The 57,671-nt window shown below is 36.7% G+C and carries 45 protein-coding genes, 6 tRNA genes and 1 rRNA gene (2 of these 52 cut by a window edge); 37 read left to right on the top strand and 15 right to left on the bottom strand.

All coding sequences use genetic code 11. The features are described from left to right. The 15 genes from HZI73_RS25830 to HZI73_RS25765 form a co-directional block, all read left to right on the top strand. A 16S ribosomal RNA gene (locus HZI73_RS25830) occupies positions 1-110 on the top strand; it begins 1,419 nt to the left of the window's first position. A 308-nt stretch (positions 111-418) separates the two neighbouring features. Beyond that, positions 419-500 (top strand) — tRNA-Tyr (locus HZI73_RS25825). 201 nt (positions 501-701) lie between these two features. Continuing rightward, positions 702-787, top strand: a tRNA-Leu gene (locus HZI73_RS25820). A 226-nt stretch (positions 788-1,013) separates the two neighbouring features. Next, positions 1,014-1,089 (top strand) — tRNA-Phe (locus tag HZI73_RS25815). A gap of 9 nt (positions 1,090-1,098) precedes the next feature. Next, positions 1,099-1,169, top strand: a tRNA-Gly gene (locus tag HZI73_RS25810). Positions 1,170-1,174: 5 nt separating this feature from the next. Next, positions 1,175-1,246, top strand: a tRNA-Gly gene (locus tag HZI73_RS25805). Between the two features lie 23 nt (positions 1,247-1,269). After that, a tRNA-Gln gene (locus HZI73_RS25800) sits at positions 1,270-1,341 on the top strand. 164 nt (positions 1,342-1,505) lie between these two features. Next, a complete protein-coding gene (locus tag HZI73_RS25795) occupies positions 1,506-2,108 on the top strand; it encodes a superoxide dismutase (protein ID WP_212696202.1) in 603 nt (200 codons plus the stop codon). A 114-nt stretch (positions 2,109-2,222) separates the two neighbouring features. After that, a complete protein-coding gene (locus HZI73_RS25790; RefSeq protein WP_212696201.1) occupies positions 2,223-2,732 on the top strand; it encodes a L,D-transpeptidase in 510 nt (169 codons plus the stop codon). A gap of 217 nt (positions 2,733-2,949) precedes the next feature. Further along, entirely contained in the window at positions 2,950-5,619 is a 2,670-nt protein-coding gene (locus HZI73_RS25785) for a DUF5050 domain-containing protein (RefSeq protein ID WP_246552559.1), read from the top strand. A 4-nt stretch (positions 5,620-5,623) separates the two neighbouring features. After that, positions 5,624-5,749: a hypothetical protein gene (locus tag HZI73_RS26720; RefSeq protein WP_281418840.1), complete on the top strand. Its 126-nt coding sequence runs from the start codon at positions 5,624-5,626 to the stop codon at positions 5,747-5,749. Further along, the gene (locus tag HZI73_RS25780) at positions 5,746-7,518 is read left to right on the top strand and encodes a B12-binding domain-containing radical SAM protein (RefSeq protein ID WP_212696199.1); all 1,773 of its coding nucleotides are present in this window, start codon (positions 5,746-5,748) and stop codon (positions 7,516-7,518) included. The genes HZI73_RS26720 and HZI73_RS25780 overlap by 4 nt, the downstream gene beginning before the upstream one ends. Before the next feature lie 44 nt (positions 7,519-7,562). Next, positions 7,563-8,225 (top strand): endonuclease III, encoded by a 663-nt coding sequence (gene nth, locus HZI73_RS25775; protein ID WP_212696198.1) that lies wholly within the window; start codon positions 7,563-7,565, stop codon positions 8,223-8,225. A 72-nt stretch (positions 8,226-8,297) separates the two neighbouring features. Beyond that, the gene (locus tag HZI73_RS25770; RefSeq protein WP_212696197.1) at positions 8,298-8,993 is read left to right on the top strand and encodes an NUDIX hydrolase; all 696 of its coding nucleotides are present in this window, start codon (positions 8,298-8,300) and stop codon (positions 8,991-8,993) included. 188 nt (positions 8,994-9,181) lie between these two features. Continuing rightward, positions 9,182-13,432 carry a 2-hydroxyacyl-CoA dehydratase gene (locus HZI73_RS25765; RefSeq protein ID WP_212696196.1) on the top strand — a complete coding sequence of 1,417 codons (4,251 nt, stop codon included), beginning with the start codon at positions 9,182-9,184 and terminating at the stop codon, positions 13,430-13,432. A 106-nt stretch (positions 13,433-13,538) separates the two neighbouring features. Here the strand turns inward: HZI73_RS25765 and HZI73_RS25760 are convergent, their stop codons facing one another. Then, positions 13,539-14,402 (bottom strand): AraC family transcriptional regulator, encoded by an 864-nt coding sequence (locus HZI73_RS25760; protein ID WP_212696195.1) that lies wholly within the window; start codon positions 14,400-14,402, stop codon positions 13,539-13,541. A 134-nt stretch (positions 14,403-14,536) separates the two neighbouring features. Between HZI73_RS25760 and HZI73_RS25755 the strand changes: the two genes are divergently transcribed. The 6 genes from HZI73_RS25755 to HZI73_RS25730 all read left to right on the top strand — a co-directional run bounded on the left by HZI73_RS25755 (position 14,537) and on the right by HZI73_RS25730 (position 23,245). Further along, the gene (locus tag HZI73_RS25755) at positions 14,537-16,327 is read left to right on the top strand and encodes a sensor histidine kinase (RefSeq protein ID WP_212696194.1); all 1,791 of its coding nucleotides are present in this window, start codon (positions 14,537-14,539) and stop codon (positions 16,325-16,327) included. Then, complete coding sequence (locus HZI73_RS25750; protein ID WP_212696193.1) at positions 16,324-17,937, top strand: response regulator transcription factor; 1,614 nt, start codon at positions 16,324-16,326, stop codon at positions 17,935-17,937. Before HZI73_RS25755 ends, HZI73_RS25750 begins: the two co-directional genes overlap by 4 nt. A 187-nt stretch (positions 17,938-18,124) precedes the next feature. Further along, positions 18,125-19,429, top strand: a complete 1,305-nt coding sequence (locus HZI73_RS25745; protein ID WP_212696192.1) for an ABC transporter substrate-binding protein — start codon at positions 18,125-18,127, stop codon at positions 19,427-19,429. Between the two features lie 219 nt (positions 19,430-19,648). Then, complete coding sequence (locus tag HZI73_RS25740; protein WP_212696191.1) at positions 19,649-20,542, top strand: carbohydrate ABC transporter permease; 894 nt, start codon at positions 19,649-19,651, stop codon at positions 20,540-20,542. Next, a complete protein-coding gene (locus HZI73_RS25735; protein ID WP_212696190.1) occupies positions 20,521-21,351 on the top strand; it encodes a carbohydrate ABC transporter permease in 831 nt (276 codons plus the stop codon). Before HZI73_RS25740 ends, HZI73_RS25735 begins: the two co-directional genes overlap by 22 nt. Before the next feature lie 34 nt (positions 21,352-21,385). Next, positions 21,386-23,245 carry a heparinase II/III domain-containing protein gene (locus tag HZI73_RS25730; protein WP_212696189.1) on the top strand — a complete coding sequence of 620 codons (1,860 nt, stop codon included), beginning with the start codon at positions 21,386-21,388 and terminating at the stop codon, positions 23,243-23,245. A 205-nt stretch (positions 23,246-23,450) separates the two neighbouring features. On the opposite strand, the gene HZI73_RS25725 is transcribed toward HZI73_RS25730, so the two are convergent. Continuing rightward, the gene (locus tag HZI73_RS25725; protein ID WP_212696188.1) at positions 23,451-24,491 is read right to left on the bottom strand and encodes a right-handed parallel beta-helix repeat-containing protein; all 1,041 of its coding nucleotides are present in this window, start codon (positions 24,489-24,491) and stop codon (positions 23,451-23,453) included. A gap of 330 nt (positions 24,492-24,821) precedes the next feature. On the opposite strand from HZI73_RS25725, the gene udk reads away from it, so the two are divergent. Genes udk through truA form a run of 4 tightly spaced genes read left to right on the top strand, consistent with a single transcriptional unit; the run spans position 24,822 to position 27,351 of the window. Continuing rightward, a complete protein-coding gene (gene udk / locus HZI73_RS25720; RefSeq protein WP_212696187.1) occupies positions 24,822-25,439 on the top strand; it encodes a uridine kinase in 618 nt (205 codons plus the stop codon). A 42-nt stretch (positions 25,440-25,481) separates the two neighbouring features. Beyond that, positions 25,482-25,844 carry an Hpt domain-containing protein gene (locus HZI73_RS25715; RefSeq protein ID WP_212696186.1) on the top strand — a complete coding sequence of 121 codons (363 nt, stop codon included), beginning with the start codon at positions 25,482-25,484 and terminating at the stop codon, positions 25,842-25,844. A gap of 9 nt (positions 25,845-25,853) precedes the next feature. Further along, entirely contained in the window at positions 25,854-26,561 is a 708-nt protein-coding gene (locus HZI73_RS25710) for a 3'-5' exonuclease (RefSeq protein WP_212696185.1), read from the top strand. Between the two features lie 46 nt (positions 26,562-26,607). Continuing rightward, a complete protein-coding gene (truA, locus tag HZI73_RS25705) occupies positions 26,608-27,351 on the top strand; it encodes a tRNA pseudouridine(38-40) synthase TruA (RefSeq protein ID WP_212696184.1) in 744 nt (247 codons plus the stop codon). Positions 27,352-27,477: 126 nt separating this feature from the next. Here the strand turns inward: truA and HZI73_RS25700 are convergent, their stop codons facing one another. Both HZI73_RS25700 and pheA read right to left on the bottom strand, forming a co-directional pair. Beyond that, positions 27,478-28,089 (bottom strand): hypothetical protein, encoded by a 612-nt coding sequence (locus HZI73_RS25700; protein ID WP_212696183.1) that lies wholly within the window; start codon positions 28,087-28,089, stop codon positions 27,478-27,480. 603 nt (positions 28,090-28,692) lie between these two features. Continuing rightward, positions 28,693-29,514, bottom strand: a complete 822-nt coding sequence (pheA, locus tag HZI73_RS25695) for a prephenate dehydratase (protein WP_212696182.1) — start codon at positions 29,512-29,514, stop codon at positions 28,693-28,695. A gap of 421 nt (positions 29,515-29,935) precedes the next feature. Here pheA and aroF point away from each other — a divergent pair, with 421 nt between their 5' ends. The 7 genes from aroF (at position 29,936) to HZI73_RS25660 (ending at position 37,614) form a co-directional block, all read left to right on the top strand. After that, a complete protein-coding gene (gene aroF / locus HZI73_RS25690) occupies positions 29,936-30,931 on the top strand; it encodes a 3-deoxy-7-phosphoheptulonate synthase (protein WP_212696181.1) in 996 nt (331 codons plus the stop codon). 191 nt (positions 30,932-31,122) lie between these two features. Further along, positions 31,123-31,683 (top strand): S-layer homology domain-containing protein, encoded by a 561-nt coding sequence (locus tag HZI73_RS25685; protein WP_212696180.1) that lies wholly within the window; start codon positions 31,123-31,125, stop codon positions 31,681-31,683. 317 nt (positions 31,684-32,000) lie between these two features. Continuing rightward, entirely contained in the window at positions 32,001-32,504 is a 504-nt protein-coding gene (locus HZI73_RS25680) for a flavodoxin domain-containing protein (protein ID WP_212696179.1), read from the top strand. Positions 32,505-32,823: 319 nt separating this feature from the next. After that, on the top strand, positions 32,824-34,590 hold the full coding sequence (locus tag HZI73_RS25675) for a VanW family protein (protein WP_212696178.1): 1,767 nt from the start codon (positions 32,824-32,826) through the stop codon (positions 34,588-34,590). Further along, positions 34,556-35,548 (top strand): AIR synthase family protein, encoded by a 993-nt coding sequence (locus tag HZI73_RS25670; protein WP_212696177.1) that lies wholly within the window; start codon positions 34,556-34,558, stop codon positions 35,546-35,548. The genes HZI73_RS25675 and HZI73_RS25670 overlap by 35 nt, the downstream gene beginning before the upstream one ends. A gap of 417 nt (positions 35,549-35,965) precedes the next feature. After that, entirely contained in the window at positions 35,966-36,448 is a 483-nt protein-coding gene (locus HZI73_RS25665) for an Lrp/AsnC family transcriptional regulator (protein ID WP_212696176.1), read from the top strand. 2 nt (positions 36,449-36,450) lie between these two features. Beyond that, on the top strand, positions 36,451-37,614 hold the full coding sequence (locus tag HZI73_RS25660; RefSeq protein ID WP_212696175.1) for an aminotransferase class I/II-fold pyridoxal phosphate-dependent enzyme: 1,164 nt from the start codon (positions 36,451-36,453) through the stop codon (positions 37,612-37,614). Between the two features lie 91 nt (positions 37,615-37,705). Here HZI73_RS25660 and HZI73_RS25655 read toward each other — a convergent pair whose 3' ends face one another. The 4 genes from HZI73_RS25655 to HZI73_RS25640 all read right to left on the bottom strand — a co-directional run bounded on the left by HZI73_RS25655 (position 37,706) and on the right by HZI73_RS25640 (position 42,062). Beyond that, positions 37,706-38,131: a transcriptional regulator PerR gene (locus HZI73_RS25655; RefSeq protein WP_212696174.1), complete on the bottom strand. Its 426-nt coding sequence runs from the start codon at positions 38,129-38,131 to the stop codon at positions 37,706-37,708. Positions 38,132-38,295: 164 nt separating this feature from the next. After that, positions 38,296-39,240 carry an AraC family transcriptional regulator gene (locus HZI73_RS25650; RefSeq protein ID WP_212696173.1) on the bottom strand — a complete coding sequence of 315 codons (945 nt, stop codon included), beginning with the start codon at positions 39,238-39,240 and terminating at the stop codon, positions 38,296-38,298. 104 nt (positions 39,241-39,344) lie between these two features. Continuing rightward, positions 39,345-40,352, bottom strand: a complete 1,008-nt coding sequence (locus tag HZI73_RS25645; RefSeq protein ID WP_212696172.1) for a uroporphyrinogen decarboxylase family protein — start codon at positions 40,350-40,352, stop codon at positions 39,345-39,347. 366 nt (positions 40,353-40,718) lie between these two features. Then, complete coding sequence (locus HZI73_RS25640; RefSeq protein WP_212696171.1) at positions 40,719-42,062, bottom strand: ISNCY family transposase; 1,344 nt, start codon at positions 42,060-42,062, stop codon at positions 40,719-40,721. A gap of 221 nt (positions 42,063-42,283) precedes the next feature. On the opposite strand from HZI73_RS25640, the gene HZI73_RS25635 reads away from it, so the two are divergent. The 3 genes from HZI73_RS25635 (at position 42,284) to HZI73_RS25625 (ending at position 45,571) form a co-directional block, all read left to right on the top strand. Next, positions 42,284-42,760 carry a chemotaxis protein CheX gene (locus HZI73_RS25635; protein ID WP_212696170.1) on the top strand — a complete coding sequence of 159 codons (477 nt, stop codon included), beginning with the start codon at positions 42,284-42,286 and terminating at the stop codon, positions 42,758-42,760. 104 nt (positions 42,761-42,864) lie between these two features. Beyond that, a complete protein-coding gene (locus HZI73_RS25630) occupies positions 42,865-43,353 on the top strand; it encodes a tRNA (cytidine(34)-2'-O)-methyltransferase (RefSeq protein WP_212696169.1) in 489 nt (162 codons plus the stop codon). A gap of 391 nt (positions 43,354-43,744) precedes the next feature. Continuing rightward, a complete protein-coding gene (locus tag HZI73_RS25625) occupies positions 43,745-45,571 on the top strand; it encodes a Kelch repeat-containing protein (RefSeq protein WP_212696168.1) in 1,827 nt (608 codons plus the stop codon). A 263-nt stretch (positions 45,572-45,834) separates the two neighbouring features. On the opposite strand, the gene HZI73_RS25620 is transcribed toward HZI73_RS25625, so the two are convergent. Together HZI73_RS25620 and HZI73_RS25615 are read right to left on the bottom strand one after the other, a co-directional pair. Further along, entirely contained in the window at positions 45,835-46,872 is a 1,038-nt protein-coding gene (locus HZI73_RS25620) for a Gfo/Idh/MocA family protein (protein WP_212696167.1), read from the bottom strand. Positions 46,873-46,882: 10 nt separating this feature from the next. Continuing rightward, positions 46,883-47,785 carry a sugar phosphate isomerase/epimerase family protein gene (locus HZI73_RS25615; protein ID WP_212696166.1) on the bottom strand — a complete coding sequence of 301 codons (903 nt, stop codon included), beginning with the start codon at positions 47,783-47,785 and terminating at the stop codon, positions 46,883-46,885. 217 nt (positions 47,786-48,002) lie between these two features. Between HZI73_RS25615 and HZI73_RS25610 the strand changes: the two genes are divergently transcribed. Continuing rightward, positions 48,003-48,929 (top strand): helix-turn-helix domain-containing protein, encoded by a 927-nt coding sequence (locus HZI73_RS25610; protein WP_212696165.1) that lies wholly within the window; start codon positions 48,003-48,005, stop codon positions 48,927-48,929. 74 nt (positions 48,930-49,003) lie between these two features. Here the strand turns inward: HZI73_RS25610 and gdhA are convergent, their stop codons facing one another. The 5 genes from gdhA to HZI73_RS25585 form a co-directional block, all read right to left on the bottom strand. After that, positions 49,004-50,341 (bottom strand): NADP-specific glutamate dehydrogenase, encoded by a 1,338-nt coding sequence (gene gdhA / locus HZI73_RS25605; RefSeq protein ID WP_212696164.1) that lies wholly within the window; start codon positions 50,339-50,341, stop codon positions 49,004-49,006. Between the two features lie 389 nt (positions 50,342-50,730). After that, a complete protein-coding gene (locus HZI73_RS25600; RefSeq protein ID WP_212696163.1) occupies positions 50,731-52,152 on the bottom strand; it encodes a sensor histidine kinase in 1,422 nt (473 codons plus the stop codon). Further along, positions 52,152-52,835 carry a response regulator transcription factor gene (locus HZI73_RS25595; RefSeq protein WP_212696162.1) on the bottom strand — a complete coding sequence of 228 codons (684 nt, stop codon included), beginning with the start codon at positions 52,833-52,835 and terminating at the stop codon, positions 52,152-52,154. Before HZI73_RS25595 ends, HZI73_RS25600 begins: the two co-directional genes overlap by 1 nt. Before the next feature lie 74 nt (positions 52,836-52,909). After that, positions 52,910-55,294, bottom strand: a complete 2,385-nt coding sequence (locus tag HZI73_RS25590; protein WP_212696161.1) for an endonuclease MutS2 — start codon at positions 55,292-55,294, stop codon at positions 52,910-52,912. Between the two features lie 185 nt (positions 55,295-55,479). Continuing rightward, the gene (locus HZI73_RS25585; protein WP_212696160.1) at positions 55,480-56,082 is read right to left on the bottom strand and encodes a TetR/AcrR family transcriptional regulator; all 603 of its coding nucleotides are present in this window, start codon (positions 56,080-56,082) and stop codon (positions 55,480-55,482) included. A 265-nt stretch (positions 56,083-56,347) separates the two neighbouring features. On the opposite strand from HZI73_RS25585, the gene HZI73_RS25580 reads away from it, so the two are divergent. Further along, positions 56,348-57,671: the 5' portion of an efflux RND transporter permease subunit gene (locus HZI73_RS25580; protein ID WP_212696159.1), read on the top strand. The gene runs 704 nt beyond the window's last position; the window shows 1,324 of its 2,028 coding nt (coding positions 1-1,324); it begins with the start codon at positions 56,348-56,350; its stop codon lies beyond the right edge, outside the window.

Below are 57,671 nucleotides of genomic sequence, written 5' to 3'. Positions count from 1 at the left end.
AGCCAGTGACCAAACCTTTATGGATGGAGCTGTCGAAGGTGAAGCCGATGACTGGGGTGAAGTCGTAACAAGGTAGCCGTATCGGAAGGTGCGGCTGGATCACCTCCTTTCTAAGGAAAATCGTTAAACTTAATTAAAGGCAAAAGAATGAGAAGTTCATGAACCTGAAGGTTAAGAACCAGCTGAGGCTGAAACGATAAAGTAGAATTGCATGGGAAGTTTATAACGCATTAAATAAATGCTCTTATGAGAAATTTATAGTCATAATCGTTAAAACCATTTGGTGTTTAATATACCTATTCATGAAACTGCGACGACGTTTATCATAGGAATCATTTTGCTATACAAGATTGTTCTAAGTTTTTCTTAAAACCTATTGACAATTTTGTGAAATATGATATTATATATCATGTTCTATGGAGGGGTTCCCGAGTGGCCAAAGGGGGCAGACTGTAAATCTGTTGGCACCGCCTTCGAAGGTTCGAATCCTTCTCCCTCCATTTAAGAATTGGCTTTGCGAAAGCAAAACAATTTCTTACCATTAAAGCTTTTTATTGGCTTTGCGAAAGCAAAACAATTTCTTACCATTAAAGCTTTTTATTGGCTTTGCGAAAGCAAAACAATTTCTTACCATTAAAGCTTTTTTATTGGTTGTGTATAACCAAAGCAATGTCTTACATGACAAATTACTATGTTTATATGCCGGAGTGGCGGAACTGGCAGACGCACAGGACTTAAAATCCTGCGATCCTTACCGATCGTACCGGTTCGATTCCGGTCTCCGGCATTATAATAAATAAGGCTTATGATATGTTGTATCTTAAGCTAAATAAGGAAATTTATCGTTTAAAATACATTGTATTTTAAGCCAAGTAAGGAAATTTATCGTTTAAAATACGTTGTATTTTAAGCCAAAGTAAGGAAATTTATCGTTTAAAATACGTTGTATTTTAAGCCGAAAATTAATTGACAGTATTTCAAATATCTGGTATACTTGAAAAGCTTATTTTTTCGCCCAGATAGCTCAGTCGGTAGAGCAGAGGACTGAAAATCCTCGTGTCGGTGGTTCGATTCCGCCTCTGGGCACCAATTCAATATGCGGGTGTAGTTCAATGGTAGAACACCAGCCTTCCAAGCTGGATACGTGGGTTCGATTCCCATCACCCGCTCTTATGCGTGAGTGGCTCAGTGGTAGAGCATCGCCTTGCCAAGGCGAGGGTCGCGGGTTCGAATCCCGTCTCGCGCTTTTGTGTTCTAATTAAATAATAGTGGGTAGTCGCCAAGCGGTAAGGCACTAGACTTTGACTCTAGTATGCGTAGGTTCGAATCCTGCCTACCCAGTTTGAAAAGATACGGAAGTATCTTTTTTCTATGTCCTATCTTCCATCGACTCAAGCGACGATCGTATGAAACAAATACGATACACATGACATCATTCCAACTAAAATAATACAATAATTATCTTCGGCATATAATGGTAAAAGAATATGCAAAGAGGTGATGATATGTATAAACCACAACATTATAATTTTAGTACGGTAAAAGGTATGACTAAAAAACAACTGGATGAACACTATGCACTGTATGTAGGGTATATCAATAAGTTCGAGGAGATTAGTCAATTACTCAAAGAGAAAAGCAGTTATAAAGACCCAAATGCTACGTACAGTACGTTACGAAGCCTGAAAAAAGGTGAATCTTTTTCATTAAATGGCGTCATTCTTCATCAATTGTACTTTGCCAATATAACAGGCAAGAAATCCAATATATCTGGAGAAATACTCCATATGATTAATCGTGATTTTGGTTCGTATGAAATCTTTATGGAGATGTTTAAAAGTACAGGATTATCCATGCGGGGCTGGGTCGTTCTCATTCAGAGCGAAAAAAATGGGAAATTACGTATTATTGGCCAAGACTCACACGATAACGGCTCCGTATACAATGGAAACCCTCTTTTGGTGATGGATGTCTATGAGCATGCTTATATGATTGATTTCGGTATTAATCGGAAGAAATACATAGATGTGTTTTTCGATAACATTAATTGGGAAGTGGTCAATAATCGTATTAAAAAGATAATCAAACCGCCTTATCGCCGTTCATAATATGCATAGACATGAAACATAATGACTGATGGTAGCTATCAAGTTGCAGATCTATCTTCTATAAAAGGGTTCTTTGAATATAATTAGATAACAAAATAGTGAAAGGTTGTTTACATGAAAAAGAGTTTCGGTCTATTTTTACTGATTATGGGAATCATTGTATGCTTAATATATAGTTGTGATAGGGATCAAGTAAAGGATGTGGATGCACGCTTTGTAGGGAATGATGTGGTAGAAGATATGGAAGGCTTATGGGTAGAAGTCAGCTTAAAAGAAGAAGGGCATAAAGTCATTGTAAGAGAAGATAATGAAGTGATTCGAGAAATGATTTGTTCAGGTGGTACCCCTGATGAACCTACGGTGCTGGGTACATTTACATTACAAAACCGAGGAGAATGGTTCTATTCTGAGCGATTCAAAGAAGGAGCAACCCACTGGGTACGTATTACTGAACAGTATCTCTTTCATGGCATTCCTAGAACAAAAGATTGGGAAATTATCCAAGAAGAACAAGACAAATTAGGAGGACCTGCAAGTCATGGTTGTATTCGCCTAGGGGAAGAAGATGCGAAATGGTTCTATGACCATGTACCGGATGGCACAACAGTTGTCATTCATGACTGACACACATGATTAACTTGCTGCAATCTGGAAAAAATATAACTATATATAAAAGAAGAGGCATAAGTCCTATTAAAGTGTCTCAATTTAAATAGAATGTTTCATAAATTGACTTAACTTTACACACAAATTTAATACAATTGTAAAAACTATATGATACAATAAGATAAAACTACCATAATAAGGTATTTCTACCTTCTTAGAAGGAGAGGAACTGGTGATGTACAAAAGATATTTATTTCTTTTTACGACAATCCTCATGATAAGTCTTTTATCCATAGGCTGTAAAAGTAAAAAGGATGATCATAAAACCAAATCGGACGATAAAGTTGTGAATCATGTGGTATCAAGTGCAAATGTATCCAATGAAGACAAAGATGGCGTGTTGTTTGCGACAGCCATTAATTTTGATGAATGGATATATTTTGGCAACCCGGATGACCGTCATCGAATCTACCGTATGCATGTGGATGGTTCAGGTCTTACCAAAATTGTAGATGCGCGCATGGAAGGCTTTCATGATTTAAAAGAGTGGGTTTATTATCTCGATACAACCCAGCCCCATACACCTGCTAAATTAGCAAGAGTGAAATGGGATGGATCAGAAAAAGAAGTGCTAGTTGAAGAGAATGTAGAGATGTTTCAGCAAAGCGACGATTACATTATTTATGCTTTTGAAAATAATATCTACCGGATTAATCTTGATGGGTCAGCGAATATGAAAGTCGTATCCAGTGATGAAAAGGTCTGTTATATGAAGGTTTTTGACCATGTTATCTACTATAGTACCAGTGAAGGTTTGTTCAGTATAACGGAAGATGGTGTCAATCAATACCTTATAGCGGAAGGGGAATTTCCAAGGTTTGATGTGAAGAATCATAAGATATATTACAATGATGATAAATTATACAGCATGTCTTTAAAAGGTATTGAGGAAAAGGTCGTTATCGATAAACGCTTGGACAATACGTTTATATGGCAAGATAGCATCTATTACAATGAAGGGGACGACCTCTACCAAGTCAATATCCATACAGGAGATACACATAAGATATATGTAGACTCTTATCTAAACCACTACTATGAGAAAGACGATAAGATTTATTTCTATGGACATAACCGCATATGGCGTGTTCATCAAGATTTATCTACAAAAGAAATCGTCTTAGGTACTGGCGAAGAGTATTTAGCCAGAATGTTTATTGAAGTGGATGATAGGATAATCACCAAGAATGTGGATATGGAAGAGAATGTATCCCATCAGATGGCTTATAAGTTATTTGAATTGAAGGATGATGACTCCAGCAAAAAATTATCCGATGTTGCCATTCAGCTATTTGAAAGTAAACATGGGAAAATACTCTATACAGATGCCAAGGATAAGAAACTCTATGAACTGGATATTACGACCAATGATAAAGCATTGGTTCTCGATAAAATGATTGGCTCATTTATGAGCTACAAGGACATGATTTATTATACAGATATTCAAGAGGGTTTTCGGTTATATGCTTATGACCGTGGAACCGGTCAGCATATTAACATAACCAATATACCGGTTACCAATATTAAAAGAACCCAGGATCGTCTTTATTTTCTTGATAATCGGAAGCGTATGGGTATCCTTGATGTCCATAACAGTATACCCCGATACATTGATTTGTTTACAACAAAATATGACGTCATCGGTGACACAATCTATTACAAAAACGAAGACGATTTAGGCAGGCTTTATCGTATTCAGGATGATGGAACAGGTAAAGAACGCCTAACGGATTATCCTGTAGTGGATATCTATGCCCATCAAGAAGATATCTTCAATTATGAAAACGATCATTATGCCAATAAAGGGCAGGTTTATTATGTTATAAAACAGGGAGCTAATTTACTGTACAGCATCCATAACGATACTAAAATAAGTAAGTTTCTAGATATTGTCAGCATGGATTTAGTGGACATTACCATCATGGATGGTATACTATATATGCACATTGCTTCTGAAGGAGGCAGTTACTATGTGTTAGAAAAATACGTGGACGAATTATCCTACAAAGTTTTCTATGATATAGAGAAGCAATCTTCTGATCATAGGAAGTACTTTGTCTATCAGGTTGATGATCAAGTAGGGTATCTCTATGGCTATGACGAAAAAAACAATGAGATGGCATTAGTTATCGACCAACTGATTATGGATTTTCAGATAGAAGATGACTGGATTTATTATTCGAGTTTTGATAGCAAGGGCAATTATCGTCCATCTATCAACCGTTATCATATGAATGACCATAAGATAGAAAATGCCATACATGTTCTTGAAGACAATGTGCGTACATTTGATTTTAAAGTTCAAGATAATACCATATATTATTGTTATGATGGCGCACACCATCTATTTAAGAAAGACATGGAAACGAATCAAGTAATAACCTTATCAAGTGATTGCATGAGGTTGGGAGCCATTGTTGATGGATGGATTTATTATGAAGATAGCTTGGATAATCCAAAAGTATTGCGTGTGAAGCTAGATGGTTCATCTACAGAAGTGCTAACCAGTATTAAGAGACGATTTATCTATGCAACACCCCAATATTTATATTACTTGTTTGTGACAGAAGAAACCACCCAAAAAGGTATTCTCATTAAAAAGAATCTTGAGACCCATGAGCAGCAAGTGGTTATGGAGCAACTACAATGGCGGGATTTAGTACTGGTGAATGAGCACCTATACTATAAAAATAATGGGCTTCATGCCTATAACTTCAATACAGGTATAAAAAGAAATGTGTATACAGGAATAGTGGATGATTTTACATTACATGGTCAAGAATTACATCTATCCATTCAGGACGGAGAAAAAAATAAAACGGTTACCATACCACTAGACCAATAACCATATGAAGAAAGCTGCCTTGTTGATTGTATCGTCGGTTAAATCAGATGATTATAATAGAGGCAGCTTTTCTATAACCAGTGTACACTGGCATACAGAAGCTTTACAAAATGAAAGGACAACATCATGAAAAAAGTTCTCTTAACAGGGATTAATGCAAAGTATATACACTCTAATTTAGCTATTCGTTACTTGTACAAGTATAGCAAGGCCTATACAGACCATGTACAGGTTGTGGAGTATACCATTAATAATCATTATGATCATGTACTGCAAGAAATATATCGTATGAGGCCAGATATTCTGACCTTTTCATGTTATATATGGAACATTGAAATGATTAAAGAACTGATTACAGATTATAAAAAGATTGCACCGGATACCACCATTATTTTAGGTGGACCTGAAGTCTCCTATGATGGAGAGAAAATGCTTAGCTCTTATAAAGAGGTAGACGTGATTATCGTTGGAGAAGGGGAAGAAACATTTCAAGAATTAATGGCCTATTATATCCATGAAGAAGGTAACTTAAAGGATATAGATGGTATTGTTTATCGTGAATCAGATACAGTGCATACCAATAAACCACGAAAACCGCTACTCATGGATGATTTACCTTTTGTCTATGAAGATGGTTTTGAAGGGTTTGACCACCGGATTATCTACTATGAATCCTCAAGAGGGTGTCCCTTTAACTGCCAATATTGCCTATCTTCTATTGAAAAGGGTGTGCGCATGAAATCGCTGCACCATGTGTTCAAGGAGCTACAACAATTCTTAGATGCCCGTGTCATGCAAGTGAAATTTGTGGACAGGACCTTTAATTGTCATAAAAAACACGCTGTAGGTATATGGACATACCTCCACGAACACGATAACGGCTATACGAATTTTCACTTTGAGATATCTGCTGATTTATTAGATGAGGACATGATTGAGTTGCTTAGACAAGTACGTCCGGGACTGTTTCAATTAGAAATAGGTGTCCAATCAACCAATGAAACCACCATCCACCACATTCAGCGAAAGACCAATTTTTTAAAGTTAGCTGAGAAGGTAAAAGCCATTCAAGAGGGAAATAATATTCATCAACATCTGGACCTGATCGCAGGATTACCTGATGAAGATTACGATTCATTTGGTCGTTCCTTTAACGATGTGTATGCTTTAGAACCTCATCAACTTCAATTGGGATTCTTAAAAATTCTGAATGGTTCAGGATTAAAAAGAGATGCGGAGGATTTTGGCATTATTTATAAAGAAAAAGCACCTTATGAAGTTTTAAAAACCCATAAGTTATCTTACGATGACATACTGCGTTTGAAGATGATTGAGGAAATGGTGGAAATATATTATAATAGCGGAAACTTCTATTTTGCGATAAAATATATAGAGACGTTTTTTAAGACGCCATTTGCATTTTATGAAGCATTGGGGGATTATTGGTTAGATCATAATCTGCATGTAAGCAATCATAATAAAGTAACGCTATATACCATTTTGTTGGAATTTTATAAAGATACCATTCCTTCTAATGAAAAAGAGTTCATGCATATATTAAAATTTGATATGTACCTTCAAGAAAAGGTTAAGAAATTTCCACATTGGTTAGAACGTCAAGAAGCTTATAAAGAAGCTGTTATACGTTTCTATAGAGATGAAGAAAACACCAAGAAGTACTTGCCACACCTAGAGCAATATACGGCCAAACAAAAAAGTCGTATGACCCACTTGGAAATATTTCCTATAGACATTATAAAATGGTCGAAGGATTTTAAGAAGCCTCTAGAATGGCGTAGGAATGCGGTTTTATTTGATTATCATACACGTGATATCTTTAGAAATAATGCAACATATAGGACTGTAGAATTGATTTACAATATTTCCCAGGAAATGTAAATATTTCCCAGGAAATTAACAATTAACTGGAAGGGTGTGTTAGGATGACCGATAATAAACGATTAAAAAGGATTCTTAATTTATTAGATGAACATTATCCAAAGGATATTAAGTGCTACTTGGACCATGAAAACCCTTGGCAATTACTTGTTGCTACCATATTAAGTGCCCAATGCACAGATGATCGGGTGAATATTGTTACCAAGGACCTGTTTAAGAAATACACATCCATTAAGGACTTTGCTGAAGTGGAACAAGAAGAACTGGAACAAGATATTCGCTCAACAGGCTTCTATCGCAACAAAGCCAAGAATATTATCGCATGTTGCAGAGCGTTGCTTGTGGACCATGATGGACATGTGCCAAAAGATATAGAAGATTTGGTGAAGCTTGCCGGTGTGGGGCGTAAGACAGCCAATGTCATTCGGGGAAATATCTATGATATTCCCAGCATTGTAGTGGATACACACGTAAAACGTATTTCAAAAAAACTTGGGCTCACACCTTATGATGACCCGGTAAAAATTGAATTTGATTTAATGAAGATATTACCGAAAGAACATTGGATTCGGTATAATACCCAAGTCATTGCCCATGGACGAGCTATCTGTACTGCCAGAAGCCCAAAATGTGAAAGATGCTTCCTCTTGCCCTATTGTAAAACAGGACTTATGGATAGAATGGATGTATTGGGAAATGAGAAGTAAACGGCTTCGCAACGTGACGTTGTTATAAGATAAAGTGGAAATAGTAGATGTAGGTTGAGAAGAGGAACAGATATGAATGATCATGTATTAAAGCGAATTGTCAATCATAAAGAGGTATCCGACGGTCACGGTATTTTTCGCCGTGACCGCTATTTAAATGCCGCTGTTTTGATTCCTTTCGTTAAACATCAAGAAGCATGGTATGTTTTATTACAAAAACGAGCAAAAGATATTCGTCAAGGTGGCGAAATCTGCTTCCCAGGGGGAGGTCATGAAAAACAAGATAGTTCCTATATGGAAACAGCAATACGTGAAACCATAGAAGAAATCGGGATTACCCGCCAACAGATACAAGTCTTTGGAAAGTTGGATACCTATATAGGAAGAAGCGGTGTGATCATCGAGCCATTTATCGCTGAATTAACCATTGATGATCTGCATGCATTAGAACCGGACCATCGAGAAGTAGAAAAACTCCTCCTTGTGCCCCTGATTCACTTTATGAATCATGAACCTCAACTATATCATATTCAAGTAGAACAAGCCTCCTATATCATTGATGAAGATGGTCAACATAAGACCTTATTGCCTGTTAAAGAATTAGGTCTGCCTAATCGCTATGCAGGTACATGGGGATCAAGCCTTCATGAAATCTATGTGTACGATTACCAAGGTGAGCTGATATGGGGAATAACCGCAGATATTCTGTATGACGTGGTTAAAAAAATGGCCCATGAAATAGAAAATGAAGAAGAAAAAGCCTTTTAATAAGCAATCTTACTCGTGGATAGGTACAAAGTGAATAGCTCATCATCTGATTATCTCGTTCAGTTGGTGGGCTATTTGTTTGCTTTCTATGCTTATAAAACACCTCAAAATTGGGAAGTCTCTATATGATGGTTAACCCAAAGTGACAACGGTTAACGATTGATCGTATAGGGAGAGGTGTAAAGAAGATGGAAATATTACATGTTGGCTTAGATGTAGGTTCAACAACCATTAAGATTGTCATACTTAATCAAGAAGAACAAATCATATACAGCAAATACAAGCGGCATTATGCCGATATTAAAAATAGCGTCAAGGAATTGATCAAGGAAGCTTACGAAGCATATAGCGACTGTTATATGACCTTCAAAGTCAGTGGCTCTGGAGGATTATCTGTTTCGGAACGTCTGGAAGTGCCATTTATTCAGGAGGTTATTGCGTGTACATTTGCCACGGAGAGATTGGCAGAAGACACGGATGTAGCTATAGAACTTGGAGGAGAAGATGCCAAAATTATCTATTTTACAAATGGTGTTGAACAGCGCATGAATGGTACTTGTGCAGGTGGTACAGGAGCATTTATTGATCAAATGGCATCCTTACTTAAGACAGACCCCCATGGACTTAATGAGCTTGCAAAAAATTATAAAAACATATACCCCATTGCCGCAAGATGTGGTGTTTTTGCTAAAAGTGATGTGCAGCCACTGCTTAATGAAGGTGCTGCAAAAGAAGATATCGCTGTCTCTATCTTTCAAAGTATTGTTACCCAAACCATTAGTGGGCTTGCCTGTGGAAGGCCTATTAAAGGAAATGTAGCTTTTCTGGGAGGACCCCTTTATTTTCTTTCCGAGTTAAGAAAGCGATTCGTTGAAACCCTGCACTTAAGGGAAGATCAAATCATATTTCCCCTTAACTCACACTATTTTATTGCCATAGGGACAGCCATTAGTTCCAAAGAGAATGAGCCATTTCCATTTAAAGAGCTCTATGAGCGAATGGATGCATTAGAGAAGAGTAACGACTATCAAGTAAAGCGTCTAAGACCTTTATTCTCTAATGAAGAAGAGCTTCAACAGTTTAGAAAAAGACATGGGGCAGCAGGTGTGAGGAAAGAAGATTTATCTGCCTATACGGGTAAGTGCTTTTTGGGTATTGACGCGGGTTCCACAACCACAAAGGTTGTTTTAGTAGGTGATGAAGGACAGATACTCTATGATCATTATAGCAGTAACGAAGGGCGGCCCCTTCAGATTGTCATTGACGTGATTAAGGATATATACGATAAACTACCTATAGGTGCAGTCATTGCAAAGTCAGCTGTAACAGGTTATGGCGAAGGTCTTATTAAACGTGCATTAAAAATTGATATTGGTGAGATTGAAACCGTAGCCCATTACAAAGCAGCAGAGCAATTCTTACCTGGTGTTAATTTTATATTGGATATTGGCGGACAAGATATGAAATGTCTGAAAGTAAAAAACGGTATTATAGAAAATATCATGCTCAATGAAGCTTGTTCTTCAGGGTGCGGCTCTTTTATTGAGACCTTCGCTAAATCGCTGAATCTAACAGTAGAAGCTTTTAGTGAAAAAGCTTTATTTGCGAAAGAGCCGGTGGACCTTGGTTCCAGATGTACCGTATTTATGAATTCAAGAGTGAAACAAGCCCAGAAAGAAGGGGCTACGGTAGGCGATATATCTGCTGGACTCTCTTACTCTTTGATTAACAATGCCTTGCAAAAGGTAATTAAAATCAAAAATCCTGAGGAAATGGGCGATAAAATCATTGTCCAAGGTGGTACTTTCCATAATGAAGCCATACTAAGAAGTTTTGAACATATTTCGGGAAGAGAAGTAGTAAGACCAACCATTGCTGGGATGATGGGCGCATATGGCTGTGGCTTATTAGCAAGAGAGCGTTATGTTGAAGGCGAAAAGAGCAGTTTACTCACACAAGAGAAGCTGACTGATTTTACAAGTAAAGTGGATCATAGACGTTGTAATCTGTGTGTTAATCATTGTTTTTTAACCATCAATACTTTTGAAGACGGTTCTCGCTTCGTCAGCGGCAACCGTTGTGAACGGGGTAGTGGTGAGGAGACAGCATCCAATGAATTACCTAATTTATACGATTATAAATACAAGCGTTTATTCCAATATGAGCCTATAAAAAAAGAACAAGCTAAAGCAGTAATTGGCATACCTCGGGTGATGAATATTTACCAGAATTATCCTCTGTGGTTTACATTCCTGACAGCATTAGGATTTCGTGTTCAGATATCCCCTAGAAGTCATAAAAAAATCTATGAAAAAGGCATGGAAACTATACCGTCCGAATCAGCCTGCTACCCAGCAAAGTTAACCCATGGTCATATGATGAGTTTGATTGAACAAGAAGTGGATATGATTTTTTATCCCTGTATTTTCTATGAGAAGAAGGAGTTTAGTCATAGCGATAATCATTTGAATTGTGCGTTGGTGATTTCATACCCAGAAGTCATCAGGAACAACATGGACATATTAAAAGAGAAACATATAGATTTCATTAACCCCTTTGTTACCTTGGACAATAAGCACGCCCTATCAAAGGTGCTGTATGATACCTTTAAGAAGTATGGTGTCAGTAAGAAACAAGTAGACAAAGCCCTGAGCTTGGCTTGGGAAGAAAATGAGATATTTAAGGAAGATATTCGAAAAAAAGGTGAAGAAACTTTAGCCTACCTGAGACTTCATGGGAAGAAGGGAATTGTATTATGTGGCAGGCCCTATCATATTGACCCAGAGATTCATCACGGTATTCCAGAATTGATTAATCATCTAGGTATGGCTGTATTGACGGAAGATTCCGTTGCTCACTTAGGTAAGATCGATAATCCCCTTAGGGTGGTGGATCAGTGGACTTATCATTCAAGAGCTTATAAAGCAGCCAGTTTCGTCAGCACAACGGATTATTTGGAAGTGGTACAGCTTAATTCATTTGGATGTGGTTTAGATGCCATTGCAACAGATATGGTAGCGGAGATATTGGAAAACAATAATAAACTCTATACATTAATCAAAATCGATGAAGTGAATAACCTTGGAGCAGCACGTATACGTCTTCGTTCTCTAAAGGCGGCCATGAAAGAAAGAGAAAAAAACAGGATCATGCCTATGCTGATACATGATTTTCCAAAAAGGGTGCTGTTTACTGGGGAGATGAAGAAAAAGCATACCATCCTTGCACCTCAGCTATCGCCTATACATTTTGAATTACTGGAGGAGGCAGTAAAAAGCTGTGGCTATCGGCTGAAAATCCTTCCAGGTGTGGATGAAAGGGTCATGGAAGAGGGATTAAAATATGTCAACAATGATACCTGTTACCCTTCCATCATGATTATCGGTCAGATTCTATGTGCACTAAAACATGATGGTTATGACCCTAAAAATACATCTGTTATCATATCCCAAACAGGTGGTGTATGCCGAGCTACAAACTATATAGCCATTATTAGAAAAGCCTTACGGGATGCAGGTTTTGGTCATATTCCCGTATTATCCCTTAATGCTGTGGGCATGGAACGGCATCCTGGGTTTAAGCTGAGCATTACCATGATTAATCGGATGATCATGTCCATCTTATATGGTGACCTGTTCATGCAATTGATCTATCGCACAAGACCTTATGAGCAGATACCAGGTTCTGTGGAGAAGCTCCATGCTAAATGGAAACAGATTTGTATAGCGAATATCACGAATGATAGTTTTATCAAAGAGGATATCATTCAAGGTATTGTGGATGATTTTGATAAGATACCCCTTCGTTCTATTAAAAAACCTCGGATTGGTTTAACAGGTGAAATATTTGTTAAATTCAACCCCCATTCTAATAATCAGATTGTAAAAGTGATTGAAAGTGAAGGGGGAGAAGCGGTTGTACCTGGACTTATCGATTTCTTTCTATACAGTGTGTTTAATGCGAATTTTAAGAGTAAATACCTTGGTAAGAGCAAATGGCATGCGTTAGCATCTAATGTAGGGATTCGCTACGTGGAAGCTTTTAGAAAGTATTCAAGAGAAGCCCTTAAAAAGAGTAAGCGATTTGAAGACTGTAGAACCATACAGGAGTTGGCAGAAGGAGCAGAGAAAATCCTTTCCCTAGGTAATCATGCTGGAGAAGGGTGGTTTTTAACTGCGGAAATGATAGAATTATTAGATAGTGGCGTTAAGAATATCGTCTGTATGCAGCCTTTTGCTTGCCTGCCCAATCACGTAACAGGTAAAGGGATGATACGGGCACTAAAAGAAAAGTATAAGGATTCCAATCTGCTTGTGGTTGACTATGACCCTGGAGCAAGTGAAGTGAATCAGCTTAATCGGATTAAACTGATGCTATCCATTGCCTTCAAAAACTTTGAAAAAACAACAGGTAGTCTAGCTGAAACCTCTAATTCATAAAATAATAATATATAAGCGGTGTCTCACATGATTTGGGAGACACCGCTTATGCTAGGAAAATCTATATAAAGTCCTACGTCAGAACATTTTTGGCTCTGTGCTTACATCAAAGGTTGTCCTTGGTATGAGGATGTTTTAAAGCATATTGTTTGGGGGTTATTCCCACAAGTTTTTTGAAGGTGCGAATAAAATGGGAATCGTTTTCATAGCCGATAGCGGCTGTAACTTCTGTGACGGTCAAACCTTTTTTTAGCAGGATTTTTGATTTAATGATCCGTTTGTTGGTAATATGCTGGTTAATGGTAAAATTCGTTTCTTTCTTAAAAATGTCACAGAGATAGTGTTTGTTTATATAAAATTGCTTGGCAAGATGGTCAATGGTTAGCTTAGAAGATAGATGCAGGTTAATGTAATCGATAATGGAGTGGACTTTTTTGCTTATGGTATCTGGATTCATGGGATAAGGGTTCCTATGATTATGGTAGATGTTGTGGATTAAAAGCAAGAGTTCCGCCACTTTTATTTTTTTGTAGAGTATAAGATTGGCATATCTGCATGTCGCATGGTAGATGATATCATCTAAGAGGGTAGTGATTTCCAGTAATTGTTCTTGATTAAGGGACAGTTTGTTGTTAAACTCAGGGTGAGGACGCTTGAATATTTCGAATAAGTCTGTACCACAGGTGTCAAAACATGCCATGGACTTTGGTGTGAAAAAAATAAGATAACGCTCATAAGTTACATGTTGTGGTACCAGATTTTTATGAAGGTCTTCGGGACTCAAAAAGAATAAATCCCCTGGCTCAGTAATGTGGACGGTATCATTAACAAAGAAGCGATTACCGCCAGAGATAGAGAGATTTAATTCATACTTGTCGTGAAAATGAGCATTAACCATACTCCAGTCATTGGATATGGCGTGGAGTACCTGTATTTCGTTATGTTGAGACGACATAAGATGTTCGGACATGGCTTCCTCCTAATTTTCCAAAGATACGCATATTTTATATCAGTATAACACGATTATCGAGTTATTAACAATGATATACTAGAATTGATACATGAATATAGATCACATAACTACATAGAGGGAAGGGCACCCACTTGAAAAAACATGTATTTCGCACATTTAAAAGCAAATTAATCATGGCATTTATTCTTGTAGCAATTATACCTTCACTTATTCTCGGGGTTTATCTTTTTCAAATATCCAATAGAACACTTATCGATAATATCTACAAATCTAATCTAAATACAATCACCACTGTGAAAATTAATATCGAAAATAACCTGCAGCAAACAGCCCAAATAACAAACTGGTTTTTTACGGACCGCTCCATACAAGATTTATTAGCAAGGCGTTTTGTTGGGTTGTCGGAGTTTGACGAAACAAAAAAACAAGCTATTATTAGTATTGAGTGGCAGTATGCTTTCTTACCCATATTGGATTATGCCATAACTTATGTGGTTGTTGGTGTGAACGGGTTGGAACTAAGAAATGGCAGTGCTTCTATCTTACCTGGACAAGAACTTTTTGATAGTCAGGTATGGGCAGATGTTTCCGCTGAAAAAAGTGGAAAAGTCATATGGAGTGATATCATTGAGTACCGGCAAATGGCATCACCCAATAATTATTATATCCCTCAGTACCGTAATATTTATAGTCTAGACACAGGCAATAAGAAGGCAAGTGTTATTTTATTTTTTGAACCTGCTATTTTTTCAGATACATTTGAAGGCATTGATTTTCAAGAAAACCAGTGGTTATTCTTAATCAATGAATACGGGAGCATCATTGCTTCTAATGACGCCGTGTATCATGGCACATCTGTTGTGCATACGGATTGGTTTCATAAGCTTCAACAATCCCATAAGGATTATATCGAGATAAAAGATGGTGACTTGGATTACTTAATCATTAAGCAAAAGCTAGATTCAGAGAACTGGTGGATTGTTGAAAAAATACCAATGACTGTTATTCGCAGTCAACGTTTGGAATATACAAAAACCTTACTCTTGATTATCGCATGCGTCGCTGTCCTGATCATGTTTTTTGTCATTCTGCTGTCCAATACGTTTTCAAAACCTATTAATAAACTCATTGACAAAGTAAAAAAAATTACCATGGGTGAATTTGATGCCAATACAGTCGTTGAGGCTGATGACGATTTGGGACATCTAAGCCAGAATATCAGTATTATGGAAAGAAGACTTAACGACCTCATCCTAGAAAATATAGAAAAAGAGAATGAAAAAAGGTTGATGAGTATTGAATTACTGCAATATCAAATTAACCCCCATTTTGTCTATAATACATTGAATTCAATAAAGTGGATGGCAACCATGCAGGGGGCTGAAGGTATTGTTCAGATCGTGACACGGTTTAGCAGATTGCTTAGATCCGTCCTCTGTAGTGCGGATGAACTGATTCCACTAGAAGAAGAAATAAGGTATATTGACGATTATGTGCATATACAAAAGATTAAATATAAAGGTAAGATACGTCTTATAAAAGATGATATGGAGGATTCATTATATGGGTGTAAGGTATTTCGATTCATGCTGCAGCCCATTGTAGAAAATGCCATTTTTCATGGTATTGAGCCCAAAGAGGGTATTGGAACCATACATATTTCAGTGGTTAAGGTAGAGGAGCATGTGGTCATATCCATAAGAGATGATGGTGTGGGTATGTCACCAGAAAACATGGAGAAGTTATTTGATGAACAGGAACAGAAAAAAGCAAAGGGGTTAAATCAGATTGGTATTTATAATATTAATAAACGTATTAAGCTGACTTATGGTGATTCCTATGGACTTGAAATTAAAAGTGATAACAAGACCTATACGGATGTAATCATACGATTCCCATACATAGAAGGTGAGAAAAAATGAAAGTATTATTAGTGGATGATGAAGCCATCGTAAGAATTGGTATTAAATCCATGATTGACTGGGCCAGTTATGGTTTTGAATTAATTGGGGAAGTGGGTAATGGTAGAGAAGCCCTTGATTTCATTATCAGTGAGAAGCCAGAGATTGTCATCACAGACATTAAGATGCCCATTATGGATGGCATTGAGTTAATCCGTGAAGCAAAGCATGTTGCCCCTCATATCAAATTTATTGTCCTTAGCAGCTATGATGAATTCTACTATGTAAAAGAAGCACTCATGCTAGGTGCAGTAGACTACCTATTAAAAGTGGAAGTAGATAGTCAATCCCTCATGACAGTCATTCAGCAGTTAAAACAACAAATAGAGCATACCAGTCAAGAGGACCATACCACAGATGCACAACAAATCAAAAAAAATATTGGTGCTCTAAGAAATGAGCTGTTTCGTAAAGTCATTAGCGGTGTTCTAATCAGTGAAGATAGTTTTAAAAAGGAGCAGGAGCTCTTAGATATGACCTTTCATCATCATCAACTGTTTTTTTTGGGCATCATGACGAAGCCATTACATGGTGTTGTCATTGAACCCCATAAGATATACACTCATCAATTCGCCATACGTAATATTGCTAGCGAGATTATGAATGAAGAATTTACGGGTTATGCATTTGATGTGAAAGGCAGTCATCTATTCCTGTGCTTTACACATAAAATGGGCTATGACACATCAATGGATGCCATTCATTTCATGGGGAGTCGTATCATTGAGATGCTATATCAGTATCTTAATGTCCAATGTGCCATTGGCATTGGTGAAGGTGACAATACATTGAAGGGGTTCAAAAAAGGCTATATGGAAGCTAATGAGGCTCTTGACTATCGCATCATATGCGGGTATGGGAAAGTTTTTATCAGGAAGCAAAAAGAACGGTTAGTGCTGAGTGACCAATTGCCTCATATGAATACCTGTATAGCATCTTTTGCTAAGGTATTGGGCAGTTACGATTTTATAGCCTTAAATAAATATCATCATGAATTACAACTCTTGATCAAACAAAAGAAATATACCGTTAATGCATGGATTAAATTGGCCAGTTCCATGTTGTACGCCTATGAAGAATTTGTACAAGATAGAAAGTGTTTAGAGATTGAGGCATGTGATGAGGATAGGATGAACCATCATCACCTGAACACCATTGAAACCTATATTGAATTTGAAGAATGGCTGGCAGGTCTAATGGCTGAGATATCAAAAAGATTTGATGTCATGAACAGTGATGACATTTCAAGAATTATTGTGAAAGCAGAAGCATTTATTAAGAAGCATTATAACCAGAATATATCCTTGAGTGATGTAGCCAACAGCGTTCATTTGAATCCAACATATTTGAGTACGATCTTCCATAAAACGAAAAAGATGAAGTATTCGGATTATGTGACAAAGGTGAGAATAGACAAAGCCATTGAACTGCTCATACAGACAGATAAAAAGATATATGCAATAAGCGATGAAATAGGCTACAAAAATGTGCATTATTTTAATCGGGTTTTTAGGAAGCAGATGGGTACAACACCTAAGGCATTTAGAAGTCGTAACGCACCCATTATGTAAATAGTGCAAGAATCCAAAGATTGTATAACCTGATCATGTGTACTTATGACAGCAGTAATGGGCTTGGCTTGCTTGTGGGGTGGAATACATAAGATAGGATAACAAATCACAACATAGTGGAAGGTTCTGCCCAGTTGAAGTTGGTATAATGATGAAGTAAACCAAACATACTGTGGAGGTAGTAAAAATGAAAAAATTATTATCGTTATTGTTAGTTATTACTTTATTGTTGTCATTGGCAGGGTGTGGTAAAAATTCAGAAGGGGGTCAAGCATCTTCTTCTACAAAAAAAGACCAGCAAGAAGATATTACCATTCGATTTGCCCTATGGGATTATGAGAATTCTGGTCTTCAACCATTAATCGAACGATATGAAGCAGAAAATGAAGGGATTAAAATTGATGTTCTGGATATTTCTGCAAAAGAGTATGGCGATAAGTTAGCCATTATGTTAGCAGGTGGTGAAACCATTGATACCTTCTTTTGCAAAACAATTTCTGACCTTGGTGGTTATGTAACAAAAGAACAAATTGACCCCCTTGATACCTACATAGAAGCAGATAAAATAGATACAGTTCCCTATGGTGCAACCATGGATACCGTTAACATTGATGATAAGATTTATGGATTACCCTATAGAAAAGATTTTTGGTTGTTATTTTATAACAAAAATATGTTCGACAAACACGGCATTGATTATCCTACAAAAGATATGACTTGGGATGACTATCGAGAAGTAGCCAAACAATTAACATCCGGTGAAGGACCAACCAAAGAATATGGTACCTATATTCATACTTGGGCAAGCGTATACTTTCTTCAAGGGTTGCAAAAAAATATGGGCGATCTTGTATCCGGTGATTACGTCATGCTAAAGGATGGTCTAGAATTATTAAAAGGTATTCAACTTGAAGACAAATCCGCTCAAGACTATGCAACGAATAAATCCATGGGTTCACATTATGCAGGTATGATGGAAAAAGGTAATGTAGGTATGCTTTATATGGGTACCTGGCAAATGTCACAGTTTGCGAAGATGAAATCACAAGGTATAAGTGATGAACAGTACAATTGGAGTGTTGCACCTATGCCAACATGGACAAAAGATGAAGCAGAAGCAACCATTGGTGGTGTTTCACCCATGTTGTTAAGCACAACCTCAAAACATAAAGAAGAGACTTGGGAATTCATCAAATTTGTATCCGGCGAAGAGGGTGCTAAGCATTTAGCTGATTTGCTAATTATGCCAGCATTCATTAATGAAGCCGTAATGGATCGATTTGTCCAGAATGAATATTTTCCAGAAGACGGTAAAATAGCCCTTGAAACGGAGCATATATTTATGGAATGGCCTTCTGATAAGCTTAGTCCACTTCTAAGTAAAATGGTCGATGAAGAAATACAATTGGTCGTAACAGGTAATAAGTCCATTGACGACGCCATAGCAGATATGGAATCAAGAAGAGATGAAATCATTGAACAAAACAAATAATAATATAGCTTAATCATCCGTTCAGTAGGGAACAAAAGGGCTATCTCATCTAAGCCATTCTTCATGATTACTTTGAGAAGCCTCTTTTGTTATGCCCTGGAGAATAATACCCTAGGGAACATTCACATATCACGAGGTATTGAAAACTTCTAGTGAGGAACGGAGTGGCTCCTGTTATACATGTTGATGCGTATAAGTTAAAGAGATAGGAAGTGAAACATGACACAGAATAAAACCATTATTAGAAGAAATAGAATGAAAGCTTATGCTTTTTTAGCACCGAACTTTGTTGGCTTTATTGTTTTTACATTGATACCCGTAGTCTATGCTTTTTTACTCAGTTTTATGGAATGGGACAGTGCCAGACCAGCTGTATTTGTTGGTCTTTCTAATTATTTTAAGTTATTCAAAGATACGGGGTTTAGAATATCGTTATTGAATACCCTATATTATACAGCTATAACCGTACCCCTTACTATTGTATTTGCACTAGCCTTTGCACTTATATTGAATGAAGGGTTAAAAGGCATCAAACTTTTTAGAGCGTTGCACTTTTTTCCACATATATCATCTATCGTTGCTGTAGCCGTTGTGTGGCAATTTTTGTATCATCCGGATTTTGGACCCATTAACATGGTGTTGAAGCAGATCGGTATTGCTAATCCACCTCGATGGACATCATCTGTCACTTGGGCCATGCCAGCTGTGATATTCATGAGTGTATGGAAATCCTTTGGTTACTATATGATCATGTTTATTGCAGGACTTAAGGCCATACCCATCCAATTATATGAAGCAGCAAAGATCGATGGGGCTAATGGGTGGAAGCGATTCAGGTATGTAACACTGCCCATGATTTCACCAACCATGTTCTTCGTGGTGATTATCAGCATCATTAGCTCCTTTAAAGTATTCGCACAAGTCTTCATCATGACAGAAGGTGGACCAGGTAGAGCTACCAGCGTGCTGGTTTATAAAATCTATACAGATGCATTCAAAAATTTTAAGTTTGGTTATGCCTCTGCGGAAGCTGTTATCTTATTTATATTTATATTAATCGTGACCATCATACAATATAGGGGGCAGGAAAAATGGGTAAATTACATGAACTAAGAAGGAAAATTATCTTATATACACTTCTATGTATATCATCCATTTCCATGGTCCTACCATTTCTATGGATGTTATCGGCGTCACTTAAAAGTGAAAAAGATGTTTTTTCATTTCCCATACAATGGATTACAGATGCGCCTGTCTGGCGTAATTACATTGTTATTTGGGAGAAAATTGATTTTGCAACATATTATATGAACACCATCAAGTTAACCGTTGTTATAACCATCCTTCAGCTCATTACATGTAGTCTGGCTGCCTATGCCTTTGCAAAAATAGATTTCCCAGAACAAAAGGTTCTGTTTCTTGGGTATCTAGCAACCATGATGGTGCCTTTTCAGGTGGTTATGATTCCTCAATTCATTATTATGAAAAACCTTCATTTGACAGATACACATATGGCGCTTATTTTATTACAGGCATTTAGTCCCTTTGGTGTATTTTTATTACGACAATATTATTTAAACATTCCCAATGAGCTGTTAGAAGCCGCCAGGATTGACGGGATGGGTGAATTTAAAATATATTCAAAAATCATGGTACCACTGGCTAAACCTGCCCTTGCCTCATTATCCATCTTTACTTTTGTATTTGTATGGAACGATTTTCTTGGACCTCTTATTTATTTAAATACCGATAAGAATAAAACCATACAGCTAGGGATTAGAAAATTCATAACGGAATATACATCGGAGTATTCTCTTATTATGGCGGCATCTGTATGTGCCCTGATCCCCGTTCTCATTATTTTCTTATTAGCTCAGAAGTATTTTATTGAGGGAGTAGCCATGACAGGGATGAAAGGGTAATGATTAACCCTATAGATTCACAGAGAGAGGAGGTTTGTATGCAAATATAGAGGTTGTTTTATATATTTGTTATACAGAAAATATGATCTATGATAGAGCCGTCTTGTATACAAAAAAATTAAAGGATTATCAACCCTATCCAAAGGCATCCTACCGACACAAATGGGAACAGTTGGATGGTGACTTAAAACAATACACACTGGATATTGCGAATAAGTATAGTGGCTATGATTACCCAAGGCTAACAGCTGCCATGTTTATGCGCTTTGGAGAAGACGGGAATCGAGAAGCTTATGAGAAGCAATATTTCCATATTCGTTACGCCATTAATGCTTTGGTATTAGCAGAATGTATCGAAAACCAAGGAACCTATTTAAAAGATATTGTTAATGGGATTTTTGCAATCTGCGAAGAAACCGCATGGCACTTTCCTGCTCATAACACGTATAAGCGTGATGCTAAAGGCTCACTGCTTGCAGATTATGACCGACCCGTTTTAGCTCTTTTCTCATGTGAAACAGGTGCCCTTCTGGCTACCATTGATTATGTGTTAGGCGAACAATTAGATGCTGTTTGCCCATTGATTAGGAAACGCATAAAATCAGAGCTAGGGCGTCGCATAATCGAGCCATATCTATCAGAGCACTTTTGGTGGATGGGCAGAGGTGACGAACCCATGAATAACTGGACAGTCTGGTGTACCCAGAATATTTTATTAACGTTCTTTCTCGTTGAATGGCCAGAAGCGAAGCGACAAGAGGCTTTCCAAAAGGCTGCCAAGAGCATGGATTACTTTCTGAAAGAATATGGGGATGACGGTTGTTGTGATGAAGGTGCTATTTATTATCGTAAATCCGGGTTATGCTTTTTTACAGCCGTTGAATGCATGAACGGTATAACAGGTGGTCATTTCTTAGATGTCTATAAAGAGACTAAGATTTATAATATAGCGGAGTATATTTTTCATGTGCATATTCACGGTTCATACTATGTGAATTTTGCTGATTGTTCTGCGGTACCTGGACCATCGGGTATAAAGGAATACCTTTTTGGTAAGAGTACCCATAATCAGCAGTTAATGAACTATGCAGCAGTGGATTATCAAGAAGCGAATGATCGTATGTTAGAAGAAGAGAGTAATCTTTTCTACAATCTCCAGAAGTTATTTGAACATGATGAAGTGATGGGTTATAGAACACATCCCGTTCAACCAGTCAGTGAGAAGTATTATGAAAGTGTAGGGCTTTGGATTAGAAGAAAAGATGCTTATTATCTGGCTGTCAAAGCAGGGGATAATGCGGATAGTCATAATCATAATGACACGGGGAGTTATATACTGTTTAAAGATAATCAGCCCGTCATTGTGGATATAGGTGTTGAAACATATCAAGGGAAGACATTCTCACAGGATCGGTATAGCATATGGACCATGCAATCCGATTATCATAACCTGCCAACAATAAACGGACAGATGCAGTTGCCAGGAGAAAAACATTGCGCAAAAAACGTGACCATCAACAGGGATGAAAACAGTGATTACATCCAGATGAACCTGACAGAAGCCTATCCATTAGAGGCTAATTGTAAAAGTTATATGAGAACAATAGCATTATTCAATAGTGGCTATGTACAAATAGAAGATAAAATTCAAGCGGGTTCTGAGGAACAGCATAAGTGGATAACCAATATGATTTTGTATAATAAGCCTAGAATTATGGGTAATTGTCTTCATATTAATAAGGATGTTAAGATTGAATTTATTGGTGCCATTGAACCTATAGAAGTTGAAGTTCTACCCATTACGGATGAAAGGTTAATGCAATCATGGGATCATGATCTATATCGTGTGAGAGTCCACTATAATAGCGAAGAATTATTAACAAGAATATATTAACCATTAGAAATGATTATAAAAGTAAGAAAATACAAGAATATATGGATTGCAATAAAATCTGCTTATAAACGTTAAGCAGATTTTATTATGTTAAAATATGCCAATTGTGCAGAAAATGTATTATCCCGAAAACGCCACATATAACTATTTGTGGGTTTTCCTTTGACTGTGATTGTATATCCTTTGGTATTTTATTGAGGGGGATTTAATGGCACGGCTTTTTCTTCTTAGGTTTTTTTATGATATTTGAATCCATGACATTATTAGTGCCTTTATCAATAACATTGGTTCCATTATTTTTAATAAGATTTGATCGATAACAATTATCTTCTGAGGTTGAGCCTAAGAAAATACCTGTTTCATCATTATCTGCCATGCAATTTCTATCGATAATATTGCTATCGCCATCTATCAACATGCCGTTTTCAATATTGTCTGTACACATGTTTTCGTCTATTATGTTAGAACGATCATCACTGCTTGTACCAATACCATTTAGATTTTCAGTGACTTTATTGCCCCACACTATATTATTAGAGGAAACTTCTATACCATCATTACCATTATGAGAACAAACATTGAAGAGTAGTAGGTTGTTATTTGATTCTAAATCGATACCATCGTCACTGTTTAACCTTGCTATGTTATTGATATAGATGTTTGATGGGTCAGTACTAAAGATGCCATCACCAGAATTGGTATGGTTTTCAGCTATATTACCAAACATAAGATTATTCGACCCAGAGATTCCTATACCATCAATATTGTTATTGGATACTCTACACTGGATAATATAATTATTATCACCAGATACACCTATACCATCAGCACCATTATTCATGGATTGACAATTAATACACATGTTATAGCTGCCTTCAATGCGTATACCATCTTTATTGGCAAAAGGCAACTCAGTATTCATGACTCTGACATTATTGATAATGTTGTTATTAGATCTCACTAATATGCCGTTATCATTAAATCCCTTTAAAGTAAGACTTTCTACTGTTATAAATGATGATTCAGATAGGGTTATACCAACAGAATCTGGGCAGGCACTTCCATCGATTATCGTCTTGTCAAAACCTTCACCCACAATGCGGATAGTATTTAAATTAGCAGGTATAACGGTGTCACCAAAATTAGTAAACACACCACTAGCAATCAAGATGGTATCGCAAGGTTTTGCATTCGCTAACGCTTCATTAATCGTTGGAAATTCACTTGGAACATGCTTTATCGCCATTTTCATTTCTCCTTTCTTATAAATTTTCTTTTTCCTTATACTAAACTATATTAAAATGGTACAAGTTATGTGAAAAATAATTTACAAATACAGATGGATAATTTCTATGGCGTACCCCTAGTAGAAGCAGACTGTAGATATTGTAAAATACCCTAAATCATGATACTATAATAGTTAAAGGTTAGGCAGTTCATAATGTTTAGCCTTAATTGGATTGCTTACAGCCTGAGATAAATTAAGAAGCATAAATTGGCTATGGATAAATATAGAAAGAGTAAATATAAAATCTATTATATGGTATACTAACATGGATGAAATAGGAGGATAACGATGGAAAAGCCAATCATAATAGGGATTGCAGGAGGAACGGGTTCAGGAAAAACCACTCTTGTTAAGAAACTGAACGATGTACTTGGAGATGAAGTGGTTGCACTAACCCATGATTATTATTACAAAGCCTATGATCATCTACCGTTAGCAGAACGCAAGCAATTGAATTTTGATCATCCTAATTTATTTGATACGGACATGTTAATTGATGATTTAAAAGCTTTGAAAAAGGGTGATTCCGTTGAAAGACCAATTTACAGTTTTTCAGAATACACACGGATGAAAGAAACGGTTAAAGTTGAATCAAAAAAAGTGATTATTATTGAAGGTATATTGATATTTGAAAACAAAGAGCTGAGGGAGCTCTTGGATATAAAGGTATATGTGGACACAGATGCAGATGTACGTATTATTCGAAGAATACTGCGTGATGTAAAAGAAAGAGGCAGAGATTTAGATTCTGTTATTACCCAGTATCTTAATACTGTGAAGATTATGCATGAAGAATTTGTGGAGCCTAGTAAGAAACATGCTGACATTATTATTCCTGAAGGTGGACATAATGAAGTAGCTTGTTCCATGTTAATTGACAAGATAAGAGCGCTGCTTAACGAATAAGGATATAATCTTGACTTTCATGTAAAGAGAGGTATTAGTGCCGTGAGCATTCATAATGTAAAATCTGAAAAAGTTGATTATAAAAGTGCACTGGAGAAGTTGGGCAATTCAACGAAATTATACCGAATTATATTGGTAGGTTTTAGAAGCAAATATGCCAACGCTTATGAAGAACTGACGGCATTAAACAAAGAGAAGAAGTATGACGAAGCGTGTATTTTATCCCATAGCTTAAAAGGTGTTTGTGGCAGCCTTGGTGCAACCCACTTGGAAGAGATATCAAGACTTCTAGAAGACGCCTATCGTCATGAAAAGGACATACCGGACACATTTTTTATGGATTTAAAAGAAGAAATACAGTTGGTGTTATGTGATATTCATCATATACTCCGTTGTATGGACTAGAGGTGTATTATGGAAAGTTTTGTCGTGTTTGATATTGAAACCACAGGGATCAGTCCAACCAATCATCGCATTACGGAGATTGGTGCGATAAAAGTTGTCAATAATCAGGTCGTTGAAGAATTTAACCAACTGATTAACCCAGAGGTGGTCATACCCAATAACATTGTTGCTCTAACAGGGATTACAGATAAGCTGGTGAAAAATGAGCCAATGATTGAAGACGTGTTACCAGAGTTCATTGACTTTTGCCGTGATTTCGTCATAATGGGTCATAACATAGCCTTTGATTTTAGTTTTATTAAAGCCAATGCTTTAAGACATAAATTGGTATTTGAGAAGCATGCCATTGACACATTGACCATAGCTCGAAAAGTACTTTGTGAATTACCTAGTCGAAAGCTTTCGTCGCTATGTAAGCATTATGCCATTGATTATCTTAATGGGCATCGCGCTTATAACGATGCTTATTGTACATATGAACTGTTCAACAGGTTAAAACAAGATTATTATGAAAAGCATCCAGAATTGTTTGTCGCAAAACCTATACATTGGAAACCTGCAAAAACATCAGCCATTACATCCAAACAAAAGGCATTCTTAGCTGCACTGGTAAAAAGACATCAAGTCATACTGGATAAGCAAATTGATGAATTGACTAAGAGTGAGGCTAGCCAAGCCATAGACCGTATCATACATTTATATGGAAAAGCAAGATAAACATACTACATAGATTGGGTTGTTTGCATTAGAAAGGTAGAACATAATGGCAGTAGAGCGAAATATTAAGTGCGTTGTGGCATATGATGGTACCAAGTATCAAGGGTGGCAACGATTAAAAAACAGCGATCATACCATACAGGGTAAGATTGAACATGTCTTGTCTAAGATGACAAATGAAAAGATAGAGGTAATGGGTTCAGGTCGTACAGATGCTGGTGTTCATGCCAGGTGGCAGGTTTTTAATTTTCATACCCGTTGTCAAAAGTCCACCAAGAACATGATGGATTACATGAATCAATACCTTCCTGAGGATATAGGTGTTTGTCAAGTTGAAGATGTGGATTTACGATTCCATAGTCGTTTTCATGCCAAGAAAAAAACCTATATCTACCGCATATGGATAGGGGAGTACCCGCCTGTATTTGAGAGGAAATATGTCCATGTTGTAACAGAAACGCTTCATCTTCAAAAAATGAAAGAAGCAGCTCTATTATTTATTGGTGAGCATGATTTCCAAGGTTTTTGTTCAAGAAAAGTTAAGAAAAGCACTGTAAGAAAGATTAATCATGTTCAATTAAAACAAGAAGGTCATGAACTTACAATTTCCGTCACGGGAAATGGGTTTTTATATAATATGGTGCGTATTATGGTGGGAACATTAATAGACATTGGTAAAGGTACCCTTACAAAAGAAACTATCACCGAAGCGCTGGACACTAAAGATAGAAGCAAGGCAGGAGAAAGAGCACCTGCAAAAGGTCTTATATTGCATGATGTGAGTTATTAATATGGATAAGGTGTAGTTGATTTTACAAAATTAATTGTATTTTAGCAGGATAACGATTAAAACGTTATAATAAGGAGAATATGACCATTCTTCTATTATAACGTTTTTGTATGTCATCTTATTCCATTATGACCGCATATGATCTAAGGCATGAATCACTTTGTTTTTTAACATAAAGTTTGATTCTAAAACCAAGGCGTATAATTTTTGAAACTTATGGTGGTCATTTTGTGCTACGTAGAGTTCACCAAGAAGAATATAGTGGTTACTTATATCCGTATGAATACGAACACCTACCTCTAGTATTTGCATGGCCTCGGGTATTTTACCAGCTTCATGAAGTAAGGTTCCCCATTTGAATAGTAAACGTATAAGGTGGTTATAACGTTCTTCATAGAGAGATAGGGTTTCAAAATTAGCAGTACCATACGCTAATTTAAGGTCTGTGTTGGATTGACCTACAAAACTCACCATTTTTTGTGGCAGTAATGCCACTACTTTATTTTGAACAGCCATGATGTCTGGGTGAAGATGATCATCTAGAACCGGAAGTTCTTCTTTTGTGAGATGTATATAATCCAGGTTATCCAAACTTTTTTTTCGTACAAAAAGTGATTTTTCTTCTCTAGCCCAGTACGCCTTTTTTTGTGAGGCTGTATCCCGATCAACTTTACGCATTTTCAGCGTAAAAACCATAACAAAAATAATAAATAAGATGAGAAATATGGGTATAGGCATTAGGCCACCACCGTTTCTTTAGTATGTTTTTCTAGAAAATCCAACAAGTAAATCTTGACGTATTACTTTATTATAATATAATATTAATATGAACTCAATAAGATATAAGGTTTACTTCATACGTGATAAGATATAACCAGTGTCAATAGATAGTCTATAAGTGGAGGGATAAACATGTATAAAAGAAAAAAACTTGTAAAACGCTTGGCAATTGTCATTACGGTGATTATGGTGGGCGGCACTTTGGCAGCAGCAATTATTCCATTATTTGGATAACGTAAAGGATGCCATAGTTTTAGGATGGTATTAGATTAATGGCTACCACATAAGAGGCATGTGGAGAACGTTGTAGTGGTAGGTGATATAATAGGACAACCGTTAGGAACCCTGTGATATAAAAGGGTTTCTAACGGTTGTCTTATTTTTATTATAAATAAAGACAGGATTTGGCTGTAACAATCAAATGCTGTCTTTTTGCGTTAATCCATATAATCGATAGGATAGATGATGATTTTCTTGTTACAAAGATACCCAGAGTCTTAATATAAGATGACTTAGACACAACGCTTATGTAGTCTCCCATAAGGGCAATAGAGTTGTTTTTTAGTTTGACTTTTTATAATTACCTAGTAATTTGAAATGATGGCAGTCTTTGGACATATGAGCCAGTGCATCTTTTATGATGGTGTCATTCATATTACCTTCAAAATCGATATAAAAATAGTATTCCCAAGGGGTATGACCTACAGGGCGGGATTCGATTTTCAGCATATTAATGTCATTTTCCGCAAAGTGTTTTAACACATGGTAAAGAGCACCTGCTTTGTGAGGTGTGGATAGGACAACACTTATTTTATTACACGTATTGTCAGATGTTAGATTTTTTCCTAATATAACAAAACGCGTGGTATTCTGGTGATTTGAATTAATCTGGTTGGCTAGAATATGTAGACCATAAATCTGAGCCGCTTTTTTACTGGCTATGGCAGCAATCTGTTTTTTGTTTTGATTCATGACATATTCCGCACTTTTGGCTGTGTTATAATAGGGAATAAGCTTCCAATTATATCCGCTTAGATAATCTTTACTCTGTTCGAAGCCTTGGGGGTGGGAATAGACATCTTTTATATCCTCAATGGTACTCCCTGGAATACCCATTAAGTGATGATTTACCTTAACTCTGGATTCCCCAACAATGTAACAATCGTATTTATTTAACAGATCATAGACATCTGTAATAGCGCCTGTGGAGGAGTTTTCAATAGGCAATACCCCATATGTAATGGTATCATCTTCTAGTGCTTTGCAGACATCTTCAAAGGTTTTGTGGGTAACAGGTTCCACGGTATCACCAAAAAATTGTATAAGCGCTTCTTCGCTATAGGCACCTTTCACACCTTGAAACCCAACTTTTAATACGGTCATATCGTTCACTCCAATCTTCATCGCCTATTTTCTAGCTGTTAATTAATAAATATACATAAAAATTTATATAAAGTCAAATGATTTTGTAAACAAACCACTTGACATTTCATAAAATATTCTATATAGTAGTTAACTATACACTATAAAATTATACGGTGAGTCGTGATGAATATGATGGATTTAATGAATAATATCACAACAACTTCATTTTATTTTTACTGCTTTAGCTGGGGCTTTTTCTTTTTTAGCGCTGGTTATTTTGCATTGAAAAAATTGAATGAAGAAAAGACCATCATAAGATGCTCATAATTTTATAAATAAGGTTAAAAATTATAAGAAGCTCTTAGGAGCTTCTTTTTTTAATACATGATAAAAGAAAGCAACTAAATTTGGAATAATGAATAATATGGAGGAATGTATCATGGTAATCGTAATGAAAGCAAAAGCAACAAGACAGACTATTAATAAAATAACAAAAAGACTGGAAGATATGAGCATAACAGTCCATGAGACCATAGGTTCTAATTATAGTATTTTAGGGCTTATTGGTGACACAACCATGCTTAGCAAAGAACAGCTGGAATCCTATGATGATGTGGAAAAAGTCATAAGGGTACAACATCCTTTTAAACTGGCCAATCGTCTATTTCATCCTGAAGATACGGTGGTGAAGGTTGGCGATACGACGGTTGGTGGTGATACCGTAACGGTTATGGCTGGTCCTTGTTCTGTGGAGACGGAGGAACAAGTGATTCAAATTGCTATGGATGTGAAGGAAGCAGGAGCGACCATTCTTAGAGGCGGGGCTTTCAAACCTAGAAGTTCACCATACAGCTTCCAAGGCCTTGGGGAAGAAGGACTGAAGTTATTAAAAAAAGCAAAAGAAGCAACAGGTTTACCCATTGTATCTGAAGCCATCTGTCTTGATACCATCGAGCTTGTAGCAGAATATGCCGACATTATACAGATTGGTGCACGTAATATGCAGAACTTTGCATTACTCAAAAAAGCAGGTCTTACCAAGAAACCTATCTTACTGAAACGGGGATTAAGTGCAACCATTGAAGAATGGTTAATGGCGGCGGAATACATTATGGCAGGCGGTAACAAAGATGTTATTCTGTGCGAACGTGGTATCCGTACTTATGAAACCTATACAAGAAATACATTGGACCTTAGTGCCGTACCTGTCATTAAAGAAATTAGCCATCTGCCCATTATCGTTGACCCAAGTCACGCAACTGGAAAATGGAAAATGGTCAGTCCACTATCAAAAGGTGCATTGGCTGTAGGCGCAGACGGGCTTATGATAGAGGTTCACAATGACCCTATTAATGCTTTATGTGATGGGGGACAATCTTTAAAACCATCGAAATTTAAAAAGCTTATGGAAGAATTAGGTATTTATATGAATTAATAACTTACCAATACTTTTTTAATGAAACTGTATTACAAATGTTATGTTTTGGTAACGAATTATTGACAAATATATGTTATAATGGTGGACGAACCGAGCATGTGAGATTTCTTGTGCTTAAGGAAAGGATTAATAACAGCCTCTTTCTTGGGTGAACCCATAAGCTACTGAAAAACAGAGGGGGAATACTAGTGAAAAGAACATTTGTCGTTATCGTAAGCCTTCTGCTAACATGCCATGTATTATCCAATACCGTTACAGCTGTCACAGATAAGCAGCAATATGCAGGAGACCAATTACATACCTTAGGTTTAATGAGAGGTTATACCGACGGAACATTGCAATTACAGAATTCAATTAAAAGAGCAGAAGTGGCTGCGTTATTAGTAAGAACACTAGGATATGACAAAAAAGATGTGGCAGGTACCGCTAAAACCTTTAGTGATGTAAAAAATGATTCATGGGCTAAAAATGATATTCAAAAAGCATTTAAGTTAAAATTAATTGTTGGTGATCCAGGGGGTACATTCCGACCCGATGACCAGATTAGTTATGCGGAAGTTGTGACCATCATGGTTAATGCTTTAGGAAAAAATCAGAATCTTGAAGGTGACTGGCCTACTAATTATATTACCAAAGCAAAACAATTAGGCATTATATCTCAAGGTGATAATGGGGATATTAAGCGAAAGGTAACCCGAGGTGAAGTAAGTCTTATTCTTTGGGATACAATCCTCGCTAAAAATAGTTAAACAGGTCATTAACATCTATCATGAATTTAATCAATAAATAATGATGTTCAAACCATATATTGATGAGGGAAGAAAGAACACATTGCTGGTTCATCATGTGTAAGTGTTTTACGATTAATGCTATAAGAAGTACTTAACAACTCTATACGTTCAAAAACCAACGTATAAATGTTTCATTTGTGCGCAGGCGTATATTCAAGGTTTTATTGGAGAAAATAAAAGCAAGGTTTCGTACAATGTCGTGGACATCTGCATGAACCTAGAATAAACCATGAAATAATGAATCCCTATGGAAGATTCTAAAAGGAGTGTTAAGTATGAAGAGAGTAACACCAGATGTCTTGGTTGCATATGCCTCCAAGCACGGTAGTACAGAGAAGATAGCTCGTTGGATTGGAAAAGAGATAAGGGGAAATGTAGATGTTCTTGACGTAGAACAGATTAGTAATCTTAACTATGACTATGTGATATTAGGAACGCCTATCTATGAACATAAGCCTCTTCCATCCATGAGTCAGTTTGTTGAACAAAACAGTGGACAATTAGAAAATAAAGCAAAATCTGTGTTTGTGGTTGCATCTGATAATGAATTAAGGTCAAAAAGAGAACAAAATATACAGGCTTTTACCAAGATCATTCCAGGAGAAATTAATCAAACAGCAGTTTTTGCAGGTGAAGTGGATGAGCAGGAATTGAGTAATCAGGAACAACATAGTGTGAACAGTTATTTGAACTCCATTTCAAAACCTGTTGGAAGTTATACAAAATTGAATGAAAAAAAATGCAGAGAATTTGGTAAATCCCTGAATCGCTTCTTGTAGAAGTCTATTTTTTATGATCCTAATCATAGCATTAATGAGCAGTTTTCTCCAATATTATACAAGGATGGTATGATAACAGTTAGTGCATCTTGCACACAATATGTTTCGTCTTTGTTACGAAACATATTGTGTTTAAGAAAGTCAAGTTTCAAGTAACCCATGAGACTTGGCTTATATATAGCCATATAATGCTAAAGATGATGATATTTTAGGGCTTGCTCCTATCATTTTTTATAGCAGACAGAAATATAATGACTATTAAGGGTATAATTATATTAAGAGATAATATATGGCGTTAATTTAGAGGGAGGATGCGACATTGGACAAACAAAATAACTCACATAAGGGAAGAAAATGGATTATCATAGTCGTTATTGTGATTATTGCCATGGGTACTGGATTTGGTACCTATTATTACCTTCAAAATAAACAGATGGAGAGTATTGTAAATAGAGACGTTATATACGAAGGCATCACCATAGAAGGTGTAGATGTAGGTGGCTTAACCAAGGAAGAAGCTTTATATAAAGTGGGTAACGTCATCAACGAGAATATTTTTAATAAAGAAATAAACATGCATTATAAAGATAAACATTATGTCAAACCCTATGATTACTTTGAATTTAAATCAAATTTTGAGGAAGTTGTCAATAAAGCTTATCAACATTTCAAATCTGGGAAATTAAGAACACGTTATAACGCTATCATGAAATTAAAAGAAAATCAAATTGATTTTGCCATAGAAAATGGCTATAATCAAGGTAAAATAAATGAATTCATCGAATCCATTAAAAATGACTTTCATGTAGAAGCAAAAGATGCTATAATACATAGAAAAAATGGTGAATTTATTATTGAAGATGAAATAATTGGCTTATCTTTTGATGTTGCCAGTAGTGTAGCATCTGTTAAAGAAGCTGTTGATAATTTTAAAGAAGAAGCGGAGCTGGTGATAACTGAAATTCAGCCCAAATACACCGCTGCTTATTATGGTGCAATTTCGGATGTATTAGGTGAGTACAGTACCAGTCACAATAGTAACCGATTACGAACACAAAATCTTAAAATTGCAGCCAGTAGAATCAATGGTACCCTTCTTCATCCTGGTGAAGACCTAGAAACCCATGTATTGATTAGCCCTATTAATAAAGCCAATGGGTATAAAGAAGCTCCCATTATTATCCAAGGTGAAATAAAAGATGGTCTTGGAGGCGGGGTCTGTCAAATATCCAGTACACTCTATAATGCTGCTCTATTTGCTGAGCTTGATATAATAGAACGTCAGAATCATTCCATGCCTGTTTCGTATACAGCAAAAGGAAGAGACGCTACCATGTCTGGTAATCAGATTGATTTTGTTTTTGAGAACAGTACAAAATACCCCATCTATGTGGAGAGTTTTGTAACAGGTGGGAAAGTATATATGCGTATCTATGGGAAGGATGAGCGTAAATCTACCCGTTCATTACAGTTTAAACCTGTTATCATACAGAAGATTGCGCCACCACCGCCAACCCATGTGAATGATGATACATTAGAAGCTGGAACCCAAGTGGTTAAGCGTAAAGCCGTTAATGGCTATAAAGTAAAGCTGTATAAATATATTTACGATGATGGAAAATATGTGGAAAAACAAGTGGTAAACTCAAGTTATTATCGTCCTGTAGGGTCCATTATTCGCGTTGGCACCAAGCAGCCAGCAGACGTCATCATTAATCCAGAAGATGGAGCTATACCTGTAGACGCTATCAAAGACAGTGAAACAGTAGAAACCATGGCGCCTATTGAAGACAACAATGAAGGAACAACCAGTGCACCTGTAGAGGACAATAGTGAGGGTACAGCTGATTCACCAGTAGAGGGTAATGAAGAAGGTACTGATTCACCGGTAGAAGGTAATCAAGAAGGCACCTCAAGTACACCTGAGGATGATACTTCAAGTACTACCCCAGCAAACCCTGACACAGATGCTGATCCTCAACCTGTTAATCCCACAGATGCTCAAATAGATACAGATGTGACAACAGATACCAATGAAGGAGTCGATGTTGATGAAGCTGGGGAAAGTACCGGAAACAATCCTTAAGCGTTCAGTTTTTAAACAGCTTAGCACCCGTAGAAAAGAAGTACTTGTACGACCTCATGTGGGAGAAGATTGTTCAGTTTTACAATTTGAATCCGATGAAGTATGTGTGGTATCAACAGATCCCATTACAGCAGCTCTAGAAGACATTGGATCATTGGCCGTGCATATTACTGCTAATGATCTTGCATCAAGTGGAGCTGAGCCTGTGGGAATCTTATTGACCATCTTATTACCAGAGGGTTTTATGGAAGAAGAGCTTAGAAAAATAATGCAGGATATTAACGGTGTTTGCGAGACATTACATATAGAAGTTATTGGTGGACATACAGAAGTGACAAACGCAGTGAATAAGCCTGTTATTTCAGTTACAGGTATAGGAAAAGCACCTAAAGAACAATTGGTATTAACAGGTACGGCAAAACCTGGACAAGACATTATTTTAACAAAATGGGCTGGCCTGGAAGGTACAGCCATCATTGCTAAAGATCATGAAGACGTGTTAAGCAAACATTTTAACCGTGAACTCATGGACGAAGCCATTGCATTAGGGAATCATCTATCCGTTGTAGAAGAAGCTAGGGTGGCTATGAAGCATGGTGTATCGTCCATGCATGATGTGACAGAAGGCGGCGTATTTGGTGCTTTATGGGAATTAGGCGCATGTTCAAATGTTGGTCTTGAAGTCGTACTGGATGATATTCCTGTTAAACAATGCACCATTGAAATCTGTGAATACTACGGCATTAATCCCTACAAGCTTATTTCAAGCGGTTGTATGCTCATGACAGCGGATGATGGCAATGGCTTAATTGAACAGTTGCAAAAGTCTGGAATTCATGCTACTATTATTGGTAAGATTATGGCCAGCAAGAACAGAATTGTTATACAATCGGACACACGACGAGCCTTGACACCTCCAAAAACCGATGAATTGTATAAGGTGATGGGTAAGTCATAAACAATGGGATTAAGAAACTTGGATTAAGAAATTAATGAATACCTCAAGTGGCTTAGATAATAGGTAGCCACTTTTCTTATTATTATACAAGTAAAGTCTTGCATTTAGTATGTGAAAGAAGAAGTATTTTCATATGTTCAAGATACTTTTAACGAAACAACTTGCTTCACAAGACGCGACGTAGTCGCTTTGCAACCATGATTAAGTGATTATTTTGTATGCTTAGGCATACTTTTCTTCTAAATACAACACTGCAATACATTACTTTGATAATGGAAGAAGCTGATTAAGCATATAATGTTATAATACAGGCGTATGAAGAAAATATCGTATCAATGCAGAAAATATATTGAACTAAAACAATTATCCATAGGATTTGGTTCAATTTATATAAAACAATTAAATGGAGGGATAGCTATGAGACAAGAAGTATTGGAAATATTGGAGCATAATAGTAAGGTAACGGTGGATGACCTAGCCACTATCTTAGAAGGAAAAATAGATGATATTGCCAATGAAATTGCCGCCATGGAGAAAGAAAAAATTATATGTGGCTATCATACACTCATTAATTGGGAAAAAACGAATAATGAAAAAGTCACGGCTTTAATTGAAGTGAAGGTAACACCTCAGCGGGGTCAGGGATTTGATAAAATTGCAGAGAGAATATACCGATTCAAAGAAGTGAAATCCGTCTATCTGATGTCCGGAGGGTTTGACCTTACGGTTATATTGGAAGGTAAAACCATGAAAGAGGTTGCTCTGTTTGTGGGTCAAAAATTAGCACCTTTGGAATCTGTACTCAGTACAGCAACCCATTTTGTGCTTAAGAAATACAAAGACCATGGCATCATATTAGAAGAGACTCGAAAAGATGAGAGGATGGTGGTGACCCCATGATCATGGAAAATAAATTATCTAATCGTGTAAAAGTCATACCACCATCAGGTATTAGAAAATTCTTTGATATTGTTTCTGAAATGAAAGATGCCATATCCCTTGGTGTTGGTGAGCCTGATTTTGACACCCCTTGGCATATTCGTGAAGAGGGCATCTATTCTTTAGAAAAAGGAAAAACCTATTACACATCCAATGCAGGGATGCTAGAACTACGGGAAGAAATATGTCACTATTTAAAAAGAAAATTTCAGTTGGATTATGACTACAAAACAGAGACCCTTATAACCGTGGGGGGAAGTGAAGGTATTGACTTAGCTTTTCGCGCTTTAATTAACCCAGGAGACGAAGTGCTCATTCCTCAGCCATCTTTTGTATCCTACGAACCATGTGCTTATTTAGCTGGGGCAACACCTGTAATCATACCCCTTAAGGTAGAAAATGAATTTCGTTTAACCAAGGAAGAGGTAGAAGCCTATGTCACGGAGAAAACCAAAATGCTTGTCCTGCCATTTCCCAATAACCCTACAGGGGCTATTATGGAACGAGAAGATTTAGAAGCCATAGCTGAGGTTGCCATTAAGCATGATTTAATTGTATTATCCGATGAAATCTATGCAGAGCTTACCTATGGTGATAAACATGTATCCATTGCGGCCATTGAGGGCATGAGAGAGCGTACCATCATCATTAATGGATTCTCAAAAGCTTATTCTATGACAGGCTGGCGTATGGGTTATGCAGTAGGACCAAAGGAAGTCATTGGGCCTATGACAAAAATCCATCAGTATGGCATTATGTGCACCCCCACAACCAGTCAGTATGCAGCCATTGAAGCGGTAAAAAATGGGGACCCAGATGTTGAGGAAATGCGAAAAGCATATAATGGGCGGCGTAAAGTGATGATTGAAGGGTTTAGAAAAATGGGATTGGCGTGTTTCGAACCTTTAGGTGCTTTTTATCTTTTTCCTTCTATCAAAGAAACAGGATTAACCTCAGAAGAATTTGCCACACAACTGTTACATGAACAAAAAGTGGCTGTTGTACCTGGCACAGCTTTTGGGGAAAGCGGTGAAGGTTTTATCCGTTGTTCCTACGCATACGGTATAGAGGACTTAAAAAAAGCCATTGAACGCATTAGCCAATTTGTAGAACCACGTATAAGCTAATATGACGCAAAGGTATACCAGTGGATAAATAGTAAAAAGGGCTGTTGTGATCTATAACCTATTGTTATAGATCACAACAGCCCCTTAAGTGTTATGATTTCTCTTTTGCTTTTTGACACTTGGCACATGTGCCATAAAAAAATACTTTTTCAAAATCAATGTCAAAATCCGTTTCTGGTTCTACATATTTTTTGATATGTTGTAACTTATCTGTATGAAGGTCAAATACTTGATGACATGTCAAACAGATCATGTGAGGATGGGTGTTCACATTGGCATCATAACGAAAACTATCCTCACCTACATTAAATTCTTGAACCAATCCAGCTTTTTTTAGTGTGTCCAATGTTTTATAAACGGTAGCCAGACTCATGGTAGGATGAGTAGCTTGTATGCGTTTATAGATATGTTCAGCACTAGGATGTTCTGTTGTTTCATATAGAATTTTGAATATTGCAAGTCGTTGAGGAGTAACCTTAAGTTTTTGTGCTTTAAGTAATTCTGCCATTTGCTGCATAAGACTACCTCCTTTCAATAATAATTCTTACCTAGTAACTATTATACTATACTATTATCGTTTGTCAAGGATTATAGCCTTATTCCATAATATTGCAAGCTATGAAATGTTATTATCTGTCATCTTGAAAATTTACTCTGTATTGTTTTTATTATTCAACGATACTATTCTGACAGTCCTGAAATGGTTTTTCGATAATTCCCTGGTGATACCCCCATGTTCTTTTTAAAATCATTGCTAAAGTAATAGGCACTATTATAGCCAACATCTCTAGCAATGCTGGTGATATCTTGTTGGGTGCACTTTAGCAGATAAATGGCCCTATTAAGTCTTACTTTTTTGATATATTGGCTCACAGTTTCACCAACCCAACTTTTAAATAACCTTGAAAGGTGGCTATAACTTAGATGAACACAGTTGGCCACATCTTTCACATCAATATCTTGGTAATAATTATCTTCAATGAATTGGATGGTAGTCAGAATAATGTTGTTATAAATCATATTTTTATTTAGAGCTGTATCGGAATGCGTATCGACCAAATACCTGTTACAGCTACACACTAACTTGATAATGATTTGAAAAAAAGCTAATTGTAACTCCAGTGGCGAGCTCTCTTTTTTCCCAAGCTCCAATAGCTGAAGCATCATGTTGATAATACTGCCATCGTCATCATAGGGTTCTGGGGTAATGTGCATGAGGGAGTCTATCATCTGTTTGGATTGAATGCCATGAAGTTGATGGGAATCCAATGGCTTTTGAAGTGCTATTTCGAAGCGTAGTGAAAAACCAACATGTCCTATCCTATCCTTTTGACAGTGACCATGGATCACACCAGGAGCTAATAGATAGAACTGCCCTGGTGTAACCTTATGTTGGATGCCATTGGCAGTGGTGTAAACATGATCTTTCGTCACGTAGTGACACTCAAAAAAGGAGTGCTTGTGTTGTGTAATGGTCCATTCAGGCCCATTATCCATATAATGAATGCCTAAGACTCTTAAACGCATGGCATTAACCGATATATCTTTATACCATATTTTATTGAGTTGTTTAAAATCATCTTTATAGTGTGATAAGTCTATCTTTATGGTATGTTCATCCATCATAGATTACCTTTCTTATGCGTATTTGATCTATGATATCAGTGTACCAAATATAAAGATGTAACTCAATAACAACTATTATTTTTGTTTTGTTAATCTATGGATATCTATAAGCATAGATTCCATGTCTCAAATACTTTCTCAACATTAGCAGGTTTAGCACCAGGTCCGAACTCACATTGAGCAATACAACCACCACGAGCCCATAAATTATTTTTTACCTGTTGAACAGCATGTTTAATATCTTCTAAACTGCCATAAGGTAATAATTGCTGTCGATCAATCTCTCCCCAAAATGTTATCTTACCTTTATATTTTGCCAACTCTTCCATGGGCATACAGAATAACTGGGAGTTAATCGCATCAAGACCTAATTCTATCAAATGGGGATAAATATCTAAAATATAACCATCGGAATGCATGAAGATTTTTTTACCATGATCATGAGCAATATCGATATAATCTTTATACATAGGTTTAAAAAATTCTACCCACACCTTAGGGTTGATTAGAAGGCTATTCTGAGATCCCCAATCATCCATAAATGACAAAGCATCCACATCTGTTGAAGCCCATAGGGTTAACTGCTCACAATTAAATGCATGCATTTTTTTCATGAAATCAAGAAGCCCTTGTGGCCTTAACATTAAATCAATAAATAGATTCTCCGTACCACGAATAAACTGTAGCTGTTCAAATGGTCTTGGACAAGCCCCAGCCATAACAAATTTGTCTGTGTTTTTACAGAATGCATTAATTTTATCGATATCAATGGTTAACCACTCTCTTGGAATATGAACATTGTTTACATCTTTCCATGCGTCATCTTTAACCAAAGGTTCTTTTACTTCACCAATGATACCTTTTTGGTAGTTTAAGAATTTACATCCCCATGCATCGGTGGATTCACCAACTTCTGTTGGATCGCCTTCTGAACGGTCATTGACTTTATTATAACCAGGCGCTCCAATAATATCATCTGGATAATCTTCACCTATTTGATTAAGTTCTACGGGATAATGATGTTGTGCCCATGGTAGTACCCATTTTTGTCGAGGTACCCGTTCTGGATTTTCGAAATTCAACGTTTTATAAACCAATTCTCTTGAAGTCATGATAGGCCTCCTATTATTTCATACTTATGATGATTATTTTTTATGGTATAGTCAGTATAACAAGAGAGAAGGGTATGTACTTAAGAATTTCTATCATTTTTTTATAAATAATGTGCATGCTTATTGAAACAGATGGTAAAGTCATACTCAATTACTTTTCATGGGTTAGCCTTTTCATAATTAAATGAAATAAAATTCTATCTTAGAGGGGCTTTATCGTTGTAGAAGGTGTCAATAACTTTTGAAAATGTCCCTTTTTAAAGTAGTTATTATCGTGACAAAATGTCCCTTTTTTATGGAGCACATTTATTCCATGATTCTATTGACTCTTGTGGACTCTGCACCCTGTGTACACCCCTAAGGTATTTATATTGCAGATTGTTGTTTTTGGAAGAAGACTTCATAAAGAAACTTGAGTGATTGATTGAAATCTTCAGCCCACCATATTTTTTTCCATGCCTCTGAACTATGAATAAGGTGGGGTTTAACATTTTTAATCGCTTTTTTGCTAATCGCTTTTGAGGCATCTTTTCTTGCTGGTTTTAAGTAGCGTATAGTATCAAATATCTTGTTTTTACACTGTACTTTAATGCCATATCGAGGATTGATAAGGACTTTGATATTTTTTTTAGCTGAAACAATAGGGTATCCTTCATTCAAGATTTGAAAACATCTGCCTTTAAAGGAAAATACCCCTGCATTATCTGTTTTACGTGTATGTTTAACACATAGTACAGTATCGATATCAATAGAATCTTTAAGAGGTATAAAGAGCGAATGAGCTTCAGATGTTACTTTGAACTTAGAATTAAAGATAGCCTTATACTCATGGTTTAAAAATTCATTAGCAGCTTCAACAGTAGTAATGTTTCGCATTGCAAGCTCAACGGGTAAACGGCTTTGTAGAGTTACCCACAAGCGTTCCACACGTCCCTTAGCTTGAGGTGTTTTGGCATAAATCATATCGATACCAAGCTCGTGCATAGAGCGTCCGAACTGTGTTAGATTAACGGATTTACCAGCTATTAGCTCTTCTACAGTAAGCTTTCCAGTCTTTGGTGAACGAAAGATGGTATGGTTATCGGAATAGATGGTTTGAGGAACACCAAAAGCCAAACAACACTGGCGCATCATTTCAAGGTAGCCATAGAGGCATTCATTTTGCGTCATATATAACCCAACGATTTGTCCGGTAGCATCATCGATTGCTCCATGTAAAGCATATTTTTTATTGTCCCCAAACCATTCATAAGGTGTAGCATCGATCTGAATAAGTTCTCCGGGATGAGCTTTACGTTTGCGTCTATGGGTACGTGGAGAAACTTTTTTTCGTTTAGGGCTTTGAATGCCTGCATTTTTGAGTATACTAGAAAGAGAAGAGTATGAGATGTGGAGCTTGTACTTTTCTGCTAGTATATCTTTAAAGTGAAGGAAATTGACTGATTGGAATTCTTGTGAAGAGTGGATTCCAACAATCATTTCCTTCTTTTCATCTGAAAAAGCATGAGGAGGCTTTCTACCTGTATTTTTATGAATCAGAGATTCAGCACCAGTATCAATTATTCCTTTCTTTAAGCGTGAGATCTGGCGTGTAGAAAGATTCAAAAGCTCAGCAGCTTGCTGTCTTGTAATGGATTTGTCAATAAAGCTATTTATGACTTTATAGGTTTTCAATTGTTTTTGTGACAATGTAATCATTCCTGTTTTCATAATTAGAGTGTGTTCAAAGGTGACATTTTCTAAAATTAATCTTAAGGTGACATTATCACAAGTTAACAACACTTTATCGTTGTAGAAGGTTGAACTATACTATGTAATATGATACAATATTTTTTAGCTAAGGAACTGTTAAAATATTCGATGGGGTAAAGGTGTATTTTAACGTTTCTAATACAGAAGGGATTCTACTAGAACTGAAAGGATGATAACATATGTCAGGAGTAAATGTTGAATTTATTAATCCATTTATTGGTGCTGCACAGAAGATTCTACGAGATGTATGTCAGTTAGAGACGAAATTACAAAAACCTTACCTGAAAGAAGCCGAATACAAAGGTGATTTAGTAGCTGTTATAATAGGTGTTACAGGAAATATTAAGGGACAAGTTATACTCAGTATTAGTATAGAAACGGCATGTAATATTGCATCTAAGATGATGATGGGTATGCCTGTAGATGCATTGAACGATATGGCAAAAAGTGCCATTAGTGAATTATCCAATATGATTCTTGGTAATGCAGCTACAAATCTGTCACAAAAAGGTCTAACGGTGGATATCACACCACCATCTATATGTTTGGGTAAAGATATGAACATCACCGTGAATCATTCAAAAAACATCTGTGTACCTTTGAAATTTGACGATAACAGTTTATTTGAAGTCAACATATCCATTGTTGAAGAATAGGTTATGCTGAAACACCAAATAGCATGTTCTGTGAGTTGAACATGTTTCCCAAGCTTATATCCATCATGTTGTTTCACAAATTATAATGATAAGGTGAATTTTAAATGAACATATTGCTGCATGAACCGGAAATTCCCCATAATACAGGGAATATAGGAAGAACTTGTGTCGCCACAGGTACAGCCTTACATCTCATTAAACCTTTAGGCTTTTCCATTGACGAAAAATCCGTTAAAAGAGCTGGTCTTGATTATTGGGACAAATTAGATGTCTATCTCTACGATAATTTCCAAGATTTTTTGAATAAAAACCCGCACGCAACCATCTATATGGCGACAACAAAAGCAAAGCACACGTATGCAGAAGTGACCTATACAGAAGATAGTTTTATTATGTTTGGAAAAGAAAGTGCTGGTATACCAGAGGATATCCTTATTCAATACCCAGAGACAAGTATTCGTATACCCATGGAGCCTACCATTCGGTCCTTGAATTTATCCAATGCAGTAGCCATTGTGTTATACGAGTCACTCCGACAACAGAATTTTTCTCATATGCAATTAGAAGGGCAATTAAGAAATTATAAATGGTAAAATAAGGGGGTATCGCTAATGATATCCTCTTTTCTTTAATCTAGGGACAACATTAGCCCTTATCCTATTAAAAAGACAACCACCTATATGAAATGGTTGTTTTTTTTTGCATATGAATACTACTTTGGTGACTTGTTAATTTACTGAAAATGAGTAGGATTCAACCAATTCCATATACTAAAGACGGACATATTATGTCGTGGTAATGTCGTAGAGGTTAATTGTATAATAATTACAGGAGGTAAAAACAACAGTATGAGCAATATATCTCGTAAAAAAAGTAATACTTGATAATCAATTAAGGGTTACGAATGATAAGATGATATATAAGCTCAGAGCGTGGTAAAATTTAACACAATTACCAAACCATATAAACAAGGAGGAGTATAAAATGAAGAAACTAAGAAAATTATTCAGTTTTATTATGATGGTAACACTCATTATGATTAATTCTAATGCAGTACGAGGTGCTGAAGGCGAGGATTTAGGTAGTTGGGAAACGAAGGCTAGTATGCCAACAGCAAGAACGGCTTTAGGAGTGGCAGAAGTTGATGGTAAGATATATGCCATAGGTGGTTATAATAACTCTGAACTTAATGTAGTAGAAGCGTATGATATTGCAACAGATACATGGATAACAAAGGCAAGTATGCCAACAGCGAGATGGTCATTAGACGTAGCAGAAGTTAATGGTAAGATATATGCTATTGGTGGACAGAACCTTGAAAATGAGTATCTTGATACAGTAGAAGAATATGATCCTGCAACAGATACATGGACAACAAAAGCAAGTATGCCCACGCCAAGACACTATCTAAGCGTAGCAGAAGTTAATGGCAAGATATATGCTATCGGTGGATCTAGTGGTTTAAGTTATAATAACATAGTAGAAGAGTATGACCCACAAACGAATACTTGGACAACGAAAGCTAGTATGCCAACAGCAAGAGGTACAATGGGAGTTGTAGAAGTTGAAGGTAAAATATATGCGATTGGTGGATATAATAGTGATGGAGTCTGGGAAGGAGCAGTGGAAGAATATAATCCCACAACAGATATGTGGACAACAAAGGCCAGTATGCCAACAGCAAGACGTGCTTTAGGTGTAACAGTAGCTAGTGGTAAAATATATGCTATAGGTGGAGAACACTTTAAAGACATGAGTCACGTATTTCTTGATACAGTAGAAGAATATGATCCTCAAGCAGATACATGGACAACAAAAGCTAGCATGCCAACTAAAAGAGGATATTTACGTTCAATTGGGGTAAATGATAACATATATGTAATAGGTGGGAAAAATTGGTCTGATGGTAAAATTAGTACGGTAGACGTATTTATGCCATCATCAACCGTTATTAATGCACCTACGAGTCTTAAGGCTACAACGTCTTCTAGCACGATCGTTCTCAACTGGGATACTGTTACGGATGCAGATAGTTATACTATATTAAAATCAACGACATCTGGAGTTATAGATACTGTAATAGCAAGCGATCTAACAGAAACAACTTATAGCGACTCAGATGTCATTCCTGGGGTAACTTACTACTATGCAGTACGAGCCGTAAAAGACGGTGTAGAAAGCGCTAACTCTAATATTGCTTCAGCCATGAATCCTTTAAAAGAAACATTAGAATTAAATAGTATCGATAAGATAAGGGTTGGAGAAGATGTTTCAGTTGATGTGAAATTGCACAATGCCAACAACATATATGCAGAGGATGTTACAGTCACGTATAATCAGGAAATATTTGAATATACTGGACATGAAGAAATTGAAGGGCTACAGGTAGTGAAGTCAATTAATCATGAGGGCACTCTTCGATTTATCATTGCTAGTAAGGGCGAGGATAAGAGTGTTGACGGTAGTGAAACAATCGTCACATTAAAATTCAAAGCAAAAAAAGTAGGAGAAGGCAAAATTGATGCACTAAAAGCACGGATTGCTAATATTGAAGCTGAATGGGATTTAATAGAGATTGATTGTGGAGAGACGTCAATAAATGTGGAAGGTTATCTTGATGTCAATCGTACAGGCGAATTCACCTTATTAGACTTAGCCATTGATGGGTTTTATTACAATAAATTAGTAGCGGATACAAATACTGAAAAATATGATGCAGATGTAGTTGTAGATGGTACAATAAATGATGATGACTTGGTTGCAATTGTCAATGAAATGTTAAGTAATACTCATTATGAGCCAAATAAATAATAGAAACACATAGGAAATTATATCGATTATAAGATTGAGTAAACCAACGTACAATTATAAACCATAAGAAAGGGGCAGTCCGAAAATAGACAGCCCAACAAAAGTCAGTATAACTCTTAAGAGTTGCTGGCTTTTTTATAAAAAAAGATAAAAAACAAAACCCATAAGAATCATTATCAATTTAAGATGTTGATTTTTATGGATTTGCTGTTTTTTTATTTCGGAGCATCGAAAAACACTATTTTCCGACAACCCCTTTCTTATTAGGATAGATCAATCAATTCATGAAGGTATACTTTTCGTTGTTCCTGCGAACTTTTAATAGCTGCCATGACCATGGCAAGACTTTTAATATTGTCCTTGCAGTCTGTTTGAGCAGGAACACCTTTTATCAATGCATTCATCATATCTTCAATACAACCTGCATGACCTGTTGCAGCATTACTTTTTATATCCACAACATGCTTGTCGTAGTCTGAAGGGAATCTGTTGTTGGGATCCGAATTGGTTTCATACCATGGCAGGCTTTTTCCATCCCAGCCGGCAGCACCTGTACTTCCCATCGCTCGCCAATCACATTCCCAGCTGGTTACACTACCTTTCGCACACCAAGAACCGTTATATTCAAAAACAACATCATTGGTCATTTCAAAGATACATACAGCACTGGCATTACCTTTATACCAAGAACCTGGAGGATTGAACTCGTGACAGTATACGGATACGGGGTCGCAACCGGAAATAAACCGAGCTTGATCAAAGGTGTGGATAGCCATATCTAATATAAGTGGGCTATCCATCAGGTCTCTAAAACCTCCAAAATGGGCTTCAATATAAAAGGAAGCACCTAAGAAACCTAATGCCCCAATCTGTTGATTGGCAATAATGGACTGAAAAGAACGAATATCTTTTAAAAATCTTCTGTTTTGCATAACAGCATAGGACTTATTGGTTGTTGCCGAAGTTTTAACCATATCTAAGGCATGTTCAATGGAATCAGCTAAGGGCTTCTCACCAAAGACATGACAGCCAGCGTTAAGGGCTGTAGTGACAACGCGATGATGTATTTCAGGTATCGTATTATCAATGACAAGATCCGGCTTAATCTCTTCTATGGCTACCTCAAAATCCGTATAGATTGGACAGGATAGGTTGAATTTGTCTTTTTTATCTTGAGCATGGTTTTTGTGTAAGTCAACCAAACCAGCGATGATAACATCTTCTCTTCCAGTCAATGCAGTAAGCCAGCTATTGCTTATGCCACCGCATCCCACTTGAAGAACTCTAAATTGTTTACCCATATCTGACCTCCTATTGTCTATTTTTCCAAGCTTCTGGATTAGCTACATAGCTTCCACCGCGACAATGCTTTAAGTAATTTAAGGCATGAATCTGTCCCGTTAACTCTAATTGGCCTTTATAAACGGGATCGTGATAGCCTTCGATATCAATATTGCCTGTGTAACCATTCATACGCAGGATTGATATGATATCTGTCCAGTTACTATCCCCAAAACCAGGTGTCCTATGCCAAGCAAATTGTTTAGCCCCGCCAATACCATATTGCTTGATAACATCCCAGTCAATGGTCGCATCTTTTCCATGAACATTCCATATCTTGCCAGCCCATTTTCTGAGTTGTGGTATAGGGTCAATCAGTTGCACCATTTGATGACAAGGTTCCCATTGCAGACCCAAATGCTCATCAGGCAGAGCATTAAACATAAGCTCCCATGCAGCTGGATTATGAGCAATATTCCAGTTACCTTTTTGCCAGTCACCACCCATGGTACAGTTCTCAAAGGCAATCTTTACACCTTTTGAAGCAGCTCTTTTTGAAAGCTCGCCAAAGACGTTTTTGAATGTTGGGATGGATTCATCAATGCTTTTGTCAATGACCCTTCCAGCGAAACCAGTCACTAAATCGGTGCCAAAAAGTGATGCATGATCAATAAGGGCTTCCCAAGATGGTACAGCATCAGCATATTCAGAGCCGCCTGCAAGAGGGTTTGAAAATATGGATAAGCTGGAAATGGTAATACCTTTAGGTGCCAGGAAATCCGTCAATCGTTTTGCCAATTCTGGAAGATCTATATCACCAACGGTTTTCCAGAATGTTAATGAAAAGGATTCAAAGCCATGATCCGCGATATCTGGTATCACCGATAAGGCTTCACCAGCACTGATTAACGTACCAATTTTAATTTGATTCATATGTATCACGCTCCTATTCTATTAAATACGTTCTCTGCTAGACCTTGAGTTAGCAGTGAGACTATGATAATATTATATTACATACCCATTGAGCCAACTAGCATTGATATTGACTTATAGTAATACAATATTGACTTTATATTCATCGGGTTATTCATATAATGAAACCACCAACATGTCCTAGAAAAAGTAGTGTAATTGGGAGGAGTAGAGAACAATGCATAATGCCATATATCAGAAAGGATATTTACAAACCAGTTATGCGCGAGAGACAGCTTTCCCCTTGTCTCTATACAACTGTGCAGTTAGAGAGGGCCATCCTCTGCATCCTCATTATCATGATAATTTTGAAATTATCTATGTGAAGGAAGGTAAGGTTAATATTCGAATTGGAAACGATACTTACTATTCAGAAGGTGAGAATATTTTCTTTGTCAACATGTTTCAAGTTCATTATGTGGAGTCAGCTGATGGCCATGTAGGGAAATTCTATGCCATCGTTTTTGATAAAAAAATGCTGGATAGTATCAACATGAATGACTATTATATAACCTATATACAACCCTTTCTAGCTGGTGAAAAAAGATTGCTTTCTAGGGTACCCTCCAACAGTCAATTGTTTCATAAGTTAGCAGAGTCTTTAGACCTGATTATGTACGAATACAGTACCAAAGGAAAAGCCTATGAGGTTTACATAAAAACGGAGATAGAACGGATTTTTGCTACCATGGTAAGGTACAGTGACCATTTTGATTCAGAAGAAAAGCATACCTTTTCAAGTGTTAACAAAAAAATGATGGACGACATGTGGTCTTATATCCAAAACAATTATCAACATGACATTTCATTGGATGACATGGCACAGGCTCTTAATATGAATAAGCATTATTTTTGCAGGGTTATTAAAAAACTCACAGGGAAACCCTTTACCCAGTTGCTGAATATACATCGCGTATATCAAGCGGAACGCTTATTAACGGAAACGGATATTCCTGTCAGTCACATATCCGACATGAGCGGTTTTTCTAATCAGAGCTATTTTAACCGGATGTACTTAAAATATACTGGGAATACACCTACTGCAACAAGAAAAAGTATGAAAAATATGGATGGAGAACCTTCTACAAGAATCCTAAATAATTGATATAAGTCAATTATTTAGGATTCTTAGGTTTTGATAATTATTGTTGAGTGAGAAAGAGAATGAATCCTTCGTCCTTATACAGTACCTTGTGCATGCATTGCCTGAGCCACTTTTAGGAAGCCTGCAATGTTGGAGCCGATAACATAGTTACCTTCTTGACCATATGCAATAGCAGCATCACGCATGGAAATGAAGATGTTTTTCATGATGTCTTGAAGTTTTTTATCCACTTCTTCAAATGACCAGGATAAACGCATGCTGTTTTGGGTCATTTCTAATGCAGACACAGCTACACCGCCAGCGTTAGCAGCTTTCCCAGGGGCAAATTTTATGTTATGGGTAAGGTAGACCTCTATGGCTTCTGGTGTAGACGGCATATTAGCACCTTCTCCTATGGCAATACAGCCATTTTTTACAAGGATTTTTGCAGATCCTTCATCAATTTCATTTTGCGTTGCACACGGGAGGGCAACATCACATGGAATGGACCAGATACCACTGCACCCATCATAGTACTGGGCTGTTGGATAATATCTTACATATTCATGTATACGTTTTCTTTCAACTTCTTTTATACGCTTTACAATATCGAGCTTAATGCCGTCTGGGTCATAGATATACCCTGTTGAATCACTTAGAGCTACAACTTTAGCTCCTAATTGCTGGGCTTTTTCTGTTGCATAGATAGCAACATTTCCCGATCCAGAGATAACAACCGTTTTATCTTGTAGTGTATCTTGATGATGTCGAAGAATCTCTTCCATCAAATAGATTAATCCAAATCCTGTGGCTTCTGTTCGGGTTAAACTGCCTCCGTATTGTAAACCCTTACCTGTTAGAACCCCTTCATTTAGACCTTTGATGCGTTTATATTGTCCATAGAGATACCCGATTTCACGAGCACCAACACCCATATCACCGGCTGGTACATCTGTATAAGCACCGATATATCTTGATAGTTCCGTCATAAAACTTTGACAAAAACGCATAATTTCATTATCTGTCTTACCTTTTGGATCAAAATCACTTCCGCCTTTACCACCACCAATGGGAAGACCTGTTAATGAATTCTTAAATATTTGTTCAAAACCAAGAAACTTTATAATGCTGGCATTAACGCTAGGATGGAATCTTAAGCCACCTTTGTAGGGTCCAATAGCGCTATTGAATTGGACACGAAATCCACGATTAATTTTTACATTACCCATATCGTCTATCCAAGGAACACGAAAGATGATAAGTCTTTCAGGTTCTACAATACACCTAACAACACTTTCATATTCAGGGTGCTTATCCAATACGGGATCAATGGATGCAAGCACTTCTTCCACAGCTTGAAGAAATTCAGGTTCATGTCTGTTGCGTTGTTTTACGTTTTCAAATATGTTTGCTGTATTCTTTAATATAAGCATTATACCACTCCTTGATTATTTAATGATGCGATAAAAATGAAAGCCATAAATTCTTTCGCTTCATTTTAACACCCCGCCTCTTTAAAGATTATAGCATATGCCAATTACATATGTATAGTGTAAATATAGACTATATTAGATTTTATAGAAAATGCACAATTTTTATTAGGATTCAGTATGGTGCATGGTGATATAGAAATTGCATCAAACGTAACATTAAATATTTTCTGGTGTGTGTGGTGAACGATTAGATTTTGTATAAGAAACGGCTAAGAATAATCAAGTTAGGAAGTAAAAAAACTACTGATGTAATCAATAGTTTTTTAACAGTTATTTTAATGTTGTACGTGTTTTTTTGTATTTTTACTTACAATTATAGATTATAGAAACTATCTATACATCTTATTGCCCTTATCCAAAGTCAAAGTAAACACGAACTCTGTTCCTTTATTCAGTTGACTGTTGACATTGATGGTTTCGCCATGGGCATTGATGATTTCTTTTACGATGGACAAACCAAGACCGGTCCCTTTTTTATCTTTACCTCGAGAACGGTCAGCTTTATGGAAACGATTAAAGATATACTTAATGTCTTCTTCCTTAATACCAGGTCCTGTATCTTTGATGGATATATTAATTTTTTCTTTATACTTAGTTGTTTCAATGGTGAGGCGGTCACCTTTACCACAGAATTTTACGGCATTATCAATCATGTTGTAGAGTACACGCTGTATTTTTTGTCGATCGGCATCTACAAACACAGCTTTTTCATCGATCAATATGGTGATCTCCATTTTCTTATCGATGATTTTCTGTTCAAATTGAATGATGACTTCCCGTATAAGATTATGGATATCGAAAGAGGTTCGATTAATGGTTATCCCATTGTTTTCAAGTTTAGCCAGTAGTAGAATATCATTGGTTAGGCTGGTTAAGCGGTTGCTTTCGTTTAACACGATATTCAGGTACTTGTCCTGATTCTCTGGTGGTATGGTACCATCCAATATGGCTTGTACAAAGCCTTTGATGGATGTGAGTGGAGAGCGGAAGTCATGCGAAATATTGGCAATAAAACCCCGCCGCATTTCTTCAAGTTTACCCAATTCAGCAGCCATATAGTTAAGGTTCGTAGCAAGTTCACCAAATTCATCATTACTATGAATCATAATTCTACTCTCAAAGTTACCATTAGCAATGGATTTTGCTGTTTTATTCATCTGCTGGAAGATTTTTGTGATCCTTCTAGAGAAGAGATACATCAGCATAATGGACACCACTAATGAAAAGAGTAAACTAATAAGGGTTACCCTAAAAAACGGATTGGTAGCATTGGTGATGGATGGGTAATAAGCATGTAAAAAGATAAGCCCCATGGTTTCATTATTGTACCTGATAGGAACGATGACGGTAATCATCCTTTCCCGAAAAAGGCCGTAAAAATTACCTGTAAAGGTCACATGATGACCTTCTATTGCTTTTTGAATGTTAGGGCGCTGGGTATCAAAGGTGATACCGGATAATTTATTAGATTCCGAGTCCATTAAAATGGTTCCATTATTGGTGACAATCCATATTCGAGACCCATATGCACGACTCATAGAGTTAATAGCCGTCCTAAAATAACTACTATTAATATCCTCTAAGAGGTACATTTCATTGATGATTCTACCCGATTCAATGAGCTTATCGCTTTTATCGGATATAAAATAACCGTTGATGACATAGGTAATAAAGGATGTTAAACAGATAAATGTAAGCAGGGTTAACGCAGCATACAAAGTAAAAAATTTACTTACAAAGGATTTAAACATTATTTCACCTCAAATTTATAGCCAATTCCCCATACTGTTTTAATACCCCAATAATCAGATTTTTTGATTTTCTCCCTAATCCTTTTGACATGAACATCTACCGTTCGTGTATCGCCAATGTATTCATAACCCCATATACGATCCAACAATTGTTCTCGTGTGAAAACCTGATTCGCATTGGATGCTAAAAAGTAGAGAAGTTCTAACTCTTTTGGAGGCATTTCAATCTTTTCATCAAAATAGATAACGGTATAATTGGACAGATTAATGGTAAGATTAGGTACCACCACCTGTTTTGTTTTATCATCTCTTGGTTGATAGCGACGCAGTACCGCTTTTACACGAGCTGTTAACTCTTTGGTGTCAAAGGGTTTAACCATATAATCATCTGCACCCAGTTCAAGACCTAATATTTTATCAAAGGTTTCACCTTTTGCCGTGAGCATGATAATGGGAATGTTGCTCATCTTACGTATTTCCTTACATACATCATAACCATCCATTCCAGGTAACATAAGGTCAAGTATGACCAGGTTAGGTGCAAAGGTTTGAAAGATTTTTAAAGCATTATTACCATTATGCACAAACTTGGTTAAATACCCTTCTTTATTTAAGTATAACGAAATAAGTTCCGTAATATTGGGGTCATCGTCGACTATGAGTATCTTTTGCTTGGATTCCATTGAATCACCTCCATTATTTGTATGCATCTTATGATATAGCCTTGTTTCGTGCTTAAATGATTGTTCAGATCGTTTTATTTAAATTCCACAATGGTTACGCCAGATTCACCTTCACCAAAAGAACCAATTCGGAAGGATTTAATGTATTTTACTCGTCTTAAGAAACCATGGATACCAGTTCGTAGAGCACCTGTTCCCTTACCATGGATAATGGTGACTTGAGGTAAGTGGGAGAGGTAAGCATCGTCAAGAAACTTATCCAATATCCCCAGTGCCTCGTCCACCATACAGCCCCTTACATCCACTTCTGGCGATATGGACATGGACTTGGATGAGACAGATTTTTTTGTTTTGGGTGTTTGATTTTTGTAAGTGATATCACCACCACCTACATAACTCAAATCTTTTATGTTTACTTTTGTTTTCATGATGCCCATTTGTAATTGCACATCACCTTTTGCATTTGGCGGTGATAACACCGTACCTTTTTGATTAAGGGTGGTGACAAATACCATGTCCCCAGCTTTCACATCTTTCAACGATTTAGTAACATTCTTTTTAGGTTTCATGCTGGATGACAGACCTTTTTCCATGGAAGTGATGGAGGAACGGAGGCTGCTTCTATGAGACTCCATTTCTTTTGCATTACCCGTATGTTTACTCAGCTTTGTCATTTCTTTAATGATATGATCGGCTTTATCTTTAGCAAGGCTAAGGACCTTATAGGCCTCTTCCTTGGCTTCTTTTAGAATACGTTCTTTTTGCTGAGCGATTTTTTCTTTTTGAACTTCAACTTTCTCTTTCAGCTGTTCAGCTTCTCTGCTGTACCGTTCAGCTTTCTCTTTTTCCATGAGGGTTGTTTTTTTACTGATTTCAAGTTCTGTAATGAGGTCTTCAAAACGCACTTCTTTTTGTTCTAATAACTGTTTGGCTTCATCAATGATATCATCGGATAGACCTAAGCGCTTGGAAATGGCAAAAGCATTACTTTTACCTGGGATACCAATTAGTAAGCGATAGGTTGGGCGTAGTGTTTTTACATCAAATTCACAACAAGCATTTTCTACGCCACTTGTGGAGAGGGCATAGACCTTAAGCTCACTGTAGTGGGTTGTTGCTACCGTTAAAATATCCTTGGCATGGAGATTATCCAATATGGCCATAGCCAGAGCGGCACCTTCTGTTGGATCAGTTCCGGCCCCTAATTCATCAAATAAGACCAAAGAATCTTCTGTAGCATGGGCCAGTATATCAATGATATTGGTCATGTGTGAGGAGAAGGTACTCAACGATTGTTCAATGCTCTGTTCATCACCAATATCAGCAAATATGTGGTCAAAAATGGATAATTGAGAATTGGCTGAAGCAGGAATGTGAAGACCTGCCTGTCCCATGAGTGTGAGTAAGCCTACTGTTTTTAAGGTAACTGTTTTACCTCCCGTGTTAGGACCTGTAATCATCAGGGTTGTAAAATCTTGACCCAGATGAATATCAATAGGTACAACGGTTTTTTGATCCAATAATGGATGACGGCCTTTGATGATACGGATATGCTTATGGTCATTGAATGTTGGTTCTGTACAATTCAGTGCGATGGAGAGCTCTCCTTTTGCAAAGATAAAATCGATCTCCGTTAACAGCTTGGTATTAGCGTCCAGTTGGAATGCATGTTCATAACAGAAGCTGCTTAACCGTGCAAGGATTTTTTCAATCTCCTGTTTTTCTTTTGTAAAGAGTTCTTTTACTTTATTGTTTAATTCCACAACGGACATAGGCTCAATGAATAAGGTCGAGCCAGAAGCAGACTGATCGTGAATCATACCCTTAAAAGAACCTCGATATTCTTGTTTGACAGGCACACAATAGCGATCATTACGAATGGTAATAATCGGGTCTTGGAGCATGGTCTTATAGCTTGACGACGTTATGATACGATTCAACTGCTCTTTAATCTTTTCATTGGATACCTTCATCTGTCGTCTTATTTGATGCAGTTCACGACTTGCATCATCTGCCATTTCCTCTTCAGAGATAATACAGCGGGTAATCTCTTTGTAGAGAGGATGGAGCACTTCAATGTTATCAAATAGGTTATAGAGAAGTTCCAAATTAAGGAACTGGTTGGCATCTTTAGCACCTTTGGCGTAGGATTTTACTTGTGAACATACCCGAAGAACTTCACCTATATGTAATAATTCCAGCATAGAAAGGTTGCCGCCAATGGATAGCCGTTTTAAGGAAGAACGAATATCCTTTAAACCACCTAGAGGGAGTGAACCTCTTTTCAGAATCATGGTCACGGCTTCTGTGGTTTCTTGCTGCTTCTTTCGAATATAGGTCAGGTCATAATGGGGTTGTAGATTCATGGAAATCTCTTTAGCCATTTTTGATGATGTAAGATCAACCAGCTGACCTATGATTTTATTATATTCTAACGTGTTTAATGTTTTCTGATTCATATATACCACCTTATGATGTAAGTCTATTACTTACCTTTTACACGGGTTAACATGTGTTCTTCTATAGGAAAGTTCTCAATTTAACAAATGAGATAGGAGCATTCTCATTTGTGGTAAGGAAACTTTCCTAACGGACAAATCCGCTTTGCGGAACGAGGCGTAGCCTCTTTTGTTCATAACTTTATTTAGTCCATAATGACCTTGATTAATTCATCAATATATTTTTTCTTAAAGGATGGTTGAGAAAGAGAAGTAGCGTGCATGCTATCATTCAGCGTACCCTCATTTCGAATAAATTCAATCATCATTGGGAATGCAAAACTGGAAAAGATAATCATGTACTTGATGTATAATAATTCTTGGTCATGAATACCTGTATATTCTTCCAAATGTGCATAGATTTTTTTTGAAAATGCTTCATCGTAAAATAAATGATTGAACATGAAAGCTTCTTTACCATCTTGACTGTTGTTGCCAATCATGTATTTTAACACACCATTATATTTTAAGGTCCAATGATAGATGATATTAATCACCTCTTTAACCACAGGTTCTAAATCATTGGTTGACCCATCAATGAGTTTGGTTATGTTACCTTTTAGTTCTTCAGACACATAATCAATGACTTTGTTATACAAGCTTTGTTTGTCACCATAATAGTAATTAACCGCTGCCACATTAACATGGGACATGTCAGATATTTCTTTTATGGTGGCATGTCCTTGTTTGCTTAACAATTCAATGGTGGCATGCATAATTTTTTGTCTTGCTTCATCACTTTTCTTCATGAAATATCGCCTCAATCGTGTTTCAACTTATAATAGTATATTCTAACATAAAGAGACACTTAGTTCAAACCATGTCCATTATAAGCAGACCTTTTTTAGGATGTCCTTTTTTAGCATATTAAGCTGATGCTCTTGACAAGATGGAAATCTTAGATATAATTAAAATATAAATTTTAAATGAGTATTTGAAATTAACGTTTGATATTTGAGAAATGTTGATTGCCTAAGCTTAGATTGACCGTAAAATCAGAACAGGAGGTGTCACATGAAGAAATTTGCTGGATTTATTGTTCATCATCATAAGATTTTTATTGGATTATACTTGGTGGTGTTACTCGTATCAGCATTTGCCATGCAATATGTTACCATTAACTCCGATTTATCATCTTACCTGCCAGATAACACCATGACTAAAAAAGGTGAAAAGATATTAAGGGAAGAATTCGATATGCTTGGTCAAGGCATATTAGCTATACAAAATAAAGAACTGTATGAAGTGGCAGATACAGTGGAAAAAATAAAATCCATTGAAGGTGTCCATAAAGTGACTTGGTTAGGTGATTACGAAGATATCAAAAAACCAATAGGGTTTATGAATGAAAAAAGTGTGGATAAATTCATCAAAGAGGATGCTTATATTCTATACATATTCCTAGAACACTCCAATAATTCCTCTCGGTCCTTTGCCATTATGGATGAAATTAACCACGTTGTAGAGGGTGACTATTATCTTGGCGGACCGGCTATGCAGTCCAAGGAAGGCATGGAGAGTGCTTTGAAGGAATTGCCTAAATACCTTGTCCTCGGTGTGATCATTATCTTTTTCATCCTTATGGCATCCACATCCTCCTATTTTGAACCCATTTTTTTCTTAATTACCATCGGGATATCCGTTGTCATCAACATGGGAACCAATATTTTCTTAGATGATGTATCGTCCATTACTTTCTCTGCAACGGCAATACTCCAATTAGCTCTATCCATGGATTACTCTATCTTCCTATTACATACGTTCCATGATGAACGTTCAAAAGGGCATGCTCTAAAAGCATCCATGATTAACGCCATCGCTAAAACTTTTTCATCGGTATCCGCTAGTGCCTTGACAACTGTTGGCGGTTTTTCTGCTCTATTACTAATGCGCTATGGTATGGGGGCAGATTTAGGGATTGTGTTAGGAAAAGGTGTGTTCTTTAGTTTAATTGCTGTGTTAACGTTACAGCCTTGTTTAATCATCTTGTTTGATAAGTTAATTGAAAAATATACCCATAAGGTGTATTTGCCTTCCTTTAAAAAAGTAGCTGGAATGGCTGTCAAATACAGGCATATCATCATGATCATAGCATTAATCCTCATGATACCTACATTCAAAGCTCAGAGAAAAGTCACCTACAATTACCTGGTATCCACCAATCATCAAGAGGAGAATCCTTTAAAAGAAGTGGTGGATAATCTGGGGACACAGGCCATTCTTATAGTACCTCATGACAATAAGGTAACCCATGAACACTATATTCAAGACATACAACAATTGGAATATGTAAGGGATATGACCGGTTTATATACATTGGTGGATCATACCATACCCC

Origin of the sequence: Vallitalea pronyensis (assembly GCF_018141445.1) — a bacterium.
GTDB classification, from domain to species: Bacteria; Bacillota; Clostridia; order Lachnospirales; family Vallitaleaceae; genus Vallitalea; species Vallitalea pronyensis.
Note: the sequence above shows the minus strand (reverse complement) of the source record. Positions and strands in the feature narration are given on the sequence as shown.

Excerpts from the sequence above, each read along its gene's own strand:
- HZI73_RS25790 (WP_212696201.1), top strand. The coding sequence starts at position 2,223 with ATGAAAAAGAGTTTCGGTCTATTTTTACTGATTATGGGAATCATTGTA.
- HZI73_RS25735 (WP_212696190.1), top strand. The coding sequence starts at position 20,521 with ATGGGTAAATTACATGAACTAAGAAGGAAAATTATCTTATATACACTT.
- HZI73_RS25630 (WP_212696169.1), top strand. The coding sequence starts at position 42,865 with ATGAACATATTGCTGCATGAACCGGAAATTCCCCATAATACAGGGAAT.
- HZI73_RS25640 (WP_212696171.1), bottom strand. The coding sequence starts at position 42,062 with ATGAAAACAGGAATGATTACATTGTCACAAAAACAATTGAAAACCTAT.
- HZI73_RS25745 (WP_212696192.1), top strand. The coding sequence starts at position 18,125 with ATGAAAAAATTATTATCGTTATTGTTAGTTATTACTTTATTGTTGTCA.
- HZI73_RS25590 (WP_212696161.1), bottom strand. The coding sequence starts at position 55,294 with ATGAATCAGAAAACATTAAACACGTTAGAATATAATAAAATCATAGGT.
- HZI73_RS25725 (WP_212696188.1), bottom strand. The coding sequence starts at position 24,491 with ATGGCGATAAAGCATGTTCCAAGTGAATTTCCAACGATTAATGAAGCG.
- HZI73_RS25680 (WP_212696179.1), top strand. The coding sequence starts at position 32,001 with ATGAAGAGAGTAACACCAGATGTCTTGGTTGCATATGCCTCCAAGCAC.
- HZI73_RS25665 (WP_212696176.1), top strand. The coding sequence starts at position 35,966 with ATGAGACAAGAAGTATTGGAAATATTGGAGCATAATAGTAAGGTAACG.
- HZI73_RS25595 (WP_212696162.1), bottom strand. The coding sequence starts at position 52,835 with ATGGAATCCAAGCAAAAGATACTCATAGTCGACGATGACCCCAATATT.
- aroF (WP_212696181.1), top strand. The coding sequence starts at position 29,936 with ATGGTAATCGTAATGAAAGCAAAAGCAACAAGACAGACTATTAATAAA.
- HZI73_RS25785 (WP_246552559.1), top strand. The coding sequence starts at position 2,950 with ATGTACAAAAGATATTTATTTCTTTTTACGACAATCCTCATGATAAGT.
- HZI73_RS25645 (WP_212696172.1), bottom strand. The coding sequence starts at position 40,352 with ATGACTTCAAGAGAATTGGTTTATAAAACGTTGAATTTCGAAAATCCA.
- HZI73_RS25615 (WP_212696166.1), bottom strand. The coding sequence starts at position 47,785 with ATGAATCAAATTAAAATTGGTACGTTAATCAGTGCTGGTGAAGCCTTA.
- gdhA (WP_212696164.1), bottom strand. The coding sequence starts at position 50,341 with ATGCTTATATTAAAGAATACAGCAAACATATTTGAAAACGTAAAACAA.
- HZI73_RS25620 (WP_212696167.1), bottom strand. The coding sequence starts at position 46,872 with ATGGGTAAACAATTTAGAGTTCTTCAAGTGGGATGCGGTGGCATAAGC.
- nth (WP_212696198.1), top strand. The coding sequence starts at position 7,563 with ATGACCGATAATAAACGATTAAAAAGGATTCTTAATTTATTAGATGAA.
- HZI73_RS25610 (WP_212696165.1), top strand. The coding sequence starts at position 48,003 with ATGCATAATGCCATATATCAGAAAGGATATTTACAAACCAGTTATGCG.
- HZI73_RS25585 (WP_212696160.1), bottom strand. The coding sequence starts at position 56,082 with ATGAAGAAAAGTGATGAAGCAAGACAAAAAATTATGCATGCCACCATT.
- HZI73_RS25700 (WP_212696183.1), bottom strand. The coding sequence starts at position 28,089 with ATGCCTATACCCATATTTCTCATCTTATTTATTATTTTTGTTATGGTT.
- HZI73_RS25770 (WP_212696197.1), top strand. The coding sequence starts at position 8,298 with ATGAATGATCATGTATTAAAGCGAATTGTCAATCATAAAGAGGTATCC.
- pheA (WP_212696182.1), bottom strand. The coding sequence starts at position 29,514 with ATGACCGTATTAAAAGTTGGGTTTCAAGGTGTGAAAGGTGCCTATAGC.
- HZI73_RS25655 (WP_212696174.1), bottom strand. The coding sequence starts at position 38,131 with ATGCAGCAAATGGCAGAATTACTTAAAGCACAAAAACTTAAGGTTACT.
- HZI73_RS25760 (WP_212696195.1), bottom strand. The coding sequence starts at position 14,402 with ATGTCCGAACATCTTATGTCGTCTCAACATAACGAAATACAGGTACTC.
- HZI73_RS25765 (WP_212696196.1), top strand. The coding sequence starts at position 9,182 with ATGGAAATATTACATGTTGGCTTAGATGTAGGTTCAACAACCATTAAG.
- HZI73_RS25625 (WP_212696168.1), top strand. The coding sequence starts at position 43,745 with ATGAAGAAACTAAGAAAATTATTCAGTTTTATTATGATGGTAACACTC.
- HZI73_RS25635 (WP_212696170.1), top strand. The coding sequence starts at position 42,284 with ATGTCAGGAGTAAATGTTGAATTTATTAATCCATTTATTGGTGCTGCA.
- HZI73_RS25750 (WP_212696193.1), top strand. The coding sequence starts at position 16,324 with ATGAAAGTATTATTAGTGGATGATGAAGCCATCGTAAGAATTGGTATT.
- HZI73_RS25670 (WP_212696177.1), top strand. The coding sequence starts at position 34,556 with ATGAAGCTGGGGAAAGTACCGGAAACAATCCTTAAGCGTTCAGTTTTT.
- truA (WP_212696184.1), top strand. The coding sequence starts at position 26,608 with ATGGCAGTAGAGCGAAATATTAAGTGCGTTGTGGCATATGATGGTACC.
- HZI73_RS25740 (WP_212696191.1), top strand. The coding sequence starts at position 19,649 with ATGACACAGAATAAAACCATTATTAGAAGAAATAGAATGAAAGCTTAT.
- udk (WP_212696187.1), top strand. The coding sequence starts at position 24,822 with ATGGAAAAGCCAATCATAATAGGGATTGCAGGAGGAACGGGTTCAGGA.
- HZI73_RS26720 (WP_281418840.1), top strand. The coding sequence starts at position 5,624 with ATGAAGAAAGCTGCCTTGTTGATTGTATCGTCGGTTAAATCAGATGAT.
- HZI73_RS25710 (WP_212696185.1), top strand. The coding sequence starts at position 25,854 with ATGGAAAGTTTTGTCGTGTTTGATATTGAAACCACAGGGATCAGTCCA.
- HZI73_RS25600 (WP_212696163.1), bottom strand. The coding sequence starts at position 52,152 with ATGTTTAAATCCTTTGTAAGTAAATTTTTTACTTTGTATGCTGCGTTA.
- HZI73_RS25650 (WP_212696173.1), bottom strand. The coding sequence starts at position 39,240 with ATGATGGATGAACATACCATAAAGATAGACTTATCACACTATAAAGAT.
- HZI73_RS25780 (WP_212696199.1), top strand. The coding sequence starts at position 5,746 with ATGAAAAAAGTTCTCTTAACAGGGATTAATGCAAAGTATATACACTCT.
- HZI73_RS25795 (WP_212696202.1), top strand. The coding sequence starts at position 1,506 with ATGTATAAACCACAACATTATAATTTTAGTACGGTAAAAGGTATGACT.
- HZI73_RS25660 (WP_212696175.1), top strand. The coding sequence starts at position 36,451 with ATGGAAAATAAATTATCTAATCGTGTAAAAGTCATACCACCATCAGGT.